The organism is Winogradskyella marina, assembly GCF_015645385.1.
GTDB classification, from domain to species: domain Bacteria; phylum Bacteroidota; class Bacteroidia; order Flavobacteriales; family Flavobacteriaceae; genus Winogradskyella; species Winogradskyella marina.
Map to the genome: position 1 here is coordinate 57672 of NZ_JADOET010000011.1, position 57671 is coordinate 115342.

The 57671-nt window shown below is 33.0% G+C and carries 62 protein-coding genes (2 of these 62 cut by a window edge); 20 read left to right on the forward strand and 42 right to left on the reverse strand.

The genetic code is table 11. The features are described from left to right. A protein-coding gene (locus ITJ86_RS12650) for a S8 family serine peptidase (RefSeq protein WP_195872013.1) crosses the window boundary here: on the forward strand, positions 1 to 230 show its 3' end. 1645 nt of this gene lie to the left of the window's left edge; the window shows 230 of its 1875 coding nt (coding positions 1646–1875); the start codon falls outside the window, past its left edge; it ends in the stop codon at positions 228 to 230. A gap of 219 nt (positions 231 to 449) precedes the next feature. Here ITJ86_RS12650 and ITJ86_RS12655 read toward each other — a convergent pair whose 3' ends face one another. The 4 genes from ITJ86_RS12655 to ITJ86_RS12670 all read right to left on the reverse strand — a co-directional run bounded on the left by ITJ86_RS12655 (position 450) and on the right by ITJ86_RS12670 (position 4688). Next, positions 450 to 926 carry a DUF4625 domain-containing protein gene (locus tag ITJ86_RS12655; RefSeq protein ID WP_195872014.1) on the reverse strand — a complete coding sequence of 159 codons (477 nt, stop codon included), beginning with the start codon at positions 924 to 926 and terminating at the stop codon, positions 450 to 452. A 56-nt stretch (positions 927 to 982) separates the two neighbouring features. Continuing rightward, a complete protein-coding gene (locus tag ITJ86_RS12660; protein ID WP_230080299.1) occupies positions 983 to 1801 on the reverse strand; it encodes a DUF4625 domain-containing protein in 819 nt (272 codons plus the stop codon). A gap of 23 nt (positions 1802 to 1824) precedes the next feature. Further along, the gene (locus ITJ86_RS12665; RefSeq protein WP_230080300.1) at positions 1825 to 4146 is read right to left on the reverse strand and encodes a TonB-dependent receptor; all 2322 of its coding nucleotides are present in this window, start codon (positions 4144 to 4146) and stop codon (positions 1825 to 1827) included. Positions 4147 to 4445: 299 nt separating this feature from the next. Continuing rightward, positions 4446 to 4688, reverse strand: coding sequence for a hypothetical protein (locus ITJ86_RS12670; RefSeq protein WP_195872015.1), 243 nt, complete (start codon positions 4686 to 4688; stop codon positions 4446 to 4448). Positions 4689 to 4910: 222 nt separating this feature from the next. On the opposite strand from ITJ86_RS12670, the gene ITJ86_RS12675 reads away from it, so the two are divergent. Then, entirely contained in the window at positions 4911 to 5285 is a 375-nt protein-coding gene (locus tag ITJ86_RS12675) for a Fur family transcriptional regulator (protein WP_195872016.1), read from the forward strand. A gap of 2 nt (positions 5286 to 5287) precedes the next feature. Here ITJ86_RS12675 and ITJ86_RS12680 read toward each other — a convergent pair whose 3' ends face one another. From ITJ86_RS12680 to ITJ86_RS12705, 6 genes are all read right to left on the reverse strand, one after another. Next, the gene (locus tag ITJ86_RS12680; RefSeq protein WP_195872017.1) at positions 5288 to 6307 is read right to left on the reverse strand and encodes a cytochrome-c peroxidase; all 1020 of its coding nucleotides are present in this window, start codon (positions 6305 to 6307) and stop codon (positions 5288 to 5290) included. A 78-nt stretch (positions 6308 to 6385) separates the two neighbouring features. Further along, positions 6386 to 7240: an MbnP family protein gene (locus tag ITJ86_RS12685; RefSeq protein WP_195872018.1), complete on the reverse strand. Its 855-nt coding sequence runs from the start codon at positions 7238 to 7240 to the stop codon at positions 6386 to 6388. Between the two features lie 34 nt (positions 7241 to 7274). Next, positions 7275 to 7661 carry a hypothetical protein gene (locus ITJ86_RS12690; protein WP_195872019.1) on the reverse strand — a complete coding sequence of 129 codons (387 nt, stop codon included), beginning with the start codon at positions 7659 to 7661 and terminating at the stop codon, positions 7275 to 7277. A 4-nt stretch (positions 7662 to 7665) separates the two neighbouring features. Further along, positions 7666 to 9651, reverse strand: a complete 1986-nt coding sequence (locus ITJ86_RS12695) for a TonB-dependent receptor plug domain-containing protein (RefSeq protein ID WP_394370117.1) — start codon at positions 9649 to 9651, stop codon at positions 7666 to 7668. 5 nt (positions 9652 to 9656) lie between these two features. Continuing rightward, the gene (locus ITJ86_RS12700; RefSeq protein WP_195872021.1) at positions 9657 to 10580 is read right to left on the reverse strand and encodes a hypothetical protein; all 924 of its coding nucleotides are present in this window, start codon (positions 10578 to 10580) and stop codon (positions 9657 to 9659) included. Positions 10581 to 10901: 321 nt separating this feature from the next. Further along, complete coding sequence (locus tag ITJ86_RS12705; RefSeq protein ID WP_195872022.1) at positions 10902 to 11267, reverse strand: hypothetical protein; 366 nt, start codon at positions 11265 to 11267, stop codon at positions 10902 to 10904. Positions 11268 to 11625: 358 nt separating this feature from the next. Between ITJ86_RS12705 and ITJ86_RS12710 the strand changes: the two genes are divergently transcribed. Beyond that, positions 11626 to 12591 (forward strand): bile acid:sodium symporter family protein, encoded by a 966-nt coding sequence (locus tag ITJ86_RS12710; protein WP_195872023.1) that lies wholly within the window; start codon positions 11626 to 11628, stop codon positions 12589 to 12591. Positions 12592 to 12606: 15 nt separating this feature from the next. Here ITJ86_RS12710 and ITJ86_RS12715 read toward each other — a convergent pair whose 3' ends face one another. Further along, the gene (locus ITJ86_RS12715) at positions 12607 to 12759 is read right to left on the reverse strand and encodes a hypothetical protein (protein ID WP_195872024.1); all 153 of its coding nucleotides are present in this window, start codon (positions 12757 to 12759) and stop codon (positions 12607 to 12609) included. Positions 12760 to 12774: 15 nt separating this feature from the next. After that, positions 12775 to 14139, reverse strand: coding sequence for an NAD-dependent succinate-semialdehyde dehydrogenase (locus ITJ86_RS12720; protein WP_195872025.1), 1365 nt, complete (start codon positions 14137 to 14139; stop codon positions 12775 to 12777). A gap of 196 nt (positions 14140 to 14335) precedes the next feature. Between ITJ86_RS12720 and ITJ86_RS12725 the strand changes: the two genes are divergently transcribed. Genes ITJ86_RS12725 through ITJ86_RS12735 form a run of 3 tightly spaced genes read left to right on the forward strand, consistent with a single transcriptional unit; the run spans position 14336 to position 15227 of the window. Then, positions 14336 to 14668, forward strand: a complete 333-nt coding sequence (locus ITJ86_RS12725; protein WP_195872026.1) for a YtxH domain-containing protein — start codon at positions 14336 to 14338, stop codon at positions 14666 to 14668. A gap of 3 nt (positions 14669 to 14671) precedes the next feature. Next, positions 14672 to 15019 (forward strand): hypothetical protein, encoded by a 348-nt coding sequence (locus tag ITJ86_RS12730; RefSeq protein WP_195872027.1) that lies wholly within the window; start codon positions 14672 to 14674, stop codon positions 15017 to 15019. A 1-nt stretch (position 15020) separates the two neighbouring features. Then, entirely contained in the window at positions 15021 to 15227 is a 207-nt protein-coding gene (locus tag ITJ86_RS12735) for a DUF6327 family protein (protein ID WP_195872028.1), read from the forward strand. 2 nt (positions 15228 to 15229) lie between these two features. Here ITJ86_RS12735 and ITJ86_RS12740 read toward each other — a convergent pair whose 3' ends face one another. Further along, positions 15230 to 16261, reverse strand: a complete 1032-nt coding sequence (locus ITJ86_RS12740; RefSeq protein ID WP_195872029.1) for a helix-turn-helix domain-containing protein — start codon at positions 16259 to 16261, stop codon at positions 15230 to 15232. Positions 16262 to 16534: 273 nt separating this feature from the next. Here ITJ86_RS12740 and ITJ86_RS12745 point away from each other — a divergent pair, with 273 nt between their 5' ends. From ITJ86_RS12745 to ITJ86_RS12755, 3 genes are all read left to right on the forward strand, one after another. Continuing rightward, complete coding sequence (locus ITJ86_RS12745; protein WP_195872030.1) at positions 16535 to 16969, forward strand: hemerythrin domain-containing protein; 435 nt, start codon at positions 16535 to 16537, stop codon at positions 16967 to 16969. A gap of 166 nt (positions 16970 to 17135) precedes the next feature. After that, on the forward strand, positions 17136 to 17585 hold the full coding sequence (locus ITJ86_RS12750; protein ID WP_195872031.1) for a ferritin-like domain-containing protein: 450 nt from the start codon (positions 17136 to 17138) through the stop codon (positions 17583 to 17585). A gap of 198 nt (positions 17586 to 17783) precedes the next feature. Then, the gene (locus ITJ86_RS12755; protein WP_195872032.1) at positions 17784 to 17945 is read left to right on the forward strand and encodes a DUF1328 family protein; all 162 of its coding nucleotides are present in this window, start codon (positions 17784 to 17786) and stop codon (positions 17943 to 17945) included. Positions 17946 to 18108: 163 nt separating this feature from the next. Here the strand turns inward: ITJ86_RS12755 and ITJ86_RS12760 are convergent, their stop codons facing one another. After that, positions 18109 to 18582 carry a hypothetical protein gene (locus ITJ86_RS12760; protein WP_195872033.1) on the reverse strand — a complete coding sequence of 158 codons (474 nt, stop codon included), beginning with the start codon at positions 18580 to 18582 and terminating at the stop codon, positions 18109 to 18111. A 161-nt stretch (positions 18583 to 18743) separates the two neighbouring features. Between ITJ86_RS12760 and trxB the strand changes: the two genes are divergently transcribed. From trxB to ITJ86_RS12780, 4 genes are all read left to right on the forward strand, one after another. Next, positions 18744 to 19727, forward strand: coding sequence for a thioredoxin-disulfide reductase (gene trxB / locus ITJ86_RS12765; RefSeq protein WP_195872034.1), 984 nt, complete (start codon positions 18744 to 18746; stop codon positions 19725 to 19727). Between the two features lie 176 nt (positions 19728 to 19903). Further along, on the forward strand, positions 19904 to 20488 hold the full coding sequence (locus ITJ86_RS12770; RefSeq protein WP_195872035.1) for a YceI family protein: 585 nt from the start codon (positions 19904 to 19906) through the stop codon (positions 20486 to 20488). A 39-nt stretch (positions 20489 to 20527) separates the two neighbouring features. Then, positions 20528 to 21802, forward strand: a complete 1275-nt coding sequence (locus tag ITJ86_RS12775; protein WP_195872036.1) for a hypothetical protein — start codon at positions 20528 to 20530, stop codon at positions 21800 to 21802. A gap of 64 nt (positions 21803 to 21866) precedes the next feature. Further along, positions 21867 to 22457 (forward strand): YceI family protein, encoded by a 591-nt coding sequence (locus ITJ86_RS12780; protein WP_195872037.1) that lies wholly within the window; start codon positions 21867 to 21869, stop codon positions 22455 to 22457. Between the two features lie 7 nt (positions 22458 to 22464). On the opposite strand, the gene ITJ86_RS12785 is transcribed toward ITJ86_RS12780, so the two are convergent. The 5 genes from ITJ86_RS12785 to ITJ86_RS12805 form a co-directional block, all read right to left on the reverse strand. Next, a complete protein-coding gene (locus ITJ86_RS12785; RefSeq protein WP_230080301.1) occupies positions 22465 to 23301 on the reverse strand; it encodes a GIN domain-containing protein in 837 nt (278 codons plus the stop codon). Positions 23302 to 23516: 215 nt separating this feature from the next. Beyond that, positions 23517 to 24233 carry a head GIN domain-containing protein gene (locus ITJ86_RS12790; RefSeq protein ID WP_195872038.1) on the reverse strand — a complete coding sequence of 239 codons (717 nt, stop codon included), beginning with the start codon at positions 24231 to 24233 and terminating at the stop codon, positions 23517 to 23519. 126 nt (positions 24234 to 24359) lie between these two features. Then, positions 24360 to 26168 (reverse strand): PspC domain-containing protein, encoded by a 1809-nt coding sequence (locus ITJ86_RS12795; protein ID WP_195872039.1) that lies wholly within the window; start codon positions 26166 to 26168, stop codon positions 24360 to 24362. Continuing rightward, positions 26165 to 26506, reverse strand: a complete 342-nt coding sequence (locus tag ITJ86_RS12800; RefSeq protein ID WP_195872040.1) for a PadR family transcriptional regulator — start codon at positions 26504 to 26506, stop codon at positions 26165 to 26167. Before ITJ86_RS12800 ends, ITJ86_RS12795 begins: the two co-directional genes overlap by 4 nt. A gap of 201 nt (positions 26507 to 26707) precedes the next feature. Further along, positions 26708 to 27130, reverse strand: a complete 423-nt coding sequence (locus ITJ86_RS12805) for a DUF4870 domain-containing protein (RefSeq protein WP_317190628.1) — start codon at positions 27128 to 27130, stop codon at positions 26708 to 26710. Positions 27131 to 27334: 204 nt separating this feature from the next. On the opposite strand from ITJ86_RS12805, the gene ITJ86_RS12810 reads away from it, so the two are divergent. From ITJ86_RS12810 to ITJ86_RS12820, 3 genes are all read left to right on the forward strand, one after another. Then, positions 27335 to 27790, forward strand: a complete 456-nt coding sequence (locus tag ITJ86_RS12810; protein WP_195872042.1) for a DUF4442 domain-containing protein — start codon at positions 27335 to 27337, stop codon at positions 27788 to 27790. A 149-nt stretch (positions 27791 to 27939) separates the two neighbouring features. Beyond that, a complete protein-coding gene (locus ITJ86_RS12815; protein WP_195872043.1) occupies positions 27940 to 28764 on the forward strand; it encodes a TIGR00266 family protein in 825 nt (274 codons plus the stop codon). A 228-nt stretch (positions 28765 to 28992) separates the two neighbouring features. Then, on the forward strand, positions 28993 to 29190 hold the full coding sequence (locus ITJ86_RS12820) for a hypothetical protein (RefSeq protein ID WP_195872044.1): 198 nt from the start codon (positions 28993 to 28995) through the stop codon (positions 29188 to 29190). Positions 29191 to 29266: 76 nt separating this feature from the next. On the opposite strand, the gene ITJ86_RS12825 is transcribed toward ITJ86_RS12820, so the two are convergent. Continuing rightward, complete coding sequence (locus ITJ86_RS12825; RefSeq protein WP_195872045.1) at positions 29267 to 30205, reverse strand: LysR substrate-binding domain-containing protein; 939 nt, start codon at positions 30203 to 30205, stop codon at positions 29267 to 29269. 102 nt (positions 30206 to 30307) lie between these two features. Here ITJ86_RS12825 and ITJ86_RS12830 point away from each other — a divergent pair, with 102 nt between their 5' ends. Further along, entirely contained in the window at positions 30308 to 30787 is a 480-nt protein-coding gene (locus tag ITJ86_RS12830) for a Dps family protein (protein WP_195872046.1), read from the forward strand. Between the two features lie 76 nt (positions 30788 to 30863). Here the strand turns inward: ITJ86_RS12830 and ITJ86_RS12835 are convergent, their stop codons facing one another. The 7 genes from ITJ86_RS12835 to ITJ86_RS12865 all read right to left on the reverse strand — a co-directional run bounded on the left by ITJ86_RS12835 (position 30864) and on the right by ITJ86_RS12865 (position 37977). Next, positions 30864 to 31286 carry a DUF2141 domain-containing protein gene (locus tag ITJ86_RS12835; RefSeq protein WP_195872047.1) on the reverse strand — a complete coding sequence of 141 codons (423 nt, stop codon included), beginning with the start codon at positions 31284 to 31286 and terminating at the stop codon, positions 30864 to 30866. 451 nt (positions 31287 to 31737) lie between these two features. After that, positions 31738 to 33069, reverse strand: coding sequence for a DUF58 domain-containing protein (locus ITJ86_RS12840; protein WP_195872048.1), 1332 nt, complete (start codon positions 33067 to 33069; stop codon positions 31738 to 31740). 75 nt (positions 33070 to 33144) lie between these two features. After that, the gene (locus ITJ86_RS12845; protein ID WP_195872049.1) at positions 33145 to 34143 is read right to left on the reverse strand and encodes an AAA family ATPase; all 999 of its coding nucleotides are present in this window, start codon (positions 34141 to 34143) and stop codon (positions 33145 to 33147) included. Further along, positions 34122 to 35348, reverse strand: coding sequence for a DUF4350 domain-containing protein (locus ITJ86_RS12850; protein ID WP_195872050.1), 1227 nt, complete (start codon positions 35346 to 35348; stop codon positions 34122 to 34124). Before ITJ86_RS12850 ends, ITJ86_RS12845 begins: the two co-directional genes overlap by 22 nt. After that, positions 35345 to 36079, reverse strand: coding sequence for a DUF4129 domain-containing protein (locus ITJ86_RS12855; RefSeq protein ID WP_195872051.1), 735 nt, complete (start codon positions 36077 to 36079; stop codon positions 35345 to 35347). Before ITJ86_RS12855 ends, ITJ86_RS12850 begins: the two co-directional genes overlap by 4 nt. Beyond that, complete coding sequence (locus ITJ86_RS12860) at positions 36080 to 36967, reverse strand: hypothetical protein (RefSeq protein WP_195872052.1); 888 nt, start codon at positions 36965 to 36967, stop codon at positions 36080 to 36082. Positions 36968 to 36969: 2 nt separating this feature from the next. Then, complete coding sequence (locus ITJ86_RS12865) at positions 36970 to 37977, reverse strand: stage II sporulation protein M (protein WP_195872053.1); 1008 nt, start codon at positions 37975 to 37977, stop codon at positions 36970 to 36972. A 35-nt stretch (positions 37978 to 38012) separates the two neighbouring features. On the opposite strand from ITJ86_RS12865, the gene ITJ86_RS12870 reads away from it, so the two are divergent. Next, on the forward strand, positions 38013 to 38729 hold the full coding sequence (locus ITJ86_RS12870; protein WP_195872054.1) for an RDD family protein: 717 nt from the start codon (positions 38013 to 38015) through the stop codon (positions 38727 to 38729). Positions 38730 to 39055: 326 nt separating this feature from the next. Continuing rightward, positions 39056 to 39676 carry a trimeric intracellular cation channel family protein gene (locus ITJ86_RS12875; RefSeq protein WP_195872055.1) on the forward strand — a complete coding sequence of 207 codons (621 nt, stop codon included), beginning with the start codon at positions 39056 to 39058 and terminating at the stop codon, positions 39674 to 39676. A gap of 181 nt (positions 39677 to 39857) precedes the next feature. Here the strand turns inward: ITJ86_RS12875 and ITJ86_RS12880 are convergent, their stop codons facing one another. The 8 genes from ITJ86_RS12880 to ITJ86_RS12915 all read right to left on the reverse strand — a co-directional run bounded on the left by ITJ86_RS12880 (position 39858) and on the right by ITJ86_RS12915 (position 45647). Next, positions 39858 to 40496: a hypothetical protein gene (locus tag ITJ86_RS12880; RefSeq protein ID WP_195872056.1), complete on the reverse strand. Its 639-nt coding sequence runs from the start codon at positions 40494 to 40496 to the stop codon at positions 39858 to 39860. Positions 40497 to 40560: 64 nt separating this feature from the next. Further along, complete coding sequence (locus ITJ86_RS12885; protein WP_195872057.1) at positions 40561 to 40932, reverse strand: hypothetical protein; 372 nt, start codon at positions 40930 to 40932, stop codon at positions 40561 to 40563. Between the two features lie 139 nt (positions 40933 to 41071). Beyond that, a complete protein-coding gene (locus ITJ86_RS12890; protein ID WP_195872088.1) occupies positions 41072 to 41992 on the reverse strand; it encodes a YeiH family protein in 921 nt (306 codons plus the stop codon). 76 nt (positions 41993 to 42068) lie between these two features. Beyond that, a complete protein-coding gene (locus ITJ86_RS12895; protein WP_195872058.1) occupies positions 42069 to 42953 on the reverse strand; it encodes a LysR family transcriptional regulator in 885 nt (294 codons plus the stop codon). A 452-nt stretch (positions 42954 to 43405) separates the two neighbouring features. Then, positions 43406 to 43732: a hypothetical protein gene (locus ITJ86_RS12900; protein WP_230080302.1), complete on the reverse strand. Its 327-nt coding sequence runs from the start codon at positions 43730 to 43732 to the stop codon at positions 43406 to 43408. A gap of 73 nt (positions 43733 to 43805) precedes the next feature. Further along, positions 43806 to 44234, reverse strand: coding sequence for a DUF4268 domain-containing protein (locus tag ITJ86_RS12905; protein WP_195872059.1), 429 nt, complete (start codon positions 44232 to 44234; stop codon positions 43806 to 43808). A gap of 1 nt (position 44235) precedes the next feature. Then, positions 44236 to 44910 carry a ZIP family metal transporter gene (locus tag ITJ86_RS12910; protein ID WP_195872060.1) on the reverse strand — a complete coding sequence of 225 codons (675 nt, stop codon included), beginning with the start codon at positions 44908 to 44910 and terminating at the stop codon, positions 44236 to 44238. A 5-nt stretch (positions 44911 to 44915) separates the two neighbouring features. Further along, entirely contained in the window at positions 44916 to 45647 is a 732-nt protein-coding gene (locus ITJ86_RS12915) for a class I SAM-dependent methyltransferase (protein ID WP_195872061.1), read from the reverse strand. Positions 45648 to 45849: 202 nt separating this feature from the next. Between ITJ86_RS12915 and ITJ86_RS12920 the strand changes: the two genes are divergently transcribed. Further along, a complete protein-coding gene (locus tag ITJ86_RS12920; protein ID WP_195872062.1) occupies positions 45850 to 47007 on the forward strand; it encodes a THUMP domain-containing class I SAM-dependent RNA methyltransferase in 1158 nt (385 codons plus the stop codon). Between the two features lie 357 nt (positions 47008 to 47364). Here ITJ86_RS12920 and ITJ86_RS12925 read toward each other — a convergent pair whose 3' ends face one another. From ITJ86_RS12925 to uvrA, 7 genes are all read right to left on the reverse strand, one after another. Next, entirely contained in the window at positions 47365 to 47841 is a 477-nt protein-coding gene (locus ITJ86_RS12925; protein ID WP_195872063.1) for a hypothetical protein, read from the reverse strand. 118 nt (positions 47842 to 47959) lie between these two features. Beyond that, positions 47960 to 50371: an alpha-ketoacid dehydrogenase subunit alpha/beta gene (locus ITJ86_RS12930; protein WP_195872064.1), complete on the reverse strand. Its 2412-nt coding sequence runs from the start codon at positions 50369 to 50371 to the stop codon at positions 47960 to 47962. A 154-nt stretch (positions 50372 to 50525) separates the two neighbouring features. Further along, on the reverse strand, positions 50526 to 53366 hold the full coding sequence (locus tag ITJ86_RS12935) for a gluzincin family metallopeptidase (RefSeq protein WP_195872065.1): 2841 nt from the start codon (positions 53364 to 53366) through the stop codon (positions 50526 to 50528). Next, positions 53367 to 54605 (reverse strand): endonuclease/exonuclease/phosphatase family protein, encoded by a 1239-nt coding sequence (locus ITJ86_RS12940; RefSeq protein ID WP_195872066.1) that lies wholly within the window; start codon positions 54603 to 54605, stop codon positions 53367 to 53369. It lies immediately after the preceding gene. Between the two features lie 61 nt (positions 54606 to 54666). Further along, positions 54667 to 55353 (reverse strand): LOG family protein, encoded by a 687-nt coding sequence (locus ITJ86_RS12945; protein ID WP_195872067.1) that lies wholly within the window; start codon positions 55351 to 55353, stop codon positions 54667 to 54669. A gap of 171 nt (positions 55354 to 55524) precedes the next feature. Next, the gene (locus ITJ86_RS12950; RefSeq protein ID WP_195872068.1) at positions 55525 to 55692 is read right to left on the reverse strand and encodes a lmo0937 family membrane protein; all 168 of its coding nucleotides are present in this window, start codon (positions 55690 to 55692) and stop codon (positions 55525 to 55527) included. A gap of 143 nt (positions 55693 to 55835) precedes the next feature. Beyond that, positions 55836 to 57671: the 3' portion of an excinuclease ABC subunit UvrA gene (gene uvrA / locus ITJ86_RS12955; RefSeq protein WP_195872069.1), read on the reverse strand. It continues 990 nt past the right edge of the window; the window shows 1836 of its 2826 coding nt (coding positions 991–2826); its start codon lies off the right edge, out of view — the gene reads right to left on this strand; the stop codon is at positions 55836 to 55838.

Consider the following 57671-nt stretch of genomic DNA (forward strand, 5'->3'; position numbering starts at 1 on the left):
TTCCAAATCCAGTAAATGATGTATTAAAAATTAAATTTGACTCTAGTCAATTTCAAGAACTAAAAGCTAGTCTTTATACTATTTTAGGACAAAAAAAGATTGAAACAAATTACTCTAATCAAAATACTATTGAATTAGACGTTAGCGCTTTAGTAAAAGGGGTTTACTTTTTAAGGATTCAGGATGATAAAGATGTTTTAGTTTCTACAAAAAAGATAGTTGTCAATTAAGTGCTAGATAAAAATAGCAAGATTTTTGATTCTAGGCACTTATTCAAATTGTTTTGTGATGGACTTCATACACTTTTGAAAGCATTTTTAGATTTAGGAGATCATTGATTTGAACTTAGTTTTGGTAAAAACAATTATATATGTAAAAAAAAGTGCTGACTCGTATTCAGTCAGCACTTTAGCTACAGATAAAAATGACTAACTCAAATTTTAAATCTATTATATAATCTTTATATCAATAGAAGTCCTGCTTTGCCAACCCGTTTCATCGGTTACGGAATACGCACAGTGGTAATCACCGGTGTCAATATCATTAGGTATAGTGATTACAATGTTAATTTCATAAGATGTTGGAGCATTTTCAATAGAAAAACTTTCCATATATATGAATGGATTCACAGCTGCTTTAATAGGTTCTGTCTCGCAATACACATCTTGGTCATCATGTGTGTGATGGTCAAAGTTGTGGTGAAGATCTAAACTATAAGAGGCTAGTGCTAGGTTGTCTGAAACCTGAGCTTTAAATGTGTAGGTTTCTCCTCTAACTAATTGCTCGCATGCTTGTGGAAAGCCTTCGTTATAATTGATGCTAATTGTTGGTTTTTGTTCATCTATATCAACACTATCATCACTAGAACATGAGATTATGAATAATGCAATGAACAGGAGGTTAAAATATTTTAATATCGATCTCATTTTCTAAGGTATTAAAACCGCATAGTATTTCTTATACTATGCGGTATAATTAATAATTATGGTGCTGTAACATCAATATGTGCATGGTGTTCTTTGGTATTACCGTCTTCATCTTCAACTGTGAAAACCATGTGATACTCACCTTCAGGTGCCGTTACCGGAACATCAATATGCTCATGGAACTCAACTTCTGTTAATCCGTGGTAACCTTCTGAAAATACGATTTCTTCATCCCATTCTACCTCGCCAGCGCCAACAGGAAGATCATGTGCATGAATATCAACTGTAATGTTATGAATACCATTAAGAGCATTAATCACAAATTCAGCATGAAAATCAGTTCCTCTAACTGCTTCTGTGTCAATATGATCGTCGCTTATAGTTACATAGTCCAAAATCTCTAAATGCCCATCAATTTCTGTGCTGTTTCCAAGCTCATCAATAACCACTAATTCTATATGGTATTCACCAGCAGGAATGTCGGTTGGGACTTCAACATGCTCATGAAATGTAGGATTAATAACTTGGTAATTGCTGCCTGAAAATTCTTGGAAAAAATCCCACTCAACTTCACCATCGGCAAGTGGTAAATCGTGTGCGTGTATAGAAAGTGTAATGCTACTTACTACAGCTTCAGCATAAATGTCAGCTTCTAAATGAATATCTGAGCCTTTATACGCCACTTGTTCTGTAGAATGTGCACTACCTTCTCCATATTCAAAACCAGTTATTTCTGGTGCATTAAGACTCGGTGAAACATTGTCGTCATCACTGCTACATGAGTTTAAAAGAATTCCGAAAAAAGCGATAAATGCTAAAAATTTAAAATTTGATTTCATAAGATTTGTTTTGGTGTTTAAAATGTTTGTTTTCATGATTTTTAATTTAATTGTGGTTGTTAAAATGTTTGTGTTAATGCTATTGAGATGTTTCTTCCTGTTTCAGGAACATCGATTAAGCGGTAAAAACTTGTGTGATCAAAATATTTAGTGTCAAAGACATTATTGAGTTTAAACTTTAATTCTAAAGGCTGCTTTGCTTTAAATAAGTTGATGTCTGTGAGTAGCGACATATTTAAAACTTGATAGCCATCTGTTTGTTCTTCTGGTGGTACAATTTCATCTTGTGCTGCTGTAATTCTATAATCGGCAGTTAGTTGTGGTTCCTTAAAAAATAGTACATCTTTAAATTGGTAACGCGCTGAAAATAATCCTGATAATGGTGGGGAAAACGGAATAGTAAAGCCCTCTTTAGGACCACTCGTTTGTCTGGAATACACATATTCTGCTGAAGCATCTAATTGTAAATTATTAATAATACTTGTGCTTGCTCTAAGTTCGCCACCTGCTCTAAATACCTTACTTTGGGTGTATTCATAAATCTGTAAGGTTTCGTAATAGTTAGACGTCGGATTTAGATAAATAAAGTTTTCGAAAACATTGACAAAAGGACTAATACCTACGCTAAAATCTTTTGTAGTATGGTCTATATCAATATCTAATTGATAGGATTCTTCAGGATCTAAATCGAGATTACCTTGCTCGTAGCGATACATGTGATAATTCACACCATCTGAAGCCAGTTCATTAGGTAGTGGCATTCTAAAACTTTTTCCTGCATTAATTTTAAAGGTGGTATTATTTAAAATGTAACTTAACCCTACAGAAGCACTGACATTTCCAAAATCTAGTGTTTTATCTTGTGCACGTTGCAAATACACATACGAGGTCGTACCATTGGGATTGTTGATGGTAGATGGATACCAATCAGAGTAAGATTTGCTGTTTATTTGTCCGTAATCATATCGTACACCAGCTAAAAGATGTAAGTCGGAATGGATTTCATATTGATCAAAAGCAAATGCACCCACTGTAAAACGCGTGTACTCTGGTATTAAAAATCCCCAACCACTTATGCTATTATCTTGAAATTCTAGATTTACTCCTGCAACAACATGGTGTTTGTTAAAAGGCTCAAAAGCGTCCTTTACATTTAAGGAAAAGGTGTTTTTATGAAATCCACGCTCTTTTGTGTTTGGTGGAGTAGGCATATAACCATGAGGAGTTGGTTCAGAATGCTCTTCTCTTATATTATTTTGAAAGCCTAAATCTAGCTGAATCGTGTGATTATCTAAATCTATCGATGTGTTATTGGTTACCTTAAAATGATTCACCTTATGATAAGGTAGGTCAATATCTCTATTTGAACGGTCATAATCGATGCTCGAGGTTCTGACTTCTAAACCATGAGCATTGGCAAAAAAACCGTTTTTCGAGTTCACATTACTTATCGTTGTTTCCGTTGTAAAGCGGTCTGAAACATAACCAAAACTTAGACTTCCGTTGGCCTCTTTTCCTGCAGTGTTACGCAAATTATTCTCGTGCAACGTAAAGACGTAATTTTCATAATTAATCTTATCTGTAGGCACTTTGTAATCCCCATAATCTCTATAAGTTAATCGGCCTCTATAAAACCAATTATGACTTCGTCCTTCTACACCTGCCGAAATGCTTAGCAAATCATTATTACTTTCTCCTAAAAGGTTAACATCACCACTAAAAGAGTGCTTAAAAGGAATGGGGTTAGATTGAATATCTACAACACCAGCAATAGCGTCTGAACCGTAAACTAAAGATGCAGGTCCTTTTACAATTTTGATGTTTTCAATACCATATTGATCAATTTCTAATCCATGGTCATTTCCCCATTGTTGTGCTTCGTGTTTTACTCCATTTTGAACTACAGCAACTCTATTAAACCCTAAGCCTCTTATGACGGGTTTAGATTGTCCTGAACCAATATTTATGGTACTCACTCCAGGAATTTTACTTAAGGTTTGCATTAAGCTGTTTTCCCTGTTATTAGCCAAAAATTCTTTGGATACCAATTCAGAAACCACTGGAGATTCTTTGTTCATTCTTTTTTTAGATTTTCCGTTGACTTCCACTTCTTGAAGCGCCGTTGTAGACTCCTCTAAAAAGACCTCAAGCACTTCCGTATTTGGGCCGACCTCAATACAAATCGTTTGCGAGGTGTAACCTAAGTGCGATATGGTTAAGCAATAAGTGCCCTTAGAAACATTATTTAGGGTAAATGTTCCTGTTGCGGAAGAAATTGAATATTGGTTTTCGCCAATAATATTGACACCCTCTAAGGGTTGTAATGTTTTTGCATCTGCAATAGTTCCTTTTATTTGAAAAGAATCGTGAGCAAATACCATTGAGCTTAGGCTAAAACATAGCCATAAACTCAGCATTTTGTATAACATAATGAGATACTATAAGATTTGATAATGTGTTCTTAAGGGCGAACTTTAACAAAACCTATACGCATTTGTATTATTTAAAATATCAATGAGAGGTGTTTCAATGGCTGTTGCTAATAACGATTTAGAAACTTCTAAAAAATATGAATAGCAGAACCTAGGATCTAGCTCAATTTTAGAATCTAAATAGATAGCTTGAAGCGCTTTGTTGTAAACAGATCACAGCTTAAATAATAAAAAATGTATAGGATTACTTATAGTGTAAAAGGTGGAGGTCTGGAAAGTAATTGATTTGTAGCAATAGTATTAGACATTACAAATTCGTAATGTGTAGTACTGTTTCTATACAAGACCAACTCTGTATTTTCAATAGAAAATTCTAATGGGTCTGGAGTTAGAGCAGGAGTTAAATTATTGATTGTAGCGTTATCACAAATAGCACAATGCAAAGCATGGTCTTGATCGTCATCATGCGTTAGTGCATGAAGCCCTACCATTTTCATCGAGAGAAAAAGGATAAGGAACAAAAAAGTGATACTATTTTTTAGGTGACTAAATTTCATTAAAATGAAAACAATCTTAATAATTTAAAAATACGCTACCATACTACGTTTAAAAATTATAACGTGTATATTGTATATATGATTTGCAAAGATATTATTTATTTATAATATTGCAAGGCTGTCGCATTAATATATTGCAAACAATTCGCATTAAACATGAAACGAAGACAAACACCAACAAAATCAGCGGTTTTAGATGTGTTGACTAAAGCTGGAAAAGCCATGAGTCAAAATGCCATAGAGCAGGAGATTCCTATTGATATCAACAGAGCTACGATTTATCGGGTTTTAAATCGTTTTTGTGATGATGGTATTTTGCATAAAGTTATTGCTGAAGATGGTAAACAATATTTTGCCTTATGCGATCGCTGTGATGACACTCACAAACAACACCAACATTATCATTTTAAATGTACAGTTTGTGAAACATTAGAATGCCTTCCCAGTGAAGTTAGTTTTTCTATTCCGCAAGGGTATGTGGTAGAAAATGTTAATTGTGTTTTAACAGGCGTTTGTAAAAACTGTGCTTAATTTTATAGACCTAAAAATTCATTATCACTTAAAGTTTTCATAAAAGCAATTAAGCTTGTTTTTTCTACTTCCGTAAGCGGAATTCTGTTATTGTTATCTTTTAAAATAGGATCGAGGTTATCTGCTTCTATAACACCATTGTCAAAATAATCTAAAACGGCTCGTAACGTCGCAAATTGACCAAAACTTCCGTAAGGTGCTGTGTGCTCAATGTTTCGTAACGTTGGGACTCTAAAACTCATATAGTCTTCAATAGCACCTGTTACTCTAGCGCGTCCGGCTTCATTAGTATCAGTATTTAAAGGGAAACCAATATTTCTAAAACTTTGGTCAGTAAATAATTCAGAGCTATGGCAACTCGCGCATTTTTGTTCGAAAATTAAAGCGCCTTCTGCTTCAATTTGGGTATAGCTGTCTTCATTTCGTTTCACACGATCGTATTTGCTATTGGCAGAAATTAATGTGTATTCAAATTGTGCAATACTTTTGTAAATGCGTTCTGAGGTAATGTCTGCATCACCAAAAGCTTTTTCAAACAAGTCTTGATATTCAGCGTCATTTTCAATTTTACTGATGACTTCTAATATCGAAGAGTCCATTTCTTCATGGGTGATAATTGGTACTAAAGGCTGATTTTCTAGTTGAAGCTTACTACCATCCCAATTGTAAAAATTTAGGAATGCTAAATTTTGAATTGGTGGTGTATTCCTTAATCCAACTCTGCCTTCAATTCCTATGGCTTGCGCATTATTATCTCCAAAAGCATGAGCTTGAATATGGCAACTTGAACAAGAAATGGTGTTATTGGTACTAAATCTTTTTTCTGAAAATAGTTTCTCACCCAATTCAACGCCAAAAGTTGTTGGCTTATTGGTGTAAAAGGAATTATTAAGCAGTGGAAAACCCTCAGGTATACTTATGTTCAGTTCAGGATTATTAAAAGGAGTAGACTCATAATTGTCATCATTACTACAGGATGTTACTAATACAATCACAGCTAAAATAGATACTATATTTTTCATTTTGAAGCTATTTGTGGGCATGAAAATTAAAATAGAGTCGCCTAGATAGTGTGTTTCAGGCGACTCTAAAATTAAGGTTTAGTTGTTTACACTAATGATAGAGAACATTCCAGTACTGTCAATTGTGCTAGCACCTCCAAGATTGTCTACAAACTTAGTCATTTCAACAGCTGTATGAATACTTGGTGTTGCATTGTTGTCACCTAGTGTTATAGTATGACTTTGACCACTTAATAAATAGTCAAAATCTGCTTTGATTGCTATTGTTGGAGCACTATTTCCTACGACTGCCGTAGTCGGAAGTGTTAAGGTAATGTCTCTATAGGCATCAACGCCTTGAACAATATTACCACCTTCATCATCAGTTAATGTGCTTCCAGAGTGAATAGATAAATCATCATTACCTGAACCATAGAATCCTTCAATTTTTGTAAAACGGTATCCAGTTCCCCATTCCCAATGCATTTCAGTATCATTTTCTCCTGCATTTGCATAGAAATTTGGAAAGCTTGTTTGATCTAAAGTGTTCAATTCAGATTTCACTCCTAAACCAAATTTAATTTCAGTATAATCACCGACCGGAATATCATTCATTACATAACTTAAGGTTTCTGCATTAGCTTGGTTAACAACAGTTGCACCATTATCTAAATCATTTACATTATAAGGGATTTCAGTACCATCTGCTTTTATTAATCGGATGTTACTAATAACGTATTTTACTTCTTCAAAATGGTGTATTTGTCCTGCTTCCGACGTGTTTTTAGTCGCAGTACTCGATGTCGCATCACCAAGAACGATAGGAGTATCACCAAAGGTGTTGTTGAACTCTAATGTTACATTGTTTGCAACAGGATTATCATCATCTTTACTACAAGACATGAAGGCAACTAATACAGCTGCTGATAAAATATAATTTTTAAGATTTTTCATTGTTTTAATTTATGTTAATTGGTATTCTTTAATATTAAGTGCGTTTAAAATTCGCCTGTTGCATTGGTGGTGGAACTAAAATTTCTAGATAAGGCTCCGAATGATGAAACTCTATGTAACCCACCATAACTTTGTTGTTGATGAGGTTAGGAGTTTCTATTTCAAATTCGGGGTTGGACTCAAACGCCAAATCTAAATTTTTGGTATTCATTATTTTTTCAGAATCGGATGGCTCGGTGTCTTGCAACTCTTTACTTAAATAGCATTTACCGTTACATTTTAGCTCAGGTTTATCTTTGTTGATGCAAAGCTCTATTGTAATCGCTTGTTGGTTGAGTTTAAAGTGCATAATGACCACCGCTTGCTGAGACACAACAAACAGGAAAATAAAGGTCATTATATAACTAAAAACTTTTTGCATCTATTTAGAAATTGAATTTTAAAGAGGTGAATATATTACGTCCCATTCTTGGGATATTTCCCCAATCGGCATACGTACTATAGTATTCGTTTAAAATATTTTCTGCGCCGACTTGGACTACGGTTCTATAGGCTGCAATTCTGAAGGTGTAATCTGCGGATAAATTCCACATGGTGTACTGAGGTGTTTGGTCTTCACCATATTCAGGACTGTAATTAATTTGTTCTAAATCGCCATTAATCGACGTTTGAAAATTGAACCTATTGTATTTATAATGCAATGCAGTTTGATAGCTTAATGGTCTAATAAATGGTAAATTGTTACCATTATCATCTTGTCCACGAGCATAGGTAAGTGTGCCTTTCCAGTGCAGGTTGTTTAAAATAGAATAGCTACCGTTCAGTGAAAAATTAAATAAGGTAGAATAATCTAAAGAGGTATACCCTTTAACACCAACAGACTGGTAGTTCATTGGACTTCCTAAACTCAGAATTCTACCAATAATATAATTTTGAATATAGAAGTAATTTACCTTCGCTTGAATACTGAGTTTGTTATCTGTGAAACCAGCACTCGCATTGCCTTCATAAGAAATTTCATTTTTTAAGTCAGGATTACCAATATAATCGTAACGGTCAAAACTATTGTAAATGTAGTAACCATAACCTTCAGAAACCGAAGGTACTCTGTGGCCATAACCACCACCTACAGAAAAATCGAATTTATTAATGTTTAATTCATAGCCTGCATGTAAACTAGGTAGTAGTCGCGTTTTTTCTTGAGGTGTTCCAGGATGAAAAATCCAGTTGAATTCTACATATTTTGAATGGTTGTAATTGACACCTAAAGATCCACCAAAATTAAGTAGACTTTGATCTGAAATCTCCCAAGCGTTGTTGATTGAAAGTCCTGCAAAGGTTGTTGTCACAGCAGGCCAACTGTAGGCAAACATGGTACGTTCGCTTCGGTCTTGTGGATACATGCGCATTTCTGCAGTAGATAAATTGTTATAGGCATTCAGTTGAATTTCTGAACTCAATTTATTGCTCTGTAAATTAATATTAGATAACAAACCATAAGTGGTGCTCCAACCTGGCATATCCATGTGGACCAGATTTTCAGGACGTGTGGTGTCGTCCATATAATGTTCTATGGCATTAAAATAGACTTTGGTATCCCAAGCTCTCACAAGGCCTTCTTCAAATAATTGTTTGTAAGTTGCTGAGGTGATTAACGCTCTAGATAACCATAAATCCATAGGTAACGCAGGATAACCAACATCTTTAGCTTCATCGTAAATCGCTTCAACTTTTACAGATGATAAGTCACTCGTTTTATAGGCTAAACCAAGTGAAGCATTGAATTTTGTAAATTGCGAATGCGCAACCTCGTCGTCATTACCATCACTATAATTTTCAGCTTTTCGGTAGGCTAAACTTCCATCGGCAACAAATTTATCGGAAGAATATGAAGCATTCGCTAAGTTGAAAAACTGTTTGTTATTAAACTCAAATCCGGTTTGGTAAGCTCCATTCCATTTTTTAGGAAGATTAAATGGTGTGCTTTTTCGTTTCAAATCGATACTTCCTGCAACGGTTGCTCCGTGCATATTACCTTCTTGTCCAGATTTTATATCTATGGCATCTAAATTATTACTCTCCACATAAGAGGTAATAGGATCCATTTTATCTGTACAAGCTCCAAAAACATGCATCCCATCAATAGTGATTGTAGAGCGTTCCGAACTCATGTTATTTAATAAAGGTTCCCATGCAAAAGCACCACGTTTAATGAAACTGATATTATCTGATGATGCCAAAAACTCATCGACTGAAACGGCCATTTTCATGTCGGTTTCAATTTTCTTTTTAATCATAGTTATTAATTGCACTTCATCTAGCGCTATAATGCTGTCTTTCTTTTTCTTTGTGTTTTGCGCAGTAGAAAAAAGACCGACAAATAATACTATGAATAGTGTATTAAATCTCATCATTATTAAAATAATATGTCAATATGTAGTTCACTTCTTGCTCCTTCAACACCTGGTGTAAATTCCGTTGAAACTTCAGTGCCTTTAATAATCGCACCGAATTGATTCTGTAATCTAAAATTTAGGGTCCAGTTTCCGGTCATCGTATAATTAACCACTCCATAATACAAGCCATCATCTTGCTGTGTTAAATCTTCATTATTAGGTGAGGAATGATTTCCCATTGAAGGTTCTGGCATTCTTGGATCTAATAATAAAGTGTAATCCGAAACTGCTGTGTAAGAAAACTGCGAAGGATCAGGAAATGTTCCTGGTTCATTAGTGGGTTGGTTGTATTTGTAGATGCCTGCAACCAATTCGTTTTCTGCAATCTTAGGTTGTTGAGGAGCGACTAAAGCGATAAAGTACTGTTCGCCATCATTTGCAGTAAAGGTGGTCATATTTAAATTCTTGTTCACTTGTTCTTCCACCAATATGTTCTGCGTTACTGCGTATGTTTCACCATTGTCTGTGAATGACATATAGAGTTTCCACTGTTCGGAATCATTACTTATGTTCGTAAATACAACATATCCATCATAATAGTTTTCTGCAGTATTATAGTCTAAACTATATTGATGCGGACAAGAACTGTTATTTCCATTATAGTTGGTTACGAGTGGTAAAAACGTAACATCCGAAGTGCTTAAATCTTCATTAGTTTGAGTATTGCTTATGTTTACACGAATCTCATTATAGCCTTTATAGAAGGTGCCGTTTAAAGCTTCAATGCTAATTTGATAATCGTTCTCTGATATAGATACGACTTCTTCAAAATTGATATGCTCTATGACTTCTGTGCGTATTTCTGCTTCGTAATCGGTTTTGTCTATTGTACATGATGTCACTGCAAGTGCTATTGCAGCCACAAAAAAATTAATGTTTTTCATCACTTAATAATGTCTTATTAAAAAAACTTGAAAATTGTAGTCGTCTCTAACACTGTTACTTGTTGCCGTTTAAAAAAACAGTATAGTATCAGGTTAGGTGCGTAATAAAACAGGAATTGTTTTAGTTACAACTACAGGAAATGGATAGAAACTACGAGTAAATAAGTCGTGCGGATAGCTATGCAATAATTACAATAAAGCGATACGGATACCTATTTTTTTTACTATTTGTAAATATTAACATATAAGGTATGGCATAGCCCAATGACATTGCATTTTGCTTTATACAGGTTCTAAAAGTTACTGAGTTTCTATTTAAAACTAGACAAGCGGAGGATGGAAGACAAAACTCGTGAAATCGAATTTGTAGATTTTGTTATACGTTGGTTCTATTGGAGCGTTTTGTTCTTTAGAAATGAAAACCAAGTTGTTTTTGAAGATATCTTGGTAAAATACGACTTGTTGCTCAGAAGATGATGTATGGTTTTTATCACTACTTTTTTCGGAATCTGAAGCTTTAGCTAATTCCTTTTTTAAATGGCATTTACCATTACAAGATAGTTCAGGTTCGTCTTTGTTGACGCAAAGTTCATCTTTAATATAGTCATAAAAAGCGGCGTATTCCACATAGGGAATAGTTGGTTTTAGAAGCATAAATAATGCTAAAAAGAGTGCCGCTGTTTTCACAATGCAAAGGTCTTGAATATTTTGAAAATCTCCTAATTATTTAGGGTATGAATTAACCATTTAACGACAACATTAAGAATAATCTTAGTGTAGAATAACCTAAGAACATAAAAGTGAAAATTAAACGGTTTGGTCGTCTTTAAAGTGATTAATTGATATTACTTTCGGGCTTTAGAAAAAAGATACTTTATAAAAAACCTGAGTTCGACGTTATATTTGATTCCAGTTTGAATGAATTTTTATTCAATTTGGAGATATATTTTGAAGGACTAACGTGTTCATTTGAGAAATTATAGCAACTAATCGAAGAATGAGATGTCGAACTCAGGTTTAAAAGTCGGTAACAAAGAAGCTGCATATGAATATAAAGATTGACAAATTCGTTTTATCTATAATAGTAGTCATACTAATTGCTTACTTTTTTCCGGAATGGGGCATTCCTGAAAGTAAAATTCCCATCGATACCATTAGTGCGATAGGTATTTCAATGATTTTCTTTTTCTATGGCTTAAAATTAAATCCAACCCAACTTAAATCTGGTCTCAAAAACTGGAAGCTTCATTTATTGGTACAAGGTGCTACGTTTTTAATGTTTCCGTTATTGGTTTTATTGTTTCGACCATTAATACAAAATCAGGAACAGGAAACCATTTGGTTAGCCTTCTTTTTCTTGGCAGCATTGCCGTCAACGGTGTCCTCTTCTGTAGTTATGGTTGCTATGGCAAAGGGTAATATTCCTGCGGCTATTTTTAATGCTAGTATTTCTGGCATTATAGGTATTGCCATTACACCATTATGGATGGGTTTATTTGTAGATCCTGCGCAAACAAATTTTGATTTTACGGAGATTTACATAAAGCTTATTGTTCAAATTATTCTACCAGTAATTATAGGACTTTTTTTACAGCGTTATTTTGGTGAATTTGCTCGTAAACATAGCAGTAAATTAACGCTGTTTGATAAGTCTATTATCCTATTGATCATTTATAAGAGTTTCGCTGCATCATTTTACAATGACATTTTTACTGCAGTTTCACTTGTAGATTTACTCTTAATTTTTGTAGGGGTATTGCTGCTTTTTATTGTCGCGTTTTTGGGAACAGGTTTTATTTCTAAAAAATTAAAACTGAGTCGGGAAGATAAAATTACAGCACAGTTTTGTGGCACTAAAAAATCGTTAGTTCACGGTACTGTTTTTTCTAAAATATTATTTGGAAATATGGCAACCTTAGGGATTATATTATTACCAATAATGGTGTTTCATGCAACACAAATATTAATTATTAGTGTTATTGCTTCAAAAGAGCTGAATCGTCAAAAGTAATTTTGTTTTAGAACTTTAAAACCACTCAAAGTGTATTCCTGAAGCTACGACTGCACCTACGAGAATAATTAGTACAATTATTATAAACTTAGCTCCAAATTTGGTTTTTTCGTCTTTTTGAAAGATATAATCTCTTCTTTCTTCGTCTTCGTCTTTTACAAATTTCATAGTGTTTTAGTTTTTTTAGTTGTTAATATAAACGGTTTTTTTATTGACAAATGCCAACATACCTTCTTTAGATAATTCACGACCATAACCTGAAATTTTTGTCCCACCAAATGGTAATCTTGGATCAGATTTTACCATGTCATTGATGAAAAATGCACCATCTTCAATTTCTGAAATCCGTTTTGAGGCGGCTTCATAATCGGCTGTAAATACCATTGTGCCTAATCCGAATTTAGAGGTTGATGCTGTTTTATAAGCTTCATCTTCAGATTTAACTTTAATAACAGCTGCAACTGGCCCAAATGTTTCTTCTATGAAAACGGCCATGTCTTTAGTGACATGCGTTAAAATAGTTGGCTGGTAATACGCGCCTTCTCGTGTATGGCCTAAAAGCACTTTTGCGCCTAAATCAATTGAGCTTTGGACTTGTTCTTCTAGAGTTTCCGCTAAATCTTCACGCGCTAAGCACGACATGGTTGTATTTTCTTCAGTTGGATTTCCATATTGTAAGGCTTCAACTTTAGTTTTGAATTTCGAAATGAATTCATCATAAATGTCTTCAACAACTATAAATCGTTTGGCAGCAATACAGCTTTGTCCAGAATTTTGCATTCGTGCTTTAACCATGGTGTCCATATGCCGATTTAAATCGGCATCTTTTAAAACGATACAGGCGTTGTTTCCTCCCAATTCTAATAGTGAAGGTTTTAGGTTTTTACCAGCAAGCTCAGCTATTTTTCGACCTGCTTTTTCGCTTCCTGTTAAAGAAACAGCTTTCACAATGTCGTTTTCCATGAGCTCTTCAATAGCGTTGTGATCTGTGACTAAAGTTTGAAAACAACCTTTTGGAAAGCCAGCATTTATAAATAATTTTTCAATGGCAATGGCACATCCAGTCACGTTTGATGCGTGTTTAAGTAGTGCAACATTTCCAGCTGTTAATGTTGGCACTGCAAATCGAAACACTTGCCAAAACGGATAATTCCAAGGCATAATAGCTAAAACACAACCCAAAGGATCGTAACTAATAAAGCTTTCATGCGCTTCAGTTTCAATAATATCGTCTTGTAAAAACTGTTCGGCATTTTTAATGTAAAAGTCAATCAGTAAAATACACTTTTCAATTTCAGCTGTACTTTCTGTAATTGGTTTTCCCATTTCAGATGTCATAAGCAGGCTTAATTCTGCTTTATTTTCAAAAACTTGATCTGCAAGATTTTTTAATAAAATTAATCGATCTTCAATTTTAAAGTTTTTCCAAGTCTTAAAAGTCTGGTCTGCTAAGTCTAATTTTTCATCTAATCGCGATTTAGAATCTAGCATATAGGTTTCAAGATGATTTCCATTGTAAGGGTTATAAGTTTTCGTCGTTTTTTTCATAATAAAAGGTGTACTTCAAAATTAAATGTTATCAATTCAAATGATTAATCATATTACTAAAATCTTTGACGCTAATAGTAAATAGCATTTCAGCTAATATCGATATCTAAAGAGTTAAGCGATGGTTCGTGTTTCGCTTATATTTGAAACACAGCAAGGCGCTGAATTTTAAAATTAATTAAAAAAACATAACAACATGAGTAATAACGGAAATACAGTTTTAGGAATTTTAGCAGGAACAGCAGTAGGAGCAGTTTTAGGAATCTTATTTGCGCCAGATAAAGGTAGTGTAACAAGACAAAAAATTGCAGATGAAGCTGCAGCGAAAAGAGATATAATGACAGATAAAGCATCTGACTTAAGAGATTCTTTAGGTAATACTATTTCTTCTCACAGAGAAAATTTAGATCATCAGGTAGAGTCTATAGTTTCTAACGCAAGTTATAAGGCAGAAGATGTTATAACGACGCTTGAAGCTAAATTAAAAGACTTAAAAGCTAAGAATAAGAATTTACAGAAAAAAGCCTAATTGATGAGTGTTTTTGACGACATAAACCAAACCACAAGTAAAGCTTCACATATTGGTGAGCGCTATATTAGAGCGTCTCACCAATATTTTAGACTCAAAATATTTCAGCAATTAACATTGTCATTAAGTTTAGTGACTAAAGTGTTGGCTATTGGAAGTCTCTTGTTTGCAGGGTTGGTATTTTTATCTATCGCTGCAGCATTAGAAATAGGTGATGCCTTAGATAGCTTTGCACTCGGGTTTTTAATCGTAGGATTTGTTTACGTTTTGTTATCGGTAATTATTTATTTGTTGAGAGCAAAATTCAATACGATGATTATAAAACGAGTAGGACTAAAATTTTTCAACTAATATGAAGACATACACATCATTTGAAGATATTGAAACCGATTTAAAACGTTTTAAACTAGAGCGTGATATCGCATGGGAAGAATTGAAACTGACCAAAAGTGAATTTAAAGAAGATTTACAACCAATGAATTGGATAAGTTCCGCCTTAAAATTAACTGGAAAATACAGTTTTATAGCTTTAATAAAAAAGTGGTTTTTTAAAAAATAACACTAACTGACCTTAACTTTAGAAGGAGTTTGCATTTTAAATTCATTAGGTGAAACTTCAAATTTTTCTTTGAAAATTTTAGAAAAGTAACTTCTACTGGTAAAGCCTATAGAGTAAACTACTTGCGAAATATTTAAGTCCGTAGTTTTTAGTAAATCTCTAGCTTGCTCTAATCTTACGTGTCTAATAAATTCAGTTACAGTTCGCGTGTATAAAAATTTAAACCCATCTTGAAGCTTGGCTTGCGATAAGCCTGTTTCTGCAGATAAATCCTCTAAATTGTACGATTTAGAAGGATTTTTTAATATTTTTTCGCCAATTTTTCTAATGCGTTTTAATTCACTTTTTACCAAAGATGTTGGTAATTCAACCCCTTTAGATTGTTTATTGTATTGTTGAATGTGTAGCGATAAAATTTCGTAAACTTTGGCTTCCATTTTTAAAATACGCAACATGCCTTTAGTTTTGGTGTTGTGTAATTTTTTAACGTGATCTGCCATTTTTAGATTAAGCGTTCCATGATGTAAAAAACGGTTTTCGTGAGCTGTATCAACAAACACTTCATGCAGTTGTTGGTTTAATGTAGATACTTTAGTGGTACGTTTATTTAAGAAATCTTTTCTTACAATTTGAATAATATTCGTTTCTATTTTTACTCCTTTTTTAAAGTGGAAACAATTGAAACCGTCTGCTTTGTTGGTATAAATTAATGTTTGAAACTGCTCAATTAATGTCTCTTTACTCTGAATACCAAATCGATGTAGAAATTCGCCTTGAAGATTGTATATAAAACGAACAGGGTTAAATTCTGTAGCTTTAAATTTTATAACGACATCATTATAAAATTCAATATCATAAATCATAAGATTTACGCCCCAATCAAAAGGAATAATCTTTACAGTTCCTTTAGCTTTTTCGTTATCTACAACGAGCGTACATTCTCCCCAACGTTCTAAAATTTCTCCACCAATATTAGTTTGCAATTGGTCTATAATGTCCTTGGTTTTTTCGGCACTTATCGCTATTTCTGTCATAATTTATTCGCTTAACAATAGTGTTAAATTAACACTTCAATAGTTAATCTTGCCTGCTGTTAGCAGAAGGCTCTCGCTCTTATTGTTTTCTCAAATAAATCTACCTCAATGTTAGACAACAACAAATAGAATGATTTGTAAAAAGTAAAGATAACTTAATTTTAGAAAGATATTTTAATTTTTTCAGGCTTTGCAGTTAATTTTTAAATCTATTGAGCAAACAAACTGAGCTTCAAAGAATTATTTTTGAGTAATTAACCAAATAGATAAGAAATGAACATATACGAAGCTATAAGAAATGATCACGACATTCAAAGAGAACTTTTAGATAAACTAATTCAGACATCGGGAGATACAAAAGAACGCACTAAGATTTTTAAAGACTTAAGAAAGGAACTCGATATGCATGCTAATGCCGAAGAACGACATTTTTATAAACCATTAATTCCATCCGATATGATGCAAGAACATGCTAGGCATGGCATTGCAGAACATCATGAAATTGACGAGCTTATTGAGCAATTAGAAAAAACAGAAATGGACTCCTCTGCATGGTTAAAAATTGCCAAAGATTTAAAGCATAAAGTAGAGCATCATTTAGAGGATGAAGAAAAAACATTTTTTCAATTATCTGGTAAAGTTTTAACCGAAAAACAAAAAGACGATTTAGCTACAAAATACAATGCTTACATGGAGGAACATAGGTAAGGTTTTATATTAAAGAACAGCCGTGTAATTGAGTTAATCCTAATAGCTTATGCATTAAGTTACCCTTAGGTGTTTCGTTAACTTTGAATGACTGATTAAGAATTAAGATGTAAAGTGGTACACATCTATAAATTAAAGTGCCATAAACATTAAAAGCAATTATATTATGAGTACTTATACCGAAAAAGTCGGAACCAAATTAAATAACTTATTAGAAAAAACATACGATGCTGAAAAAGGTTTTACCAAAGCAGCAGAGAATATTGAAAACACTTCGTTGCGATCTTACTTTAAAAACAAAGCACAAGAGCGTCTTAATTTTGGACGAGAATTAAAAGAGGAAATCAGAAGTTTTAATCAAGATGTAGATAAAGGCGGAAGTATAACAGGTTCGGCTCACAGAGCTTGGATGGATGTGAAAAGTTTATTTTCGGCCAATGATGAAGAGTCTATGTTAAATGAAGCTATTAGAGGAGAAAAAGCTGCTATTGAAGAATACGACGATGTCTTAAGTGAAACAAGTCTTCCAATGAGCACTAAATCTATATTACAATCGCAGAAATTAGCAATTAATAATGGATTATCTAAGATAAACGCTTTAGAAGATATTCAATAAGAACGAAGAAAAATAGGTTAGGTTGAAAAGGGTGTCATATAGATGTGTGTGATGCCTTTTTTTTCGCTTAAAATCAATATGTTATATGAGTTAGGAATCTCACCAATTGTGTCAAGAATACTGTGATTTTCAGGTTATCTTTAGTATAAGGAATTAGACGAGCTAATTTCAAAGACTAATTACTAAAACCAAAACAATATGTTACGTTGGACAATCACATTCGTTATAATAGCAATCATAGCAGCCATACTAGGATTTGGAGGCATTGCAGGTGCAGCAGCAGGAATTGCTAAAATAGTATTCTTTATATTTATAGTACTTTTTGTACTGTCTTTATTAAAAGGAGTTATTAAGAAATAAATACCTCAAATATATATACCTATAAAAACTACTAGCCATAGACGATAAAATGTCTTTGGCTATTTTTATGGATCAAAATATTAGACATTATCAGGTTTTTAGATCCATTTTATTTTGCTTTATATTTTTGAAGACGCATTGGGTTTTAGTTTCCTACTTCTAATCATTCTACACGTTTATAATTTTCGGAATAAATTTTATTACCATCTTCATCAATTTCAATTTGTTCGAAACGATTTTCAGTTAATTCAAGTATAAAATTAAATTCCTCTTGCTCCGCGATAACTTCATTCATAAAAGCAGAACCGAATTCTAATTCTTCAGTTAATGTCCCATCTCCATAACTATAATTACCATAGCCAAAAAACTCAATAGAATCGGTTTTTAAAAGCTTACACCACATAACTTTTGTGTCTGTGTACATTTTAACTTGTCTAGAAATGGTATTATTAGAAAAAGAGTCTACAACCTTATTATCTATATAATTATAAAAACCGACAAGTTCCCAAGTGCCTTTCAGATTAAGTTTATCTGAATTTTTTTTCGTTTCAATGTTTTCTGCAACCTTTTGGTCTTGTTCTTTACAAGAAGATATAAACACCAAGGCTGCACTTAAAAGTAGTATTTTATACGTCATAATTTCTAAGGTGTTACTGTTAATCACCTTTAAAGTACGAAATTATAAGGAGAAATTACTTCGATTCATAAATTATATGATGTTATAAGAACTGTTAATAACTTCATTGTAAGGATTTGAACAAAAAACCTACTTTTGTTTTATATAATAAAATACAAAATATGTCTGATACAATTGAAAAAGTAAAGTGTTTAATTATAGGATCTGGACCTGCAGGATACACAGCTGCAATTTATGCGTCTAGAGCAAATATGTTTCCTGTTTTATATCAAGGAGAACAACCAGGTGGCCAATTAACCACTACAAATGATGTAGAGAATTTTCCAGGTTATCCTGAAGGTATTACTGGTCCAGAAATGATGATTCAGTTACAAAAGCAAGCAGAACGTTTTGGTACAGATGTACGTCATGGTTGGATTACAAAGGTTGATTTTTCTGGGGATGTCCATAAAGCATGGGTAAATGAAGAGAAAGAAATTCATGCAGATACCATTATAATTTCTACAGGAGCCTCTGCAAAATATTTAAACTTACCTTCTGAACAAAAATATTTAAAATTAGGTGGTGGAGTATCCGCTTGTGCTGTTTGTGATGGTTTCTTTTACAGAAATCAGGAGGTTGTAATCGTAGGAGCCGGAGATTCTGCTTGTGAAGAAGCACATTATCTATCTAAACTTTGTAAAAAAGTAACGATGTTGGTGAGACGTGATGAGTTTAGAGCCTCAAAAATCATGGCTAAGCGTGTTCAGAATACTGAAAATATTGAAATACTATATAATACTGAAACTGATGAAGTGTTAGGTGACGGACAAGTGGTTACTGGTGTTAGAGTTTTTAACAACCAAACCAATGAAAAGCACGAAATCGAAGCTACTGGTTTTTTCGTAGCAATAGGTCATAAACCAAATACAGATATTTTTAAAGGTTATTTAGATTTAGATGAAACCGGTTATATTATTAATGCTGTGCCAGGAACAAGCAAAACTAATGTAGAAGGTGTGTTTGTGAGTGGAGATGCTGCAGATCATGTTTACAGACAGGCAATTACAGCTGCAGGAACGGGTTGTATGGCAGCATTAGACGCGGAGCGTTATTTAGCTGCTAAAGATGCTGATTTTGAAGTAGCTACATCTAGTTATAACTAAACAAACTACCTTTTTTTTATAGAGCCGAAGTAATTTACTTCGGCTTTTTTTTGTGCTCAATTTTTAACGCTGTTTTTTGGTAATATTTTAACAGATATGCTCAATATGACTTTTGTCATAATTTAAAATGCTTTTTGTGGCAATCTTTGCACCAACATAAAAACGCAATTACTATTATGATACATTTATTTAAATTACCAGTATTTTTCCTAACCGTTATTCTAAGTAGTCTATTTTCTTTTCAGGTAGCATTTTCTCAAAGTTTCACATTAAATAATTCTTCATCAGTATTGGAGGTGCATGGTACATCGTCTTTACACGATTGGGTATTAGAAACAGAAAAGCAGTCTGGTAAAATAGTAATCACAAACGCTGATGAGTTAGAGATTAGTAGTCTTAACATTACTGTAGAAGCAGAAAGTCTTAAAAGTGGCAAGTCTTCAATGGACAAAAACACTTATAAAGCTTTAAATACGGACGATCATAAGACTATGAACTTCACGCTTAGTTCTGTTAAACAAATAGAAAAATTAGCCGGTAAATCGTTTAAGGCTTCTGTATCAGGAAAAATGACTATTTCTGGGGTTACTAAAACTATTTCTCTTGATATGTCAGTAAAACTAGAAGGCAATAAGGTTTTACTAAACGGTGAAAAATCATTCGAAATGACAGACTTTGGAATCGATCCACCAAAAGCTTTATTAGGTACTATTAAAACCGGAAACAAAATTAAAATAGTATTCAAATCTGTATTCAATTAAAAATAAATCAAATATCAAATCAACTTAAAATTAATAATTATGAAATCAGTATTAAAACTCGTAACACTTGTCATTGTACTTACAATGGGGTATTCTATATCTGCACAAACGACGTCAAAAAGAGACCTAGATAATTATAGGCAACCAGATCAAAGAGGTATTAATGTTTTTGAAGCACCAAAAGATACGCTTACAACTTTTGAAGATTTATACGTAAGAGTAGGAGGGTCATTCGCACTTCAGTTTCAAGCTTTAGACCATGATAATTCAGGTGCTGTGCCATTAGGCGAGATAGGAAGTAACTTTAACTTAGCAACAGCTAATTTAGATTTAGATGTAGCTCTTTATGATGGTGTAAGTATGCATTTAAGAACGTATTTATCTTCACGTCACCACCCAGAACCTTATGTAAAAGGTGGTTATTTTAAGGTTGATAAATTAGATTTTATCTCTGAAGGATTTATGGCAGACCTAATGAAACATACGACAATTAAAATTGGTCATATGGAGAATAACTATGGTGATGCACACTTTAGAAGAACAGATAACGCTCAAGCAATTCACAACCCATTTGTTGGTAACTTAATTATGGATTCGTTTACAACAGAAGTTGGTGCCGAAGTGTATTACACAACAGACATGGGCTTATTTGGTATGATTGGATTTACAAACGGTAAATTAAACCAAAAAGTTGTTGCCTCTGACGGTAAAACTGGAGGAGCTGCTTTCTTAGCAAAATTAGGTTACGATAAGCAAATTAACGATGACTTTAGGTTTAGATTAACAGGATCTTTATACAATACAGGTTATGCGCCAAACGTATATTTATACTCTGCAGATAGAGGTGGATCTAGATATTATAGCGTAATGGAAGAGCCTGGATCTTCAGCATTTAGATCTGGTCGTTTTGATCCAAGCTACGGCAATCAAATTACTGCAATTATGATTAACCCATTTGTAAAGTATGGTGGTTTAGAAGTGTTTGGTACAATTGAAATGACTTCAGGAAAACGATTAGCTACAGAAACAGAAAGAAGAAATGTAGATCAGTATGCAGGTGAAGTAATTTACAGATTTGGTGAAACTGAAAATGTATTCTTTGGAGCACGTTATAACACTGTAAGTGCAGAGTTAGCTAGCGGAGATGACGTAAGTATTGATAGATTTCAATTAGGTGCAGGTTGGTTTATGACTAAAAATGTACTTATGAAAGCAGAATATGTTAGTCAAACATATAATGATTATGCAGTGGGAGATCAGTTTGAAGATGGTGAGTTTAATGGTCTTATGTTAGAGGCAGTAATAAGCTTCTAAGAGTTAGTTTTATTAATATGACCTTCATCTTTGTGATGAAGGTCTTATTTTTTATCTTTCAATTATGCTTAAAACAGTATCATATATTATATTATTTATAGTAGGATCTACGTTAATAGGTTTTAATGAGGTAGAATCTAAAGAATCAACAGTGGTATTATCCACTGATAGTTATGTAAAAATTAAAGGAAAAACGAATGTAAGTACCTTTGAGTGTAACTTTGATATAACTACTATTTCAGACGGAATACGTATTAAATACAATGCTTATGATGAAAGAATTAAATTCAATGACACCAAATTAACACTTCCTAATTTAGAATTTAATTGTGGTGGTAATGCTATAAATAGAGATTTTAATAAACTGCTTAACACTGAAGAATATCCAGAAATAATTCTTAAACTTAAAGAGATTTCAAAAGGAGAGTCGGTTAAGAATTCAACGTCAGCACTAATAGAAATTACTTTAAGTAATAAGGTAAGGACTTATACTGTTCCTATTGTTGTAAATAACGATGAAGACTTAAATGTAAGTGGTGTATTGCCATTAGATATTAATGACTTCGGTTTAGCCGCACCAACTAAAATGTTGGGAATGGTAAAGGTTTCACCAGATATTGAGATTCAGTTTTCGCTTAAAATATTAGAGTGCTAATTATCAATTAGCGTATTTTCTTCTGTAGTTTAGCGGTATCTTCAAACTTTGTAATCGTAATTGCTGGACTTCCAAATAGGTAAAGTTCACTATCACCAGAAGCTGCAATAGTAATACTTTCTAAGGCAGAAATGGTTAAATCCCCATTATCTTCTAAGCTAGCATCAACGGTTTTAACATCAAATTTTGATCCATTAAAATTAGTTGAATTATCCATTCTAAATACAGAACTATTTGCATTACCTTCAATTACAGCATCAGAACGTAGATATAAATCAAAATCGGCAACGTTACTTGTAATTAAAGCATCTAGCTTACTATTGTCTGTTAATTCTATTTTTGTGTTAACAGCTGTAAGGTTCAATCTTGTCTTAGATTTCCCTGAGCTTTTATATATAAAATCTTTCGCATTAATATTTAAATATGCTCTAGAATCATCAGCTGTAATTAAGGTTACATCGTTGAGTTCCATGGAGGTTAATGACCTAATTTCACCGTCACCTCTAGTTTCTATATTGCTAAGTCCATCACCATAATTTACAGTGATATTTAATTTCTTTTTAGTCGTAATACGTACGGTTTCTGTAAATGTAAGTACCCCTTCAACCACACCAAACTGAATAACTTCATGCAAATTATCATCTGCTTCAATGTCTACAGAGGGCTTACTGTTATAGACGACTTCAATTGAAAAATCACCATCGACTACAATGGAGTGAAAATCATCAACGTATGTTTGTTTAACAGTAACATTTCTGTCACCTTTAATTTTGTCGTTTGATTGCGCTTGAGTTACTGGCATCGCAACAAGCAGTAAAAGAAAAATGCGTATTGTTTTTTTCATGTTTTAAAGTTTATTGTCTTTTAAAAGAGACACAAAACCCATAAAATAAGTTACTTATTATAATTTTTAACCTCAATATGATGTTCTGATTGTCAATATTAGTGATTTCTGTTTAATATTGCTCAATTAAAAGCTAATAAACTAAGTTATACAAAAACCATCCCAAACTCTATTTAGAATTTAGGATGGTCTTTAATTGGTTGGTATATAGTTGTTTATTGTTGCTTAATACGACCTGCAGAATTATCAGATTTGTTTACCTTTTCTGGGTTGCCATAGTATTTGATATCTCCACCACTTGTAGCATTAGCCGTAAGCGCTTTGGATGTATTAACCGAAATGTCTGCACCACTGGTTGCTTTAACATTAGATGTTTCTGCTTTTAATTTCGACGCATCAATATCACTTCCACTTGTAGCTTCTGCAATTAAATTTATAGTGGAACCACTTATTTCAATATCACTGCCGCTCGTAGAATGACAATTTAAAGATTCTGTTTTTACATCTAAAGTGATATCTGCTCCGCTTGTGGCGTTTAGTTCTAAATCTGAAACTTCAATGGTGTTTGTAGATAAAACATCACTACCACTAGTTGCCTTAATAGCTGAAATAGTTTTAAGATTTACCATTATTTTTTTTGAAGTCGCTCGTCTTATGTTCTCAGCTGTATAGATTCTTAAGACACTATTTTCTACTTCGGTCATTATAAGTTCGTGTAGATTTTCATCAGCTTCAAGACGTATTGAAACGTCATCAGATTGCGTAATATACAGGTCTAGCCCTTGACTAACTTTAATTTCGTCGAAGTCATTAGAAATGCTTCGCTCTGCATTTACAACATTTCCGTTGCCATCTATACCTGGCATAAAATTGCAGGATAGCATTAATATGCTAATAATACTAATTATGATAATTCTTGTTAATGTAGTCATGATTTCTGTTGGTTTTTTGATACTGAATCAAGTTCAGCATTGGTTGATGAATTGTTTGTTTTATAAATTTATCTTGATGTAACGTCGTTTCAAATTCTAAAATGATGACTTGTAGAATTTATGACCTCAATTGTCATTAACTTCAATTTGAACTCCGTTTTCGTCATTTATTTGAACTCTGACTTCAGGTTCATTCTCATTGGTCGATTTTGTATTTGTGATCGATTCTATAATTTCAGTTTCTACTTCATTAAAAGCCTTCTCTTCCTCTTCTATAACCTCTACTTCACAATCTAAGCACTCAACCTCATTCTTATTGATTTTTAAATATTGCCCATCATTAGAGTTCGTTAAAAGACTATTGTAACTGTTGTAATAATGATTCACATATTTACTTGTATTTACATCAGAATACAGTACAACTCCTTCAGGTAGATAAAGTATAACTCTAACCTCTTGTTCGCTGAATTTATTTTTAACATCTGAAGCATGATAAGCTTCTAACTGCAATTCGTTATTAGAAAACGTGTAGTCGTAATTAATGTTTTCGGCACGTTCTTTTGCACTATTGTAATTGCTACCACTAGCTTCTTTTACAATTGTTATTTTAGCTACAGAATCTGTTGTAGAGTATACAATTAACTTTATATCTGATGATACAAGGTTACGGCCATCATCGTCTTCTGTTATTTTGAAATCATTATGATCACTATATACAAAACTATTAAAGCGATCAAAGCCTGTCATCTTAATTTTTAAAGTGTCATTAGCTTTAATATTAAGTTCGTTTTTAGAGATTATTTCTGCATCATAAGCGTGTTCTGTAGCTTGCTTTACTCCCGTAATTACAATGCCAATTATAGCCATAATCCATAGTCCGAGTAATGTGAATTTAGCAACATTACCAATAGATTTTAGGTTGTTTACTAAGATTTTGAGACCCAAATAGAACACAAAGAAAAAAGGAATAGCAAATGCAAAAAATAGAAGCGTTGACATTAACCACATCGGAATATTTGCGGCATTTGCAGCATCTAAGAAATTCATTGGAGGAAAATGAATAGCATCCGTAACACCTACAGTGAAGAAGGCTACAATTAATGCGATTAATGCACTGATACCAACTATAATTAAAAATACACCTATGAACTTTGCAATTACTTTTAGGAAGAACATAATGATAGTTCCAATGGTTTCAAAAAAGGATTGTGAACTAGACTTTAACTTATTGCCTTGCTTTTGAAAATCAACACTTTTTACAGAGTCTGAAACCGTATCAGAAACATGATCAAACCCCTCTTTTAGTTTGTCTCCATGTTTTTTTAAATCTACATTTTTAATGTTGTCGGATACAGATCCAATGCTGTCTTTAATTTTTTTTTCGATGTTGCTGATGTTCACAGGATCACCAGTCATGGTTAGTTTTTCGGCTGTGGTTTTTGCTTCAGGGATTAACGCCCATAATAAAATGTATAGTAGTACACCTGTACCAGCACTAAAAAACAGTATGACCCAAATAAGCCTAACCCATAAAGCATCGAGTCCGAAGTAGTGCCCTAAACCAGCAGAAACACCACCAATATACGAGTTGTCTGTATCTCTAAATAAACGTCTGGTTGTATGCGATTTTTGATGGTTATGTTGTTTTGGTTCGTCTTCAAAAATTTCGTCATCAACTAAATAGTCTTCAGGCTGGCCCATAATGGTTATAACCTCGTCAACTAACTTAATACCAACAACTTGTTTTTCGTTTTGAATGCGTTCTGCAAATAATTCTGCAATTCGTGCTTCAATATCTGCAATAATTTCTGAACGTCCTTGAGAGTCAGTAAATGAACGTTTTATAGCCTCAAGATAGCGCGATAATTTAAGGTATGCATCTTCATCGATATGGAAGAATATACCTGCTAAATTTATATTGACTGTTTTATTCATTTCTTTGGTGTTTTTGTATTGGTTACTAGGTTAACTGCATTTTGTAAATCGCTCCATGTGGAGTTTAATTCATTAAGAAACAGTTGTCCTGTTTCTGTTAGTCCGTAATATTTTCTTGGCGGACCAGAAGTCGATTCTTCCCAACGGTAATTGAGCAATCCAGCATTTTTTAATCTTGTTAATAGAGGATATATAGTTCCTTCTACAACAAGCATTTTTGCGTCTTTTAGTGTGCTAAGAATTTCGGCAACGTAAGCATCGTCATCTTTTAAAATGGATAGGATGCAATATTCCAAAACACCTTTACGCATTTGTGCTTTTGTGTTTTCTATCTTCATGTGTGTTTTCTATTTTTTTATTAAAGTCACATGCAATTCGCGCAAGAAACTTAAGTTGTCATTTGATGGTTTTGTTTTTGCTGGTGTCATGTGATATGCGTCTTTAATTTAATTAAACTGTTCATTTTTTGATTGATTTGATTATTGATGAATATTATTATTGAGATACTTCGACAAGCTCAGTATGAGAAATCAGTATCATTATTTTAAAAAATTAATGGTCAATGGGTATTTATAAGTGTTTCCATCTCTAGCCGATAAACTAGCTTTAACTATAAGGGCTAGCTCTATTATAAATGCGATAATAGCTATGGCACCTAATCCACCTCCTATATAAAGTAGAGGTGAAGGCTCTCCAATATTAATATGAAAATTGTGGAACCCATTAAAGTCAATAACATCCAAACTTCTAAATAGTTTGAAAATGAAAAAGGGAACACTCAATGTACCTAAAATAATAGCATACAGTAAAATGCTAATCTGAAAATTAATAGCTTGTTTTCCGTGTTGATCTATAAATTCGGATTTATTTTTATTCGCTGCCCATAATACTATAGGACCTATAAAGTTTCCAAATGGAATAATAAATCTAGAGAAGGTGGACAAATGTATAAATGTCGCCAAGTTTTTGTGATGATTATCTATCATTTTTAAATGTATATAATAGTTTCTTATACAAATATATGTCTTTAAAAAGGTATTATGTTACACATAGTACTGAAAATTAACATTTCTTTAACATTAGTGCGATTAGATATTTTGATTTATTTTAGTGGAAATTATGGTATTAATTAGTTTCCCATCGTTGTGGGAAAGAAATAAGTTTCAATGAATATTTCTCCTTCAAAACTCAATACATTTTTAATGTTTAAGCTACCTGCAGCATATTTTACAGGTGTACGTACAAAATCGTTATCTGATACGACATGTATAGTGACTGTTAAACATCGTTGGGTAAATCAAAATCCATTTAAATCAATGTTTTGGGCTGTACAAGGAATGGCTGCCGAGTTAACGACTGGAGCACTAGTTATGAAAAAAATTAGAGGTAGTGGTAAAAAGATATCGATGTTAGTCGCTTCTAATAATGCATCTTTTACAAAAAAAGCTACAGGTAGAATTACGTTTACTTGTAAGGAAGGCCATAAAATTGATGACGCTATTTCTAAAGCGATTGAAACTGGAGAAGGGCAAACCGTGTGGTTAAATTCAAAAGGTATAAATAAGGAAGGAGTAGAAGTGTGTGATTTTAATTTTGAGTGGACATTGAAAGTGAAGTCTTAACATTATCATTATAAATGGACTGTTTGTTACATATAAAGAAGTCAAAGTTTGACAACCTCAATCTAATTGAAAATAAAATATTTGTAACAAATATGGAAATAGGACAACCTATATAAGAATCAATCATAAATCAAAAACATTATAACAATATGGAAAAATTACCAGACTTTAATGACAGAAATGCACATGAAATAGACTACCGTATTTACGGAGAAGAAATGCAGTATGTAGAAATTGAACTCGATCCTCAAGAAGCTGTAATTGCAGAATCTGGAAGTTTTATGATGATGGACGATGGTATTAAAATGGACACCATTTTTGGTGATGGATCAGGAAAAGATACAGGGTTTTTAGGTAAAATTTTGGGTGCCGGAAAACGCATCCTCACAGGCGAGAGTTTATTTATGACGGCTTTTTATAACGATCTCACAGGGAAACGTAATGTGTCTTTTGCTTCGCCTTATCCAGGCAAAATAATTCCGATTGACTTAAACGCATATCAGGGAAAATTTATCTGTCAAAAAGATGCGTTTCTCTGTGCGGCAAAAGGAGTAAGTGTTGGCATTGAGTTTTCAAAAAAATTAGGCCGCGGGCTTTTTGGTGGTGAAGGTTTCATTATGCAAAAGTTAGAAGGAGACGGAATGGCTTTTGTACATGCTGGTGGAACTACAGCAGTAAAAACCTTGGCAGCAGGAGAAACTTTACGTGTAGATACAGGTTGTATTATTGGTTTTACACAAGGCATTGATTACGATATAGAATTTGTTGGAGGTATTAAGAACTCCATTTTTGGTGGTGAAGGTTTGTTTTTTGCTAAACTTCAAGGGCCAGGAAAAGTGTATATTCAATCCTTACCTTTTAGTAGGTTGGCAGGTCGTGTTTTGGCTTCAATACCTAAAGGTGGAAAATCTAAAGGAGAGGGAAGTATCCTTGGAGGCATTGGTGATTTATTAGATGGTGATAATAGGTTTTAACACCTTACATTTATAAATAAAACAGTGTCAAGAGGTTGAATTACAGGAATTACCTTTAACAGACAGAAGGTTTAAACGTGTAAATCCAAACTTTTAACATAACAAGCTGTTAAACTTTCAACGAAAACGATTTTCATTATTAATTTTTGCTATCTTTAAAATTCAATTGAAACAATAGCGTATAGTAAAAAATTACTTTTTGTTAACCTAAAAAACATAAAAACACCTATGGCGCGAGCAATGTACGAGTACACTAAAACGGTACTCAGCAAAGTGAGTTTTGATCCGACATTATTCTGTAAGGAAGTGCAAAAAGCAGTAAGACGTTTACTGCCTCACGAATTAGAAGAGTTAAGAATTTTTATTCAGTCCTTAGTCAGTCAAAACCCAGACTTAAATCAATGTTTAATTTATTTGAAAGCATAAATAGAAAAAAGCGACTTTTTTAAGTCGCTTTTTTTTATAATATTACCTTAGTATAATAACTGTATGCTAAATAAAGTTATTTGGCTTTAGGGCTAATAATTTCTACATTCTGAAAAGCAATTGCGCCACGAATAATTCCAGAGATTACATTGTGTATTGCATCTATAATTTGCATTTTTAATTCACTTTTATGATAAATAATACTCACTTCTCTAGCAGGAGAAGGTTCTTTAAAGTGTCTTAAATTAGGGCCTAATTTTTCTATGGTATCTAAAGTGTGTAAATAGGGAAGTAGTGTCATGCCCATACCTTCATTAGATAATTTTATTAAGGTTTCTATACTACCACTTTCAAGTTGAAAGTTTTCATCTGTCTGATCTTTAAAGCTTTTACATAAGTTTATAACGCCATCTCTAAAGCAATGACCGTCTTCTAAAAGTAACATGTCGTCAATGCTTAAATCAGAAACTTCAATGGTTTTTTTATCGTTTAATCTATGATTGTCAGGAATGTAAGCTACAAAAGGTTCGAAATATAGAACGCGTTCCTTTATATTATCGCTCTCTAAAGGGGTTGCAGCAATTGCTGCATCAAGGTGACCATCACTAAGTCGTGCTAAAATTTCCTCAGTTGTTAATTCTTCAATTTTTAATTTAACTTTTGGATATTTTTTAATAAAAGTCTTCAAAAACATTGGTAAAAGGGTTGGCATAATGGTTGGGATAATTCCCAATCGGAACTCACCGCCAATAAATCCTTTTTGCTGATCTACAATATCTTGAATTCTATCTGCTTCATTTACAATATTTCTAGCTTGATACACTATTTTTCGACCAACGTCCGTAAGCTCTATTGGCTTTTTTCCGCGATCAAAAATAACGATGTCTAATTCGTCTTCTAATTTCTGAATTTGTGTACTTAGCGTAGGTTGGGTTACAAAGCATTTTTCGGCTGCTTTAGTGAAATTTTTATGTTCTGCTATAGCTAAAGCATATTTAAGTTGAGTAATAGTCATAGGTATTCATTTAGACTATAAAAGTATAAAAACTATTCATGAAAACTATGATAAATAACACTTATTTGAGTCGTAAATTTGTTTAAACAAAAATCAAAGATTATGAAACTAAATAGCATAGGTTTAGATACCGTAAAAACAAAAGGATTAGCTGATGAATTAAATCAGTTATTAGCAAACTTTCAATTGTATTACCAAAACTTAAGAGGTATACATTGGAATATTAAAGGACGTGGATTTTTTGATCTTCATGTAAAGTTCGAAGAGTTATATACAGATGCCAACTTAAAAGTAGATGAAATTGCTGAGCGTATTTTAACATTAGGTGAAACTCCGTTACATACGTTTGAAGATTACACAAAAGCAGCTAAGGTTCCCGTTGGAAAAAATATTTCGAAAGATGAAAAAGCAGTTGAATTGATTGTTGATTCTCTTGCGGAATTATTAAAAATGGAGCGTTCTATTTTAGAAGCAGCTGGTGATGCGAATGATGAAGGTACCAATTCTATGATGAGTGATTTTATTACCGAACAAGAAAAAACGGTTTGGATGATGAAAGCTTGGTTGGGTGAAACCGTTTAAGACTGATATAATTTTATATATAAAAAAGACTGCTCGAGAGCAGTCTTTTTTTGTTTCAATTGATGTGTATTCTATTCTAAAAACGAATGTTCAAGTCTAAATCTTTATCTTCAACTTTAAATTTAGCCTCATCGTAATTTGGTGGTCCAAAAGACATGACGTTATTAGAAATCCCGTAAGATTCTAATGGCATTCCGTTGTCTTCAAAGTCCATACGTTTATTGTCATTGGCATCGTGCATTGTCATTATTGCATACTCTCCTGGCAGAACGTTTTTAAACCTAATGGTTACTTTTCCGTCTTTTATTTCTGTTTCGGCATCCTTAATTCCTTTTCCTTTCATAAAGGTTTTTGAAGTGTGTAAAGACGTAAGTACTTTTCCGTTATCGTTTTTTACGTTATCTATAGTTACGGTAATTGTAATGCCTTTATCTTCTACTTGAGAGAACCCAAATAGTGATGTTAATACGATTGCGAATGTGAAGATTAATGTTTTCATAATAATAAGTTTTTAATGGTTATTGTAAAACTGTTCTTTTTTGTTGATGATTCAAATATCTAATAAAACAACAAGATTTAATATTTGTAATTACTGTACTGTAGTATTATGTGGATGAGTTGTGCTTAAGCTGGAAAGTTGAAGTTGGAAGCTTGAAGAGATAGATGAATTCACATGGTAATCTTTCTGGTGATTTATTGACCACGTGAATATTTATACAAAGTTTCACAAAGAAGGCGCGAAGATACACGGATAAATTTGACTATTAGTGAATTTTTGGTATCACAATAATGTATTTAGTAATCTAGAATAAAGACTTTTATAGCGTAATATATTTAAGTGCCTTTAGGCACGAGATGTTGGTAATAGTAAATCGTTGAGCTTGGTTTTGTGCCTTTTGGTACAACATATGGAATGTATAAAAACAAAACCATTTAGATTGAAAACATAATTAAAGAAGTCCTCTAGCCTTAATTTCCAAATACTTATTAATGGTATTAACGGTTAAGTTTTCTGGTGCTGTTAAAATGGACTGAATGCCGTGTTTTTGAAGTTCTTTTACCATCAATCGTTTTTCAAAAGCAAATTTTTCTGCTATGGTTTTATGGTAAATAGATTGCAGGTCTTCAGCGTTTTCATTTAAGATCGTATCTAATTCTGTATTCTCGAACAACACCACAACAAGCATGTGTTTTTTAGAGATTGCTTGTAAGTATGGCATTTGTCGTTTTAAAGCGCTAATATGTTCAAAATTGGTATAGAGTAGAAGGAGACTACGATGGGTTACTTTTCGTTTTAATTGCGCGTAAAGCAAACCAAAATCACTATCGTTAAACTGTGTATCTATGTTGTATAAGTTTTCTAAAATCCGATTGAGGTAGGTTAACTTTTGAATTGCAGGTAAGAAGGATTCTATCTTTTTTGAAAAGGAAATCATACCTACTTTATCATGTTTTTTTAAAGCGACATTACTAAATGCTAAAGTTGAATTAATAGCATAATCTAAGAGTTTTAAACCGTTAAACGGCATTTTCATTATTCTGCCAGTATCAATGATAGAGTAGATGGGTTGCGATTTTTCATCTTGATATTGATTCACCATTAATTGTGCACGCTTCGCTGTAGCTTTCCAATTTACAGTTCTAAAATCGTCACCTTGTACGTATTCTTTTATTTGTTCAAATTCTGAAGTATTACCGATACGTCTTATTTTTTTTAAACCAAACTCCGTTAATGAATTACTGATCGCTAGAAAATCGTATTTCTGCATTTGAATAATGGAAGGATACACCATTACCATTTGCTGGTTTTGAAACTGATACCTTCGCTTTACGATTTTGAGAATAGAAGACACAAAAATATTAAGGTGACCAAAATAATATTCGCCACGATCTACAGGTCTTACTAAATAATCGAAATCATGATTTTCATTTGGATTTAAAGTTGTTTGGTAAAGAAAATCGCGTTTCTGAAATTGTACAGGCAACTCATCAATAACATCAATATAGGTCTTAAAACCATATTTGTTAGTAATTGTTATTGGCACAGGATTATTATCACTATTAGAAAATTTATCGGGTAAAATTCGTCTAGCTTGTAAAGCGTTTTTTGGTTGATAGAGTAGAAGTAAATCAACTAATAAAAGTACAGCAATGATTATTGTAACAATCCACGCGATTGAAAACAACGTAGGCATCCAATACGACAAAAGAAAGCATACAGAAGCCACAGCTAAATATATATAGAGCTGTTTGTGTATGTATAATGATTTTATGAATTTCATTTTCCTTTAATTTCTCGCAAAGACGCTAAGACGCAAAGCAGGTTTCTTAATTTTCCTAATTCTACATAATACATATTAACGAGGCACTTCAACCGATTGTACAATCATTTCAATCACGTTTTCTGTGGTCATACCTTCCATTTCGCGTTCTGGTGTTAAAATGATTCTATGATTTAAGACAGGATTCAACGATTTTTTTACATCTTCCGGAATTACAAAATCACGACCACTAATAGCTGCAAAAGCTTTTGCTGTATTTAATATAGCTATGGATGCTCTTGGAGAGCCACCAAGATATAAATGTGGATGATTTCTAGTTTTCGATACAATCTCAGCGATATATTTAATGATTTTTTCTTCAACAAGAATCGCTTGTGTTTTAGATTTATAATCTTCAAGTGAAGCGGTATTTAAAATAGCATTGATTAAGGTTTGTGGTTTTTCTCCTTTACGCTCGTGATGTGATGCTATGATTTTAACTTCATCTTCTAAGCTTGGATAATCTACCTTAATTTTGAAAATAAAGCGGTCTAATTGTGCTTCAGGTAATGCATAGGTTCCTTCTTGCTCAATTGGGTTTTGAGTGGCCAAAACCATAAATGGATTATCAAATTTATAGGTGAATCCGTCAATCGTTGCTTGGCGTTCTTCCATAGTTTCAAACAAAGCGGCTTGCGTTTTTGCTGGTGCTCTGTTGATTTCATCAATTAAAACAATATTTGAGAAAATAGGCCCTTTTTTAAATTCAAATTCAGACGATTTCATATTTAAAACCGATGTTCCTAAAACATCACTAGGCATTAAATCTGGTGTAAATTGAATACGACTGAACTCAGTTTTTAAAACCTTTGCAAACAGTTTAGCCGTTACTGTTTTAGCAATACCAGGAACACCTTCAATTAAGACGTGTCCGTCTGCTAATAAGGCTACGATAAGTAATTCTACAAAATTATCTTGTCCGATAATGACTTTTCTCAATTCGACTTTAATGCTTTCTACAGCCTTTTTTAAGTCCTCTAATTGAATTCTATTATCAAAATTTAAGTCGTCATTTACTGCTTCGTTGTCTTCCATTGGTTATGGGATTTAAATTGTTCTATTAAGGTGTTTAACCTTTCTAATTCTGTACTATTGATTTCGTTTTTATGATTCAAACTTTTAATTAAGTTGAATAACGTCTGTGTATCTTCAAGCGAATTATTACTTCTTGCTGCTAAATTGTTTATAAAACTGGTGTTTATTTCAGCCGTTGAAAGATGTAAGGTGTTTCTAATATACTCTGAAAAATGATGAATTTTGTGTTGTGAAATCTCTTTGTGCTTTCCACTTTCATAATACATATTGGCAATCGTTCTTGTGAAATCTACCGTTTGGTTTTTCAAAGGATTTACAATTGGAATAGCACGTTGCTTCCGTTTCCCTTCAAAAATAACATAGATTAAAACACCAATGAGCATTATATAATAAGCCCATTTTAAGGATTTAGTATTTAAAAACAGATACATTGGTGAGGTGTAAAATGTCTTTCCTGTTTTGTAATAGGTGTCGACATAAACAGGTTGTGTTGTATCTATATAAGAAAGAAGTCCGGCTGTATAATCTTGATTTGGTGATTGTAAAATAAAATAGTTGGTAAAGGCTTGTGGAAAGGTGCTAAGTATTATTTCTCCATCTCCAAAAGGCTGTTTAATAGTGCTAATTAACGTGTCTTCCATCGGCATGTTTTCGCCTCTATAGGTGTCAATCAGTCCAATAACAGAAGTATTTAAGGTGTCTATTTTATTAAAATGAAAGAAGGTTGTGGAGCGATCGTACTTGTACGTTTTTTCAGAGTCTAAAGCAGGATTGACAAGCTTTACTTGGTATTCGTTATTGAAATTATCAAAGGTGTTAACCGAACTTGTATGTAAATTTAAGGTGTCTAATAATTTTTCTTCAAAATCTACAGCTGCTACGACTAGTGTATTTCCGTTTGAGACCCAATCTAGCACACTATTTAACTCTTCTTTTCCAAAGGAAATTCCTCCGTTATTAAAAAGATAAGTGCCATTAATAGTATTGTTTTTGAGGTATTCAAAAGGTGGACGATCTACAATAAAGACGGAGTCTGCAACACGTTTTAATTGGTCGTTAAACACATAGGTACCAAACGGAATTTTGTGATGCGTAGCATACGATGGAAACCAATTTACAGCCTTCGGTTTGTTCATTTCTAGAACAACGATAGCCAAAATAGTTAGTGCTACAAGTGCGATATATAGTTTGCCTTTTTTACTCAACGCTTTGTTATGGTATTATTTAGTTGTTCAAAAGGACGTTTTAAGGTTTCAAATTTAAAGGCATCGACAGTAAATTCACCATACCAAACGTAATCATAAATTCTAGTGATATTTTTAAAATCAGTTTTTATATGTTCCTTATCAATTTCTTGGATATAGTCTTCATTTGTTTTTTGTGGTTGCCATGAAATGCTATCACTTTCAGTTAAATATTTTAAGGATAAAAGATAATAATAGCGAATGGCTAATCGGTAATTTTTCTGATTAATAGCTTCATTAATTAAAGCTGGAATGTCTTCATTTTTTATAATTTGTTCTTCTTCAGAGAATAAGATTGAACCTTGTTGTTTTGCCTTTGTAATGAGGTTGTTAGAGTTCACTTTTAAGAAAAACCGGACTAATAAAAAGACTAAAAAGCCTAATAACAAATAGGGTAGAATCTTAAAAACAAAATACAAAAATCCGGATGCTGTACCCACACCAAAAATGGCTTCCCAAAACTTTCTAAGTATATTTTGAAACCAACGATACGCTTTGTCTAATATGTTTTCTTCGGGTTCAACTTCTAAATAATTAAAGTCATCATCTGCTTTGTAGGCTTCTAATTGGTCTTCTGTGATGTGTTGTTTTTCAACAGAAGTGTCATCGTAATTTACGGGTTGCTCACTTTGTTGCGCAACAGAAAGTTGCACAAAACAAAAACAAAGAAGAAACAACCTATATACTAACATTTAGTCTTCTGTTTTTCCAATTTCGCTAATACGATCATAAGTGCCAGTGAAGTTTACTTTCTCATGTAAATGAAAGTAAATTACTGCTCCCGAAATCATTAAAATAATGTTTAAAATAAACTGAAAGAACGTGTTTAAAACGTTGAGTAAAACAATAACAGGATCTGTAGACATACTACCTATGTTGGCAGGATCAATTTCACCTGAAAAAATACCAGTACTGATAAGTGTATATATAACAGACGGAAGTGATAACACCATAATAAGGACGTAATAAATAATTCCTAAAACGATAAAAGCACCGAAAGCAGTCCAAAAATCGGCATTTGCTAAAGTAAAGCTTTGAGTAAACGCATCTGAAGTTGATCGCTTTGGTTCAAAAACATAAATGCTAAATACAATAGCCATCGGAATCATAACATAAAGCACAGGAAAGAAGCAAAGCATCATTGCAATAATCAGTGTAATTCCTTTTAAAAAACTAAGTCCAAAAAATGGCCAAAACGATTTATAGACATTACTTTTTACTTCTACTGCATCAACGTCACCTTTATGATCTACATAAGATTTAATGTAAAACAGTACAGCTGCTGCGGTAAGGATATAAGCTGCAATTGCAGAAATAAGATAAATAATGGCAACGCTTATGATTACAAAAATGTTGGTTGAGCCTATGCTAGGCTCAGTCATACTTGTAAAATCGAACATGTCGCCTGCGAGATAATTATACGCTGAAAGTGACAACATAAATACCACAATTGCAGGACCTGCGATATTGAAAATAGTTTTCATAAACGGCTTAAACTCATTTCTAATAAAGCCAAACGTATCACTTAAAATACTACTAAAATCTCTTTGTTTTCTGAATTCAATATAAGGTCTATTCATGTTTAATGGGTTGGGTTTAGGTTGAGCTCTATAGTATTTTTAGACGCTGTATCTTGTTTTAGTTTTCTGTTTAATTGAATTGGGTAAATTACGTAGTAAAAAAGGATTAATGCTAGAGAACTGGTAATAATTAATAGGGCAAGCCAATCTGGCATTTCGGTATGTCGGGTCACAAAACCTTCTAAAAAGCCAGCAATTATAAAAAATGGGATGGTGCTCATTAAAATTTTTAAGCCATTAATTACACCACGTTTAAAGGATTCTAGTCGTGGTAAAGTTCCTGTAAATAACATGCCATTGCCCATAACAAGACCAGCACAGCCAGCAATAATAATGACAGATATTTCAATAGTTCCGTGTATCCAAATGGTACGTGCAGATTCCCAAAGTAAACCTTGTTCGTAAAAAAAGTACTGAAAACTGCCTAACATAATGCCGTTTTGCATCATTATAAATAAGGTGCCAACACCTAAAAGGATACCATAACCAAAGGCAAACAACGCTACTTTTATATTATTTAACGTAATACCAAGAAACATGTGGAACTCTCCTTGTTGTTTGTAAACAGCCATAGGATCGCCTTTTTCTATATTATCTAATGTCATGTTTACATAACCATCTCCAAGAAAAGACCTTACAAAATCGTCTTCGCTAGCGGCAGAAAAGGCACCAACAATGACAAACAAGGAAAAGGTTAAAAAGGCAATAAGAAGTTCCCGATGATGTTTATAGAACATAGTTGGAAACTCCGTTTTAAAAAAGGAAATAAGCCTGTTTTTAGGCTCTTTTTTAGTTTTGTAAATACTTTGATGCGCGTTAGATGCCAATTGGTTTAAATAGCGTTCTGTATTGCTATTGGCGTAAAAGGTTTTAGCGTAACTTAAATGGTCGGTAACTTCAATATAGAGGTCAGAAAGTAAATCGGGATCTATTTGCGTTTTATTTGTAAGAATATTTTCAAATTCTAACCATTTGTCTTTATTTTGCTTTACAAAAGCCGCTTCGCGCATTATATTCCCGTTTAGACTTTCAAAGAAAAGAAAATATGGATGAATTTCAAATAGAAACTGCCCAAAATGTAGGGATTAATCAAAATGTTGCTAGTATTGGCGATAGAATGCTAGGTTACCTTATAGATAGTGCCATTATTCTATTGTATTCTATAGGTGCTATTCTACTTTTAGCCACGTTAAATTTAGATTTGGGAGATACTTGGGCTATTTATTTGTTGATTTCGTTACCTGCGTTTTTATATTATGTGCTACTCGAAACATTTATGGATGGTAAAACCGTAGGGAAAGTTATTATGAATACAAGAGTTGTAAAATTGGATGGTTCTAAACCCAGCTTTTCTAATTATTTTGTGCGTTGGATTTTAAGAATTGTAGATGTGGTTTTAACTTCTGGAGGTGTAGCTGCCTTTACCATTTTACTAAAAGGCAATGGGCAGCGTTTGGGTGATATTGCTGCTGGTACCACAGTAATTAGTGAAAAGCAACAAGTTACAATTCATGATACGCTTATTAAAGATATTGCTACTGATTATGTGCCAACATACAGCCAAGTGACCATGTTAAATGATAAGGATATGCAAACCGTTAAAAATTTATATGACAATGCAGTAAGAAACGGACATCATAATATTATCCTGAATTTACACGTTCGGTTATTGAAAATTATGGCCATAGAAACGAGTGAAAAACCAGTAGATTTTGTGGCAACCGTTATAAAGGATTATAATTATTATACGCAAAACATGTAAGCAGAGAACCACTTTTTCTTTTTCAGAAAAAGTGAGTGAATCGCTTATCCCGAACTCGCTTTGGGATCTCAGAGAACCACTTTTTCATTTTCAGAAAAATGAGTGAATTGCTTATGCTGAGCGCAGTCGAAGTATCTGATTTATATTTAGTGTAATAATTATTAGCTCTGAGCGCAGTCGAAGGACTTATGATAAACGTTACTAAGAGCCAATTTATCGTTCGAATGCAGTAAACAACGTTTCCCGAAGTATTTGAAAGAACCATTTTTCATTTTAAATTAGATGCCTACCTTCGCACATTACAATAATGTAAATATAATCACTCTATGTTTTTTCAATTTATAGATATTTTAGGAACCATTGCTTTTGCCATTTCAGGTGCATTGATGGCTATGGGTAAACGTATGGATCCGTTTGGAGTTCTTATTATTGCTTTTGTAACTGCAGTTGGAGGCGGTACACTGCGTGATGTTATGATTGGGATTGAGCCTGTGTCTTGGATGAAAAATATGACATTCGTTTATGTTATTATTGGTTCTGCCGTGTTTGCTGTTGTATTCAAAAAACAAATTAACTACCTGAGAAAATCATTGTTTTTATTCGATACTATTGGAATTGCACTTTATACGGTTGTAGGTGTAGAAACCGGACTTGTAGCAGGTTTACACCCAGTAATTTGTATAGCTATGGGAACAATGACGGCTTGTTTCGGTGGTGTGTTAAGAGATATATTGTGTAATGATATTCCTGTGATTTTCAGAGAAGAAATTTATGCTACAGCGTGTATTTTAGGAGGTTTTACATATTTTTTACTCTTACAGTTTTTTGCGGATAGACATATCTTGTTCGTTATAGTGGCTTTGGTTGTTATTACTGTAAGATTAGTTGCTGTTAGATTTAAAGTGAGTTTACCTAGTTTGTATAAAAGCGAAGACAACAAGCAGTAATTGTTATTGATTGTTAAAGTTTGATTTATCTTTTTTAGTCTTGCTCCAGGCGATAACCTTAACACCTTATGAATATTGAATTTTCTGTTGTTAGTTCCCAAGGTCTGTGCGCTAAGTCTTGGATTTTCATTTTTTGAAATGGCTACTTAGTTGTTTTTGTGGTATTTTTTAGAGAAGCACTTTATTGCTTATCGTTTTTAAACACCATTAGCTTTATGGCTTTGTCAGAATCTTCTAAGACCATAATGTTATAATGCTTCCATTCTATAGTTAGACCCTTATCTTCGGCTTTATTTAGCGAGTTAAATGATACCATTTTCTGTGCTTCGCCTTCTGATAGTAATATATGATATGAGTTAAAGACATCGGTTTGGTTGCCATCTATATCTTCAGACCATTCGCTTATATAATCCTTAAATAGAATTTCAAGCTTACCAATTATAGCAGTTTGCCCCAAATCTATAAACATTGGTTTTTCAAAGTCTAGTTTATTAACGACTAAGGCAATTAGGTCTTTATCAATTTTTAAATCGAAAGAATAGTTTTGATATGCTTTTGGATAGTTTATTTTTTTACGATTGTTAAATGCGTCATAACACCATAGGAAAGTAGCATATTCTGTATGGTTTTCAAATACGTTTAATTCTAGTTGAATTTCTGGAGAGCTGTTATTTATTACTGTTGATTGAATGAATAGATTTGAAGGTTCGATAATTATATTTTCAAATTGAATACTAGGATTTTTTCCTGTTTTTAAAGGTATTGTAATAGAATCGTTTGTCATGTTGTTTTTAGATTGTGCATATCCTGTGTATGACATACATACAAGTAATAAAATCAATATGTTAAATGTGAGAACCTTCATAGTTAGGTGTAGTTTATCATTAATAAAGGCTATCAAATTTGAATGCTACCATGTAATAAAATAGGCCTATTGTCGCCAATAAATGAAGTCCGAAACCAATGAAATTTACGACTTTGACGTAGGTTTTATTAAAAACATCAAAAATAGCGAAAAAGGCAAATAGTAAAATACAAGACTCAAAACCGATGACAATTAATTCTATTAATTCAAAGTGATGCGCTTTTATATTTGGAATAGTGATAGTCCCAAAACCCAATATACCAATTACTATGGCCATATTTAAGTAAGGAATTATTAATGCTGATTTCTTTTTTTTGTATGTGACGATAATGGCTGCTATATGGCAAATTATGATGATAATTAATACTGTAATGATATGCGTATCATTCATAAACAACTGTTAAATAGGTGTTAGTTATGGGGTAAATTAGCGATTATTTTTGGTTTAGCACCAATGTTAGCAATTCTGAGTGGTTTTAAACGTTATGGAATTTGACATAATTACAGTAATCCTTTGTTGTATACATGCTTTAGTTCAAAATGTAGCCTAGTGAAAATATGGAAATAAATAGCCACAGCGTAATTGCCAAAACTATAGGTTTCATTCCTGTATGTTTTAAGTCTTTTATTGAAATTGTAGAGCCTACAAGAAACAACGTTATGATTAACAATCTTTTGGACATTGAAACGATAAAATGAGTAGTTGGATCAGGTAAAATATGGTAACTATTTATTATGATTGCTACAATAAATAAAATAATAAAGTAAGGGATTTTTATTTTTTCGTCTTTTGTTTTGAAAAGAAACATTGAAAAAATTGATAACGGAATAATCCACAATGTTCTAGAAAGTTTTACTGTTGTGGCTATTCTTAAGGCCTCTTCTCCGTAACCTAAAGTAGCACCAACTACTGAACTTGTATCGTGTATCGCAATAGCACACCACAAACCAAATTGTTCTTGGGATAGATTTAAAAAATGTCCAACTGCAGGAAACACAAACAAGGCGATAGAATTTAAGAGAAATACAATTCCTAGAGCAATACTTATTGTTTTGCTTTTAGCTTTGATAACCGGTGAAATTGCAGCTATTGCACTTCCTCCACAAATTGCCGTTCCTGAAGTAATAAGATGTCCTAGCTTTAAATCTAATTTTAAAAGCCTTGAGAGTAACAAGCCTAAGGATAAGGTTAAAATTATTGAATAGATGGTTAAATTTAATCCTGCTTTTCCTGTTTCTAATGTTTCTTTAATAAACATTCCAAAACCTAGTCCCACGACCGAAATTTTTAATAAATAATGAATGGCTTTATGGTTGTATGCCTTAAAAGGAGTGTTAAATAGAGTCGTATATATAAAACCAACGATTAAAGCTGTCGGGCTGTTTATAAGTCCTAAAAGGGCAATTATAATTATACCGAAGTAAACTGTTTTCGAAAAACTATCTTTCATATCATTTGTTATTATTTGATACAAAAGTAATTTGCTTAGATAACCTTTAAGCAAATCAATTAGCTGTGTAGGATAACTAAAGGTTATAGCTGTGGCGGACAAATTTTTTGAAATATTCAAACGTATTGGAGAGATACCCTGTTCTAGTAACGAAATAAAACCATCTTGAAATGCTTAAATCCTTAATGTCAATTATTTTAAGTTTGTTATTCATTAAATCATCAGAAATAGAATGGACTGAAAGAAGTGCGTAATGGTCAGAATTGTATAGGTAATTTTTAATGGCTTCAGTACTATTAAAAAATACAACGGAATTAAGCTTTGTTATTTTATGATTCAATAAAAAGGTATCAATTATTGCTTTTGTTCCAGAACCTTTTTCACGTTCTACCATTGGAATTTCTTGTAAGGTTTGTAAATCAATTTGTCCTGTATGAAAAGTGTTGTTTTTAATATTTGTCACGAGAACAATTTCATCCTTAATGAACTTTTCAAAATGTAATATGGGGTTGGCAGAACTTCCTTCTGTAATTCCGAAATTTATGTCTTCATTTAAAATTAAGTTTTCAATATTTTCAGAATTATCACTGATTACATTAAATTTTGTTTCAGGGAATTGCACTCTAAATTTGGCAATTATTTTAGGTATAATATAGTTAGACAAGGTAGTACTTACACCAAAGTCTATAAAATCTGGAAAATCTTCTTTTTTATGAAGAAATTTCTCGTCCATTTCGGTATAAATAGCCAATATTTTATTCGTGTAGATTAGAAATGATTTTCCCTCTGTGGTCAGTTCTATCGCGTTTCTTTTTCTTATAAATAACGTGGTCTTATAGTCTTGCTCTAAATTTTTAATTGCTTTCGAAATCGCAGGTTGTGAAATATATAATTGTTCAGCAGCTTTTGTAAAACTTAAATGTTTGGCAACAATTTTAAAAATATGTAATTTGGTTTTCATTAGTTTGTGCACATGTTTGTGTATGATTAGTTGCGTAGTTAAGCGAGTAAGTTAGCAAATAAAAACCGAATAGAAAATACGCGTGTATTTTTGTAAGTAGGCTAGAAATAAGCAATTAATTATCCACGGTGTAGGAGTATTACTATGTTATTCAACCCGATTTTTATCATTCATTTTAGTCGGATTTTGTCGTGTGTCAAAGACATCAATAATTATAATTTCGTTATCTGCAATTCTGTAAATAAGTTTATAATGTCCACTTATTAAGTATCTATTATTTTTATTTAGAATTGTCAAATTAGGTTCTACAGGACCAGAATTCGGATTTTTTTATTAATTGTTTCGAGGATTCAAGTATTTGTTTTCTGATTTTATGAGCAAGTTTTTAATTACTACAATAGAATAATAATCAAAAATATCTTTTAAATTTCTAATAGCAAAATCAGTCTAAACTATTTTAATTGTTGCCAATTTGCTGATATTCTCTCTAAATCTTCTTGATTTTTTACATTTCTATTTTTAAAATCCAATTCAGATTTTTCAATTCGATTAACTAATTCTTCGACAGTAAATGGTTTTAAATCAGGCTTATGTTCAATCTCTCTTTTTAGGATATAATTTTCCAATTTGTCAAATAATATCTCGTCCTTAATTTGGGCTAGATAAGTTATTAAATTGAGTTTTCGAGTTTGTAAATCTATAATTTGCGTATATAATAAAAAAAATAATTTTTTTACTAAATGATTATTTGAAAAACTATTCTCTTGTATTACTACCAACTTGTTATACAATCAAAAAATCAACCTTAAAAACCTGTTAAAGTCAACATCAGTTGACTTTTTGTTTTGGATTTTAAACCTTAATCATATCTCTATATTCCTGAAAAAAGGCTTCAAACAAACTCATATTTTCATTAAAGAATTCCATTACATCTCTCCACGTATTCTTGTTATGTATAGATACTTTTTGTTTTAATGGTAAGTAGATTCGAGAAATTTCCTTACCGTTTTCTAGATAATACTCTTCATTATATATAACGTCTGGTAGGTAATCATTTTTTAGAATGCCTTTTAAAGCTACAAGTTTTTCCCAACAATTAATGCGGTTTTCTAAGTCATCTTCAAGATCTAAAGCAATTAATGCCGATTTAGTATCGAAATGAAATTTAAAAGAAAAGCCTTTAATTTTGGTATCATATAACAACCATTTTCGTGGAAATGACTTTCCGAAACTGGTCCAGAACTCTTCTCTTAATTGTCTACTTTCTTCTCTTGAAAACATATTAAATCATATAAGCAATTGCAATACCTAACACGATAGCCACCAACTTAGATAAATTAAATTTATGACCTTCACCAGTTTCAAATAAAATGGTTGTAGAAATGTGTAAAAAGATACCAATAACGACGGCATTAATAACATCTACATAGGTTGCCATAAAAGTTGAGTGGTTAGAAATAAAAGTCCCCAAAGGCGTCATTGCCGCAAAAATGATTAGAAAACTTATAATCTGTTTCTTGTTGTAGTTAGATTTTAATAAAAAAGTAGCAACTAATATTGCAATAGGTATTTTGTGAATTAAAACACCATAAACCATATCGTTATGTTGGTGTATGGGAAAACCTTCTAAAAAACTATGAATACACAAGCTGATGAAGAGCAACCAAGGAAAATCATTATCGTTCTTATGGATATGTACGTGGCCATGCTCAGCACCTTTAGAAAAAAATTCTAAAATAACTTGAAGTAAAATACCACACATTATATACAAGCCGGTTTGCTTTGCATCAATATGGTGATACACTTCTGGTAATAAATCAAAAAGTGTAAGTGCAAGTAAAAAGGCACCACTAAAAGATAGTAGCAACTTAGTATAATTGGACTTTTGTGTTTTAGTGAGTATAGCAATAACAACACCAATAACAACGGCAAGTAATGGTAATAAATAGCTGTTCATTCAGTTTACTTAAAAATCATAATCATACGTTCCGATGTTTTAGCGTGATACTTATGGAGTTTATAATCTCCAAAAACATCTAACAAATGTACTCCGGCTTTTTCAAAAAGTGTTTCAAAATCTTTTAGTGTAAATGCTTTTACACGTTCTTGAAATTCAAAATGTTCTCCGTCGGCTTCAAAACTAATATCTTTTACGATGTATCCTTCTTTGACAGATCGTTTTTGATGAAAATCAATGCCGTCAACCGTTTTTACATCTTCGGCAATTAAATTATCTATAATGTAATTGGTATTCATAAAATCGATAACACCAAATCCAAAGTCATTTAATTCTGCCTGAATAGACTTTATAGTTTCAAGATTGCATTTATCATCTTCAAAATAGCCAAAACTTGTAAAAAGATTAAAAACAGCATCAAACGTATCAGGATAAGGTTTGCTCATATCATGGACATCAAATCGTAGCGATTCATTTTCAAACTGCTTAGCGTGTGCAATGCTTTGTTCAGATAAATCAGCTCCAGTAACATTGTAACCTAAAGAGTTTAAGTACACGGAATGTCTCCCTTTACCACATGCTAAATCTAGAATTTTGCCATGCTCTGGGATATTAAGATAGTTGGTTAGATTATCCATAAAGTTTTGCGCTTCAGTATAATCTCTATCTTTATATAAAATATGGTAGTACGGAGTGTCAAACCACGAAGCATACCATTGTTTAGTTGATTTAGTCATAATTATCTCCTATTAAAAAAGGAGTCTTTTTAATTAAAATAATTAGTGGCCATCATAAGTGCTAAGGGAAAGTTACTCTTAATTATCAATAAAAGCGTACTGTAAGTTTTATCCAAAGTTTCGAGATGATGACTCCTAAGTTGGTTTTTAGGATTACATGCTACAAAAATACTGTATTTTTGCAATCTATTAGAAGGAAGATATGGACAATAATTTTAAGATGTTAGCCAAAACATTATTTGGTTTCGAAGATTTACTAGCAAAAGAACTCATGCAGCTTGGTGCCATGAACGTAGAGAAAGGCATACGGAATGTGACTTTTGAAGGTGATAAAGGTTTTATGTATAAAGCTAATCTTGGACTTAGAACTGCTATAAAAATACTTAAACCTATTCATTCTTTCAGAGTTGCCAAAGAGGACGATCTTTACAAAAATGTAAAGAACATGAAATGGGAAGAGTACCTAAAATCTACGGGGTCTTTGGCAGTAGATGCTACAGTACATAATAGTGTATTTACCCATTCGCTCTATACAGCTTTAAAAACTAAAGATGCGATTGTAGATCGTTTTAGAGATATCGACGGCACAAGACCAGATGTAGATTTACGTTTTCCAGATTTAAAAATTAACGTTCATATAGATCGTCAACGTTGTACTATTTCGTTAGACACCTCTGGTGAATCGTTACACAGACGTGGCTACAAGTCAGCAACAAATATTGCACCTATAAATGAAGTTTTAGCAGCAGGATTAATTATGATGAGTGGTTGGGATGGTCAATCAGATTTTATGGATCCAATGTGTGGTAGTGGAACTATGTTAGCAGAAGCGGCAATGATTGCTTGTAATATTCCACCAAACTTAATGCGAAAAGAATTTGCTTTTGAACGATGGGAAGATTGGGATGTCGATTTGTTTGAGAAAATTGAAGAATCCCTTCTTAAGAAAACACGCGATTTTCATTATAAAATATTAGGTTACGATAAATCGCCGTCAGCTGTAGCTAAAGCGAAAGAAAACATGAAAAATGCGCACTTAGATGAATTTATTCATATTCAGCACGAAGATTTCTTCAAAACTCAAAAATCGGGTAATGATAAATTACACATGGTTTTTAATCCTCCGTATGGTGAGCGTTTAGAAAATTTAAATGTTGAAGAATTCTACGGAAATATTGGAAGCACATTAAAACATGGTTATCCAGGAACCAATGCTTGGCTAATAACGTCAAATCTTGAAGCCTTAAAATCTGTAGGGCTACGTCCATCTCGAAAAATAAAAGTCTTTAACGCTAAGCTTGAAGCCAGATTGGTGAAGTACGAAATGTACGAAGGAAGCCGAAAGGCTAAAAAGCAGTAAGTGAATTTTGAGATGTTAGTCTTTAAGTTGTGAGTTGTGAGTTGTGAGTTGTGAGTTGTGAGCTGTGAGTTGAAAGTTTACAGTTTTATTTGTGATTTTCAGAATCTAAGATGATTTTTTAGAAAAATCACTCCGTGAATCTTTGTGGTTGCTCTGTGCGTCTTTGTGTAATAAGCTTCTTTATCGAATTTGTAGTGTCCAATTTTGAGTCTTCGGTTTTCTGTTACAACGTTTTATTAAGTCAATACTGAAAAATACGCTGTGAATCTTCGTGTTTCTGAGTGAAACTCTGCGTAATCATATTCTTTGCGACTTAGCGTCTTTGCGAGATTTAGATTTGAAACAGAACACATTTTCTTAGTTCTCTAGTGCCTCCAACTGTATATTATAATCATACTGTAAATCCTCATGCAACACTTTAATCTTTTTCTTTATGGAAAGAATTTGACGCTCATATAAATTACTCAAGGTTGTATTTCTATGTATTGATGGTTGTAGGTCATTTAAACGTTCACAAAAGTAGAGTAGGAGTTCCACTTCAGTTGTTTTCTTTAAAGAATAGCGACTATACACACGGATTTGTCTCAATATTTTCCGAATTGTTTTCTTCATATAAAAATAGCTGTCAGTGTTAATACCTTCAAACAATTCGTCTAAAGTTAATTTTACACTTGCGATATAGCCATCTTCGTCATGAGATTCAAATAGTAAGTAGGTAAGTAAGGCTTTATTTTCTTTTTTAAATTTACCTAAGCGTAAACAGAGTTCTAAAAGCTCTTCTTGAGAAAGGTGCTTGAGTTCTTTTTTTATGGTAACGATAGATTCAATCTTCATGCTATAAATTTAAGATTTTTCGGTGTAGTTGTATGAGAAACTGGGACAAAACTAAAAGCAGCTAATTATATAAGATAATTAACTGCTTTTTTATTTATTGTAAAATTGTAATTCTTACTTATCTCAATTTTGGATAATCGGCAGGGTTCAATTCATGCATTACATCGTAGATGGCTTCAAATATATCTTCGGCAGATGGTTTTGAAAAATAATCACCATCAGTCCCGTATGCTGGTCTGTGTGGTTGCGCAGCTAAAGTTTTTGGTGCACCATCTAAAAACTGAAAGGCGTTTTGGGTATTTAAAATTTCATTCAAAATATACGCTGAAGCTCCTCCTTTTACATCTTCATCAATCACCATAACGCGGTTGGTTTTGGCGATACTTTTAACGATATCATGATTAATATCAAACGGTAATAACGATTGTACATCAATGATTTCTGCATCAATACCAACCACTTGCAATTCTTTGGCAGCTTTTTCTACTAATCGCAATGTAGAACCGTAAGAAACTAAAGTGATATCCTTACCTTCTCTAATGGTTTCTACAACACCAATCGGTGTTTTAAATTTACCAATATTATTAGGTAATTTTTCTTTTAATCGGTAACCATTTAAGCACTCTACCACTAAAGCAGGTTCGTCGCTATCTAACAAGGTGTTGTAAAAACCAGCGGCTTTTGTCATGTTTCTTGGTACTAAAACATGAATACCTCTAATTAAGTTCAGTACACCTCCCATTTGTGAGCCAGAATGCCAAATACCTTCTAGTCTGTGACCACGTGTTCTTACAATTAAAGGTGCTTTTTGACGCCCTTTTGTTCTATACTGAACTGTTGCTAAATCATCACTCATTATTTGCAAGGCGTACATGATGTAGTCTAAATACTGAATTTCTGCAATAGGTCTTAAGCCACGCATTGCCATTCCAATACCTTGACCAATTATGGTTGCTTCTCTAATGCCTGTATCAGATACTCTTAGTGCTCCGTGTTTTTCTTGAAGCCCTTCTAATCCTTGGTTTACATCTCCAATATAACCAGCATCTTCTCCAAAAATTAAGGCTTCAGGATAGTTGCTAAATAAAGCGTCGAAATTCTCTCGTAATACCACACGTCCATCAACTTCTTGTGCATTAGGATCGTATGTTGGAAGAATTTCTTGTTGGTTTAATACATTTTGTTGCGATTCGCTATATAAATGTGAACTGTATTTTGGTTGAATGGTTGCAATATAATTTGTAATCCAATGTTGAAGCGCTGTTTTTTGCGAAGAGGATTCAGACACTACATAACGCAATGCTTTTCTTGTTGCCGTCAAAATATTACGACGTAGTGGTTCGTCAAAACCTTCTAATTCATTTTTTAGCTTTGTAATAAAAACGCCATTAGGACTAGATGCTGCTAATTCCTCTAATAAATGAAGTGCTTCTTTACGTTCTGCGATAATAGGATTTATACACGCTGCCCAAGCGGCTTTTTTACCTTCTCTTACGGCTTTTTTAATTGAGCGTTCTAAAGCTGTAAGTTCTTCGTCTGTAGCAATGTTATTTTCAAGAATCCAAAGGCGCATTTGTGCATTACAATCGTATTCAGCTTCCCACTTTAAGCGCTCTTGATTTTTATAACGCTCATGAGATCCAGAAGTAGAATGCCCTTGTGGTTGTGTTAATTCTTGAACATGAATCATAACAGGAACATGTTCGTTTCTTGAAATTTTAGCAGCACGTTGGTACGTGTCCATTAATTCAGGATAGTTCCAACCATCAACTCTAAAGATTTCATAACCTTTTTCGTCTTCATTACGTTGAAATCCTTTTAATATTTCTGATATATTCTCTTTGGTTGTTTGATGTCTTGCGTGTACAGAGATGCCATAATGATCATCCCAAATGCTAATAACCATAGGGACTTGTAATACTCCGGCTGCATTTATAGTTTCAAAAAATAAGCCTTCACTTGTACTCGCATTACCAATTGTTCCCCAAGCAATTTCATTTCCTTCGTTAGAGAATTTTGTGGTGTCAATTCCGTCAACCTTTCTGTATATTTTAGAGGCTTGCGCTAAACCTAAAAGTCTAGGCATTTGACCAGCTGTTGGTGAAATATCTGAACTAGAATTCTTTTGTAAGGTTAAGTTGTTCCATTGTCCATTTTCATCTAAACTATGTGTTGCAAAATGGCCTCCCATTTGACGACCAGCAGACATAGGCTCATCATTAATATCTGTATTGGCATATAAGCCAGCAAAAAATTGCTCAATAGTAAGTTCTCCAATAGCCATCATAAAGGTCTGATCTCTATAATAACCAGATCTAAAATCACCATTTTGAAAAGCTTTCGCCCATGCGATTTGAGGAATTTCTTTTCCGTCACCAAAAATACCAAACTTGGCTTTTCCGGTTAAGACTTCTCTACGACCAAGCAAACTACACTCCCGACTCGTAACAGCAAGTTTGTAATCATTTAAAACTTCTGTTTTAAAATCTTCAAATGTAATTTCGGTTTTGGTATTAGGATTCGTCTTCATAAACGCATTTTTTAAGTATTGCGAAAGTACGAAAAATTAAGATTTAATGCAAGGTCTATTTGTGTTATAGTATTGCGATATTCTCAGTGAAACCATGAATTCTTTGAAAATAATTGAAATAAATTAGTGATTTCAACATTTCAATAAGAATCTGTTAATACCACTTTCGCCTAAAAAGGCCAAGAAGTACTTGTGGGTCTACCGTAAACATAAATCGGATGCGTTGGTCGTAGTTAGGTTGACCAACTTCCCAACCAAGGTTAGAATATATAGGAAAGTAGATCTCAAAATAATCTTCAACAAGATTTAAACGTATACCAGAATCATAAACAAATTTAGGGTCGACGTACTTGTTTTTTACTAATCCAATATCCGTATAAGCTTGAATATATCTCCAAATAGAAGTGCTAAAATTGGCGGTTGTCATCCATTGATTGGCAAACGGAGTTTCTAATTTAGACTTAAAGCCACCTTCGGCAATAATAATTTGTTGACTAAATATTCCTGAAGCTTCTGAGCGACCTAAATAGTTGAAGTCAAACAGATAGTCTGTTGGACGGTCTAAAGCAAAACTAAAATAATTAGAATTGGGGTCAGACTTGTTGTTTAAGAAAACGCCAGCAAAAAATCTAAAATTAATATTTCGGTTGCCTTGTGTTAGTTTTCTAAACTCATAATTAAAAGAGACCTTACTGAATTTATTGGCAACCTGAATATCTGTTGATAATCTAGAATAATTAATAACTCCAGGACTAAAATGCGTGTATCTTAAATTAAACACGCCATAATCTGGCTCCTCTAATAAAACGGTTGCATCCTCACCAAGTTCTCGATTAATACTCACGTAACGCGCCATTATTTGATCCGTTTGAGGAGATCTAAAATTAGAATCATCCCTAAAGCTGAATGCAATAGTTGGTCTAATTCTAGTAAAAAAGGCATCCGTAGCAAAGGATTGGTAACCTGCCGTTATACCATATGTAATATCAAAAAGATTTTGATCTTCAAAATTGTGCGTGTAAAATATTGACGTAGAGCCTGTGAGTGTTTTGGACTTTGTAGCATATTGTGGTGAAAAACGATAGTTTAATCGCTTTCTTAACAACGTTTTGTTATACACTTTTGTGCCTAAAGTTAAGCCGTCATAGATATTATTAAACTCAACCAATGGCATAAAGAAAATCTGATTGTAATTAGGGTCTTCTAAATCTTTAAATAACCGTAATTGAAATGGTTTGTTGTTTAAAAACGAGCCTTGTGTAGCTTTATAATTATCGCGCTGATTGTATTCTGGAATCACGTTATTATAATCTAAAGCAAACTTATCTGTACTGTCTTTTGCTAAAGTAATGGTTTTAGTGTCTTGTATATTCTCTACCCATAATTTTCCAATTACCGAATCATTTTTTAATTTAAAAAGTGAAATAGGCATGGTATTATCGCGCTTATTTTTTATGGTTAATTTTAAAGAATCTTCTAAGGTTTTTACAGATGAGATTTTGAAATCTATCTTTTTTCTAGTGTTTAAATAATCGGTAAAAAACCAACGTATATCTTTTGAAGTTTTAGAGCTGATAAACGTTTCAAAATCAGATAAGGCAACCGATTCTAATTGTTTTGACTTTAAAAAGTCGGTGATGTGATCAGATAAACTAGTATCGTCCATAAACTGATCTAAGTAGTTAAGACCTATTCCTGCTTTGTATTTACCAGCAATATTTGTATTAAACTTCGTTAAAGAATCTTTAGACGTGGTTAAAGGTTGATCTCTATTTTTTCGAGCAATTTCCATGGAATATAGATAGTACTGAAAATTAAAATTTAAGTCTGCAGCATGAAACGATTTAATGCCCCAAACATCGGCTAAGGTGCCCAATAGTTTTACGTCTGGATAATTCTCTTCAACATATTTAATTAAATAATACACCTGAAGTCCTTCACTTAACCAATGCTCTTTTCTTGGGTTAAGCAACAGAACATTATCAATATATTTTTTTAATGCGGTTTTGAGAAGTTTTAATTCATATTGAAAGTCCTCTTGAAACGGACGGAAAAACGGAGGCAATTGATTTAAACCATACAACGGGTCTTTTTGATAATCAATAGACGTTACCAATAATTGTTTGTGCGGATACGTACCAAGATGTTTTGTAAGGTAACGTGTAATCTTATCGGTAATTAATGCTTTTACAGGTCCTGGTAAGCCTTTTTCTTTGATGTCTGATACGATTATAAAGTCATCAGTTTGAACAAAATTATACAATGGAAATTTATAAAGCGATAAGTAGGTGTCTGTTCGATCCTTTCCACTTAAAATAGTGGTTTGTGTGTTCTTTTCGTTGTTAAAAGTTGTAGCGTTAAAGTTGAGCTCAGACGTTACTTTATAATTTCTTGGATGTGTAATACTAAGGGTTATATCGGATTTTGGAATAAATAAATCATCTAGATTTTTATTGCTGTAATAATGCCATTCGCCATCGTAAACAGCAGGAGTGATGTACCAATATTTTAAGTCGAAATCGTTGGTCTTAGTTACCCCATAATCTGTAAACGTTGCATCAGGAATTAACAATTGGTAGTTAAGATGTAAGGTGTAAGACTCACCAGCTTGTAGCGGGTTTTCTAAATCGACTTTTATAACATCAGGATGTGCTTTAAGACGATCAAATTCTAATAGTGTTTCTGTTTCATTTTTAATTGAAGTTACTACTGTAAAACCGCGTTCTTCATTTTTTGCCAAATGGAATTTAGTGCTAAACTCTTCTTCAAAACGTTTGGCTAATGGTGTCGATTTTGTAGAGTAACTATTATTCCAATCATTGAGGTAAATAGTATTGAGCACATCAGTTGTTTCATTCTTATACACTATGGTCTGCGATACTGAAATAGTTTTGGTGTCTACATTAATATCTGCAGCAACAGTCATGGTGTTTTGAGCTGAAATAGTGTAGCCAAAAACAACGAAGAGGACTGTTATAATGAGGTGCTTAATCAATTAGAGAATAATAAACTTTAGAGGATTAAAATTAGTATGAGGTGTAGCTAAATAATATAAGCCACTTTGTAAATCAGAAACATCAATGTAGTGTTTAGTATCAGAATTCATTTGAAATGTTTTTACCTGTTGGCCCATACTGTTGTGGATTATTAACGTTTGGTTATATAATTCTACGGCATCATTAGTAACAACAAGTTTATCGTTTATAAGCGTAGCATCCAAACTAAACTGCGATGAATATTGAAAATGATCTACACTTAAAAATGTAGCATCGGTTTCTAAAGACAATGTAACGGGTAAGTGGTCGCTAAAATTGTGTAAATGATTTCTTAATGTATACGAAAATTGTGAGTCTGTGGTTTCACATTCAGTCGAATTAATAGATTTATTCCAACAAGACACTAAACCATTGTTGCCATATACTTGGTAAGATTCTGGTACATACGTAACATCAGCTGTACTCGCCATGTTTTTAGAAGTTAATATAAAATCAAAACGATCGTCAAATCCTCCATTAGCTCCGCCCATTCCTGTTTGTGTACGTGTCGATTGGGTAAATACATCAATATAATTGGTGTTATTATGCCAACTACCCACGCGGTTGGCTGGATCTGTAAACGTTATAGCATTACTATCACTTAGTAAGTTTTGGAATGCTGCTTCGGTTGCCGTATAAACATTTAAATCACCTCCCAAAATCACCTTACTATCAGATGGTAAGGTGTCTAAATAGTTTTCTAAATCTAAAACCATTTCTGCCCGTTTTTGAGCATTCGCAGTTCCGCTTGAAGCTTTTAAATGGCAGACAACAACATAGATATCTGTTGGGTTTGTATTGTGATTTGTAGTGTTTAGTCGTAGACGATACACGTTAAAATCTCTTAAATAGGTTGGAACAATTATTTCTTCTTCTAAGCTGAATTTTGTGCTATTATAATACAATAAGTTCTGTAGGTCATTTTGATCGCCATAAGAATCATCAGACGTATTAGAGACATACGTTGCCATTTCAAAATTGGTATCAATAGCAGATTTTGTAGTGTTTAAAACATCAATAGCACCAGTAATATTATTAAGCTCACAAACCAAAAATAAATCGGGTTCATAATCCGAAAGTATATAAGATAAGTCTGTTAACCGATTAGGAACAGCATCTTCTAATGGATAATTGAGTAAATTATAAAACATCACTTTAATAGTTTCTTGGCTAGAAACTTGTGCTATTGTAAATAGCATAATTATAAGACAACCTAAAAACTTCTTTTTCATAGCAGTGAAGGGAGAAATTTAGATGTTCTTAGAAATTAGGGCTAAGATCGTATTCTTTATAAAAATCGTTAAGGATATCAATGACTTCATCTCCAGTATCAACAAGGTGAATAAGGTTTAAATCATCAGCACTAATGTTTTTGGCATCTATTAAGGTGGTTTTTATCCAATCTATTAAACCTCCCCAAAATTCTTTTCCAACTAAAATTATAGGAAAGGATTCTATTTTGTGTGTTTGAATTAAAGTAATCGCTTCAAAAAGTTCGTCTAAAGTTCCAAAACCACCAGGCATTACAACAAAACCTTGAGAGTATTTTACAAACATGACTTTGCGAACAAAGAAATAATCAAAATCTAAACTCTTATCAGAATCTATATAAGGATTATCGTGTTGTTCAAATGGCAATTCTATATTTAATCCTACAGAGGTTCCGCCTGCAATATGTGCTCCTTTGTTACCAGCTTCCATAATTCCTGGTCCACCACCTGTAATAACACCATAGCCATGTTCTACAATTTTTGAAGCCACTTCTTCTGCTAATTTGTAATATTTATGATCTGGTTTAGTACGTGCTGATCCAAATATAGAAACACAAGGTCCTATTTTACTCAGTTTTTCATAACCGTTTACAAACTCTCCCATGATTTTAAAAATCGCCCATGAGTCGTTTGTTTTTATTTCATTCCATCGTTTACTGTTACTTTCTGTATGCATAAAATCAATTTAATTTATTATAACAATATAAAAGCCATACGTCAATATGGCTTTGTCTTAATTAAAGACTTTCAAAGTTAAGTTAAAATGATTGAAATAGGTATTTAAACACAAAAAAAATAAGCGTACCTAGATATTGAGATACGCTTGTGAATTTAATTTATTTAGTATTTATAGTGGTTTTCGACCAGAAATAATATTGTACAAAATAACAACTACTGCAATCACTAATAAAACATGAATGAGGCTACTGCTACTCATACCAGGAATTATATCTAATAATCCAAGCAACCATACTACGATACAAATTACGGCTACAAGCCAAAGAATACTTTTCATAATGTTAAGGATTTTTGTGTTAGTCCTATCAAGTTATGAATTAAACCGATAGCGTTTTAATTTTTATCGTAATCGAGTTAACAATATTATGATACAAGTTAGAATTAATTGTCCAATAGCCTTTCAGCGGCTATAAATCCCTTCTACATTTCCTTTTTTAAGAACTGAGCCGTATAACTTTTCTTATCTTTTATGAGTTGTTCAGGTGTTCCTTTAGCAACGACTTCTCCACCGCCTTTTCCACCTTCGTAACCAATATCAATAATATAATCTACGGTTTTAATAACATCGAGATTGTGCTCTATAATTAAGACCGTATTGCCTTTATCGGCAAGTTTATTAAGTACTTTCATAAGCACTCTAATATCTTCAAAATGTAAACCTGTTGTGGGTTCGTCTAAAATATAAAAGGTGTTTCCTGTATCGCGTTTGCTCAATTCTGTCGCTAACTTAATACGCTGTGCTTCTCCTCCTGACAGTGTGGTACTTTGTTGTCCTAAAGTAATATAGCCCAAACCAACATCTTTAATGGTCTTTAATTTTCTGTGAATTTTAGGAATATGCTCAAAGAAATTGACAGCTTCTTCAATCGTCATATTTAACACATCACTAATCGATTTGCCTTTATATCTAATTTCTAAAGTTTCACGATTGAAACGCTTGCCTTGGCAGGTTTCACATTCCACATATACATCTGGTAAGAAATTCATTTCAATCACTCGCAAACCACCACCTTGACAGGTTTCGCAACGTCCTCCTTTTACATTAAAACTAAAACGACCTGGTTTGTATCCGCGAATCATGGCTTCTGGTATCATAGCAAATAGCTTGCGTATTTCGTCAAAAGTTTTGGTGTAGGTTGCTGGATTACTTCGTGGTGTTCTACCAATTGGCGATTGGTTAATGTCGATAACCTTATCTAAATGCTCTAAGCCTTTAATGCTTTTGTAAGGCATTGGTACCTTAACACCATTAAAATAATGCGCATTAAGAATAGGGTAGAGGGTTTCGTTAATTAATGTCGATTTCCCACTTCCAGAAACGCCTGTAATTCCAATCATTTTTCCCAACGGAAACTCGACATCAACGTTCTTCAGGTTATTCCCTGTGCAGCCTTTTAAAATGAGTTTTTTACCATTGCCTTTACGTCGAGTTTTCGGAATTTCAATTTCCTTTTCACCATTGAGATAAGCGGCAGTGAGTGTGTGTTGAGATACTAATTCTTTTGGTGTGCCTTCGCTAATAATTTCACCACCATGTTTGCCTGCAAATGGCCCAATATCAATCACGTGGTCGGCACGTTCTATCATATCTTTGTCGTGCTCAACAACAATCACAGAGTTACCAACATCGCGTAATGAGATTAAAGAGTTAATCAATTTTTCGTTATCGCGTTGGTGTAAACCAATACTTGGCTCATCTAAAATGTAGAGTACACCAACCAATTGCGAACCAATCTGTGTGGCTAGTCTTATACGTTGTGCCTCTCCTCCTGATAAGGATTTAGAACTTCGGTTTAAGCTGAGGTAGGTGAGCCCTACATCGAGTAAAAACTGAACTCTACTTCTAATTTCTTTTATAATTTCGGCAGAAATTTGTTGTTGTTTGGGAGATAAGCGTTCTAATAAACCATTAAACCAATTGCCTAACTCTATCACATCCATATTTACCAAATCGGCAATACTTTTGCCATCCACTTTAAAATAAAGTGACTCCTTGCGTAAACGAGAACCATCGCAAACTGGACAGGTGACTTTGTCCATATACTCTTTTGCCCATCGTTTTAAAGACGAAGAATCTGAGTTGTACTGACTTTCAATAAAATTAGCAACACCTTCAAAATCTATATTATAATCGCGAGCAACACCTAAGAGTTTGCTTTCAACTGTAAACTTATCTTTTCCACCTTTAAGAATTATTTGTTTCGCTTCTTCAGGAATAGCGGCCCAAGGATCATTTAACGAAAATTCAAAACGTTG

Coding starts and splice junctions, on each gene's coding strand:
- ITJ86_RS12655 (WP_195872014.1), bottom strand. CDS start 926: ATGAGATCGATATTAAAATATTTTAACCTCCTGTTCATTGCATTATTC.
- ITJ86_RS12660 (WP_230080299.1), bottom strand. CDS start 1,801: ATGAAAACAAACATTTTAAACACCAAAACAAATCTTATGAAATCAAAT.
- ITJ86_RS12665 (WP_230080300.1), bottom strand. CDS start 4,146: ATGGTATTTGCTCACGATTCTTTTCAAATAAAAGGAACTATTGCAGAT.
- ITJ86_RS12670 (WP_195872015.1), bottom strand. CDS start 4,688: ATGGTAGGGCTTCATGCACTAACGCATGATGACGATCAAGACCATGCT.
- ITJ86_RS12675 (WP_195872016.1), top strand. CDS start 4,911: ATGAAACGAAGACAAACACCAACAAAATCAGCGGTTTTAGATGTGTTG.
- ITJ86_RS12680 (WP_195872017.1), bottom strand. CDS start 6,307: ATGAAAAATATAGTATCTATTTTAGCTGTGATTGTATTAGTAACATCC.
- ITJ86_RS12685 (WP_195872018.1), bottom strand. CDS start 7,240: ATGAAAAATCTTAAAAATTATATTTTATCAGCAGCTGTATTAGTTGCC.
- ITJ86_RS12690 (WP_195872019.1), bottom strand. CDS start 7,661: ATGCAAAAAGTTTTTAGTTATATAATGACCTTTATTTTCCTGTTTGTT.
- ITJ86_RS12695 (WP_394370117.1), bottom strand. CDS start 9,651: ATGAGATTTAATACACTATTCATAGTATTATTTGTCGGTCTTTTTTCT.
- ITJ86_RS12700 (WP_195872021.1), bottom strand. CDS start 10,580: ATGAAAAACATTAATTTTTTTGTGGCTGCAATAGCACTTGCAGTGACA.
- ITJ86_RS12710 (WP_195872023.1), top strand. CDS start 11,626: ATGAATATAAAGATTGACAAATTCGTTTTATCTATAATAGTAGTCATA.
- ITJ86_RS12715 (WP_195872024.1), bottom strand. CDS start 12,759: ATGAAATTTGTAAAAGACGAAGACGAAGAAAGAAGAGATTATATCTTT.
- ITJ86_RS12720 (WP_195872025.1), bottom strand. CDS start 14,139: ATGAAAAAAACGACGAAAACTTATAACCCTTACAATGGAAATCATCTT.
- ITJ86_RS12725 (WP_195872026.1), top strand. CDS start 14,336: ATGAGTAATAACGGAAATACAGTTTTAGGAATTTTAGCAGGAACAGCA.
- ITJ86_RS12730 (WP_195872027.1), top strand. CDS start 14,672: ATGAGTGTTTTTGACGACATAAACCAAACCACAAGTAAAGCTTCACAT.
- ITJ86_RS12735 (WP_195872028.1), top strand. CDS start 15,021: ATGAAGACATACACATCATTTGAAGATATTGAAACCGATTTAAAACGT.
- ITJ86_RS12740 (WP_195872029.1), bottom strand. CDS start 16,261: ATGACAGAAATAGCGATAAGTGCCGAAAAAACCAAGGACATTATAGAC.
- ITJ86_RS12745 (WP_195872030.1), top strand. CDS start 16,535: ATGAACATATACGAAGCTATAAGAAATGATCACGACATTCAAAGAGAA.
- ITJ86_RS12750 (WP_195872031.1), top strand. CDS start 17,136: ATGAGTACTTATACCGAAAAAGTCGGAACCAAATTAAATAACTTATTA.
- ITJ86_RS12755 (WP_195872032.1), top strand. CDS start 17,784: ATGTTACGTTGGACAATCACATTCGTTATAATAGCAATCATAGCAGCC.
- ITJ86_RS12760 (WP_195872033.1), bottom strand. CDS start 18,582: ATGACGTATAAAATACTACTTTTAAGTGCAGCCTTGGTGTTTATATCT.
- trxB (WP_195872034.1), top strand. CDS start 18,744: ATGTCTGATACAATTGAAAAAGTAAAGTGTTTAATTATAGGATCTGGA.
- ITJ86_RS12770 (WP_195872035.1), top strand. CDS start 19,904: ATGATACATTTATTTAAATTACCAGTATTTTTCCTAACCGTTATTCTA.
- ITJ86_RS12775 (WP_195872036.1), top strand. CDS start 20,528: ATGAAATCAGTATTAAAACTCGTAACACTTGTCATTGTACTTACAATG.
- ITJ86_RS12780 (WP_195872037.1), top strand. CDS start 21,867: ATGCTTAAAACAGTATCATATATTATATTATTTATAGTAGGATCTACG.
- ITJ86_RS12785 (WP_230080301.1), bottom strand. CDS start 23,301: ATGAAAAAAACAATACGCATTTTTCTTTTACTGCTTGTTGCGATGCCA.
- ITJ86_RS12790 (WP_195872038.1), bottom strand. CDS start 24,233: ATGACTACATTAACAAGAATTATCATAATTAGTATTATTAGCATATTA.
- ITJ86_RS12795 (WP_195872039.1), bottom strand. CDS start 26,168: ATGAATAAAACAGTCAATATAAATTTAGCAGGTATATTCTTCCATATC.
- ITJ86_RS12800 (WP_195872040.1), bottom strand. CDS start 26,506: ATGAAGATAGAAAACACAAAAGCACAAATGCGTAAAGGTGTTTTGGAA.
- ITJ86_RS12810 (WP_195872042.1), top strand. CDS start 27,335: ATGAATATTTCTCCTTCAAAACTCAATACATTTTTAATGTTTAAGCTA.
- ITJ86_RS12815 (WP_195872043.1), top strand. CDS start 27,940: ATGGAAAAATTACCAGACTTTAATGACAGAAATGCACATGAAATAGAC.
- ITJ86_RS12820 (WP_195872044.1), top strand. CDS start 28,993: ATGGCGCGAGCAATGTACGAGTACACTAAAACGGTACTCAGCAAAGTG.
- ITJ86_RS12825 (WP_195872045.1), bottom strand. CDS start 30,205: ATGACTATTACTCAACTTAAATATGCTTTAGCTATAGCAGAACATAAA.
- ITJ86_RS12830 (WP_195872046.1), top strand. CDS start 30,308: ATGAAACTAAATAGCATAGGTTTAGATACCGTAAAAACAAAAGGATTA.
- ITJ86_RS12835 (WP_195872047.1), bottom strand. CDS start 31,286: ATGAAAACATTAATCTTCACATTCGCAATCGTATTAACATCACTATTT.
- ITJ86_RS12840 (WP_195872048.1), bottom strand. CDS start 33,069: ATGAAATTCATAAAATCATTATACATACACAAACAGCTCTATATATAT.
- ITJ86_RS12845 (WP_195872049.1), bottom strand. CDS start 34,143: ATGGAAGACAACGAAGCAGTAAATGACGACTTAAATTTTGATAATAGA.
- ITJ86_RS12855 (WP_195872051.1), bottom strand. CDS start 36,079: ATGTTAGTATATAGGTTGTTTCTTCTTTGTTTTTGTTTTGTGCAACTT.
- ITJ86_RS12860 (WP_195872052.1), bottom strand. CDS start 36,967: ATGAATAGACCTTATATTGAATTCAGAAAACAAAGAGATTTTAGTAGT.
- ITJ86_RS12865 (WP_195872053.1), bottom strand. CDS start 37,977: ATGCGCGAAGCGGCTTTTGTAAAGCAAAATAAAGACAAATGGTTAGAA.
- ITJ86_RS12870 (WP_195872054.1), top strand. CDS start 38,013: ATGGATGAATTTCAAATAGAAACTGCCCAAAATGTAGGGATTAATCAA.
- ITJ86_RS12875 (WP_195872055.1), top strand. CDS start 39,056: ATGTTTTTTCAATTTATAGATATTTTAGGAACCATTGCTTTTGCCATT.
- ITJ86_RS12880 (WP_195872056.1), bottom strand. CDS start 40,496: ATGTCATACACAGGATATGCACAATCTAAAAACAACATGACAAACGAT.
- ITJ86_RS12885 (WP_195872057.1), bottom strand. CDS start 40,932: ATGAATGATACGCATATCATTACAGTATTAATTATCATCATAATTTGC.
- ITJ86_RS12890 (WP_195872088.1), bottom strand. CDS start 41,992: ATGAAAGATAGTTTTTCGAAAACAGTTTACTTCGGTATAATTATAATT.
- ITJ86_RS12895 (WP_195872058.1), bottom strand. CDS start 42,953: ATGAAAACCAAATTACATATTTTTAAAATTGTTGCCAAACATTTAAGT.
- ITJ86_RS12905 (WP_195872059.1), bottom strand. CDS start 44,234: ATGTTTTCAAGAGAAGAAAGTAGACAATTAAGAGAAGAGTTCTGGACC.
- ITJ86_RS12910 (WP_195872060.1), bottom strand. CDS start 44,910: ATGAACAGCTATTTATTACCATTACTTGCCGTTGTTATTGGTGTTGTT.
- ITJ86_RS12915 (WP_195872061.1), bottom strand. CDS start 45,647: ATGACTAAATCAACTAAACAATGGTATGCTTCGTGGTTTGACACTCCG.
- ITJ86_RS12920 (WP_195872062.1), top strand. CDS start 45,850: ATGGACAATAATTTTAAGATGTTAGCCAAAACATTATTTGGTTTCGAA.
- ITJ86_RS12925 (WP_195872063.1), bottom strand. CDS start 47,841: ATGAAGATTGAATCTATCGTTACCATAAAAAAAGAACTCAAGCACCTT.
- ITJ86_RS12930 (WP_195872064.1), bottom strand. CDS start 50,371: ATGAAGACGAATCCTAATACCAAAACCGAAATTACATTTGAAGATTTT.
- ITJ86_RS12940 (WP_195872066.1), bottom strand. CDS start 54,605: ATGCTATTTACAATAGCACAAGTTTCTAGCCAAGAAACTATTAAAGTG.
- ITJ86_RS12945 (WP_195872067.1), bottom strand. CDS start 55,353: ATGCATACAGAAAGTAACAGTAAACGATGGAATGAAATAAAAACAAAC.
- ITJ86_RS12950 (WP_195872068.1), bottom strand. CDS start 55,692: ATGAAAAGTATTCTTTGGCTTGTAGCCGTAATTTGTATCGTAGTATGG.